At 71.0% G+C, this 55185-nt stretch carries 57 protein-coding genes (1 of these 57 only partly in view); 38 read left to right on the top strand and 19 right to left on the bottom strand.

Annotated features, from left to right (window positions below):
• The 3 genes from Vgi01_RS25200 to Vgi01_RS25190 form a co-directional block, all read left to right on the top strand.
• On the top strand, positions 1 to 40 hold the final stretch of the coding sequence (locus tag Vgi01_RS25200; protein WP_204292696.1) for a S8 family serine peptidase. Its footprint begins 3743 nt before the window's first position; the window shows 40 of its 3783 coding nt (coding positions 3744-3783); its start codon lies beyond the left edge, outside the window; the stop codon is at positions 38 to 40.
• 156 nt (positions 41 to 196) lie between these two features.
• On the top strand, positions 197 to 2347 hold the full coding sequence (locus Vgi01_RS25195) for an amylo-alpha-1,6-glucosidase (protein ID WP_204292695.1): 2151 nt from the start codon (positions 197 to 199) through the stop codon (positions 2345 to 2347).
• 88 nt (positions 2348 to 2435) lie between these two features.
• Positions 2436 to 2732, top strand: a complete 297-nt coding sequence (locus Vgi01_RS25190) for an amphi-Trp domain-containing protein (RefSeq protein WP_204292694.1) — start codon at positions 2436 to 2438, stop codon at positions 2730 to 2732.
• A 78-nt stretch (positions 2733 to 2810) separates the two neighbouring features.
• On the opposite strand, the gene Vgi01_RS25185 is transcribed toward Vgi01_RS25190, so the two are convergent.
• A complete protein-coding gene (locus tag Vgi01_RS25185; RefSeq protein WP_013734626.1) occupies positions 2811 to 3197 on the bottom strand; it encodes a hypothetical protein in 387 nt (128 codons plus the stop codon).
• An 85-nt stretch (positions 3198 to 3282) separates the two neighbouring features.
• Here Vgi01_RS25185 and Vgi01_RS25180 point away from each other — a divergent pair, with 85 nt between their 5' ends.
• The 3 genes from Vgi01_RS25180 to Vgi01_RS25170 all read left to right on the top strand — a co-directional run bounded on the left by Vgi01_RS25180 (position 3283) and on the right by Vgi01_RS25170 (position 6334).
• Entirely contained in the window at positions 3283 to 3903 is a 621-nt protein-coding gene (locus tag Vgi01_RS25180; protein ID WP_013734627.1) for an L-threonylcarbamoyladenylate synthase, read from the top strand.
• Between the two features lie 168 nt (positions 3904 to 4071).
• Complete coding sequence (locus Vgi01_RS25175) at positions 4072 to 5223, top strand: SPFH domain-containing protein (protein ID WP_233196537.1); 1152 nt, start codon at positions 4072 to 4074, stop codon at positions 5221 to 5223.
• A 25-nt stretch (positions 5224 to 5248) separates the two neighbouring features.
• A complete protein-coding gene (locus tag Vgi01_RS25170; RefSeq protein WP_102655782.1) occupies positions 5249 to 6334 on the top strand; it encodes a TFIIB-type zinc ribbon-containing protein in 1086 nt (361 codons plus the stop codon).
• 1 nt (position 6335) lies between these two features.
• Here Vgi01_RS25170 and Vgi01_RS25165 read toward each other — a convergent pair whose 3' ends face one another.
• The 3 genes from Vgi01_RS25165 to Vgi01_RS25155 form a co-directional block, all read right to left on the bottom strand.
• Positions 6336 to 7259, bottom strand: a complete 924-nt coding sequence (locus tag Vgi01_RS25165) for a GlxA family transcriptional regulator (protein ID WP_102655879.1) — start codon at positions 7257 to 7259, stop codon at positions 6336 to 6338.
• A 7-nt stretch (positions 7260 to 7266) separates the two neighbouring features.
• Positions 7267 to 7866, bottom strand: a complete 600-nt coding sequence (locus Vgi01_RS25160; protein WP_204292693.1) for a cysteine hydrolase family protein — start codon at positions 7864 to 7866, stop codon at positions 7267 to 7269.
• A gap of 69 nt (positions 7867 to 7935) precedes the next feature.
• Positions 7936 to 9513 carry a helix-turn-helix domain-containing protein gene (locus tag Vgi01_RS25155; RefSeq protein WP_204292692.1) on the bottom strand — a complete coding sequence of 526 codons (1578 nt, stop codon included), beginning with the start codon at positions 9511 to 9513 and terminating at the stop codon, positions 7936 to 7938.
• 175 nt (positions 9514 to 9688) lie between these two features.
• Here Vgi01_RS25155 and Vgi01_RS25150 point away from each other — a divergent pair, with 175 nt between their 5' ends.
• Positions 9689 to 11119 (top strand): thrombospondin type 3 repeat-containing protein, encoded by a 1431-nt coding sequence (locus Vgi01_RS25150; RefSeq protein ID WP_204292691.1) that lies wholly within the window; start codon positions 9689 to 9691, stop codon positions 11117 to 11119.
• Positions 11120 to 11231: 112 nt separating this feature from the next.
• Here Vgi01_RS25150 and Vgi01_RS25145 read toward each other — a convergent pair whose 3' ends face one another.
• Positions 11232 to 11471, bottom strand: a complete 240-nt coding sequence (locus tag Vgi01_RS25145) for a GntR family transcriptional regulator (RefSeq protein WP_013734635.1) — start codon at positions 11469 to 11471, stop codon at positions 11232 to 11234.
• A gap of 345 nt (positions 11472 to 11816) precedes the next feature.
• Here Vgi01_RS25145 and Vgi01_RS25140 point away from each other — a divergent pair, with 345 nt between their 5' ends.
• The 5 genes from Vgi01_RS25140 (at position 11817) to Vgi01_RS25120 (ending at position 16112) form a co-directional block, all read left to right on the top strand.
• Positions 11817 to 12071, top strand: a complete 255-nt coding sequence (locus Vgi01_RS25140; RefSeq protein WP_102655779.1) for a hypothetical protein — start codon at positions 11817 to 11819, stop codon at positions 12069 to 12071.
• Positions 12068 to 12322, top strand: a complete 255-nt coding sequence (locus tag Vgi01_RS25135; RefSeq protein WP_204292690.1) for a DivIVA domain-containing protein — start codon at positions 12068 to 12070, stop codon at positions 12320 to 12322. Before Vgi01_RS25140 ends, Vgi01_RS25135 begins: the two co-directional genes overlap by 4 nt.
• Positions 12322 to 12573, top strand: coding sequence for a hypothetical protein (locus tag Vgi01_RS25130; protein WP_204292689.1), 252 nt, complete (start codon positions 12322 to 12324; stop codon positions 12571 to 12573). The genes Vgi01_RS25135 and Vgi01_RS25130 overlap by 1 nt, the downstream gene beginning before the upstream one ends.
• A 99-nt stretch (positions 12574 to 12672) precedes the next feature.
• Positions 12673 to 14364 carry an ABC transporter ATP-binding protein gene (locus Vgi01_RS25125; RefSeq protein ID WP_204292688.1) on the top strand — a complete coding sequence of 564 codons (1692 nt, stop codon included), beginning with the start codon at positions 12673 to 12675 and terminating at the stop codon, positions 14362 to 14364.
• On the top strand, positions 14361 to 16112 hold the full coding sequence (locus tag Vgi01_RS25120; RefSeq protein WP_102655775.1) for an ABC transporter ATP-binding protein: 1752 nt from the start codon (positions 14361 to 14363) through the stop codon (positions 16110 to 16112). Before Vgi01_RS25125 ends, Vgi01_RS25120 begins: the two co-directional genes overlap by 4 nt.
• 49 nt (positions 16113 to 16161) lie before the next feature.
• Here Vgi01_RS25120 and Vgi01_RS25115 read toward each other — a convergent pair whose 3' ends face one another.
• On the bottom strand, positions 16162 to 16794 hold the full coding sequence (locus Vgi01_RS25115) for an HNH endonuclease family protein (protein WP_199180018.1): 633 nt from the start codon (positions 16792 to 16794) through the stop codon (positions 16162 to 16164).
• 147 nt (positions 16795 to 16941) lie between these two features.
• A complete protein-coding gene (locus Vgi01_RS25110; protein WP_204292687.1) occupies positions 16942 to 17607 on the bottom strand; it encodes a YceI family protein in 666 nt (221 codons plus the stop codon).
• 220 nt (positions 17608 to 17827) lie between these two features.
• Between Vgi01_RS25110 and Vgi01_RS25105 the strand changes: the two genes are divergently transcribed.
• The 5 genes from Vgi01_RS25105 to Vgi01_RS25085 all read left to right on the top strand — a co-directional run bounded on the left by Vgi01_RS25105 (position 17828) and on the right by Vgi01_RS25085 (position 21933).
• Positions 17828 to 18367, top strand: coding sequence for an RNA polymerase sigma factor (locus tag Vgi01_RS25105; protein ID WP_204292686.1), 540 nt, complete (start codon positions 17828 to 17830; stop codon positions 18365 to 18367).
• The gene (locus tag Vgi01_RS25100) at positions 18364 to 19146 is read left to right on the top strand and encodes a zf-HC2 domain-containing protein (protein ID WP_204292685.1); all 783 of its coding nucleotides are present in this window, start codon (positions 18364 to 18366) and stop codon (positions 19144 to 19146) included. Before Vgi01_RS25105 ends, Vgi01_RS25100 begins: the two co-directional genes overlap by 4 nt.
• Positions 19143 to 19901 (top strand): ABC transporter ATP-binding protein, encoded by a 759-nt coding sequence (locus tag Vgi01_RS25095; RefSeq protein WP_204292684.1) that lies wholly within the window; start codon positions 19143 to 19145, stop codon positions 19899 to 19901. The genes Vgi01_RS25100 and Vgi01_RS25095 overlap by 4 nt, the downstream gene beginning before the upstream one ends.
• Complete coding sequence (locus Vgi01_RS25090) at positions 19898 to 21166, top strand: ABC transporter permease (protein ID WP_204292683.1); 1269 nt, start codon at positions 19898 to 19900, stop codon at positions 21164 to 21166. Before Vgi01_RS25095 ends, Vgi01_RS25090 begins: the two co-directional genes overlap by 4 nt.
• A gap of 137 nt (positions 21167 to 21303) precedes the next feature.
• Complete coding sequence (locus Vgi01_RS25085; protein WP_204292708.1) at positions 21304 to 21933, top strand: hypothetical protein; 630 nt, start codon at positions 21304 to 21306, stop codon at positions 21931 to 21933.
• On the opposite strand, the gene Vgi01_RS25080 is transcribed toward Vgi01_RS25085, so the two are convergent.
• A complete protein-coding gene (locus Vgi01_RS25080) occupies positions 21920 to 22696 on the bottom strand; it encodes an IclR family transcriptional regulator (protein ID WP_204292682.1) in 777 nt (258 codons plus the stop codon). The two genes, Vgi01_RS25085 and Vgi01_RS25080, sit on opposite strands and share 14 nt — an antisense overlap.
• A 54-nt stretch (positions 22697 to 22750) precedes the next feature.
• Here Vgi01_RS25080 and eda point away from each other — a divergent pair, with 54 nt between their 5' ends.
• The 4 genes from eda to Vgi01_RS25060 all read left to right on the top strand — a co-directional run bounded on the left by eda (position 22751) and on the right by Vgi01_RS25060 (position 25435).
• The gene (gene eda / locus Vgi01_RS25075) at positions 22751 to 23407 is read left to right on the top strand and encodes a bifunctional 4-hydroxy-2-oxoglutarate aldolase/2-dehydro-3-deoxy-phosphogluconate aldolase (RefSeq protein WP_102655768.1); all 657 of its coding nucleotides are present in this window, start codon (positions 22751 to 22753) and stop codon (positions 23405 to 23407) included.
• Between the two features lie 6 nt (positions 23408 to 23413).
• On the top strand, positions 23414 to 24514 hold the full coding sequence (locus Vgi01_RS25070; protein WP_204292681.1) for a sugar kinase: 1101 nt from the start codon (positions 23414 to 23416) through the stop codon (positions 24512 to 24514).
• Positions 24515 to 24647: 133 nt separating this feature from the next.
• Entirely contained in the window at positions 24648 to 24986 is a 339-nt protein-coding gene (locus Vgi01_RS25065) for an ArsR/SmtB family transcription factor (protein WP_013734644.1), read from the top strand.
• A complete protein-coding gene (locus Vgi01_RS25060) occupies positions 24983 to 25435 on the top strand; it encodes an SRPBCC family protein (protein ID WP_239089143.1) in 453 nt (150 codons plus the stop codon). Before Vgi01_RS25065 ends, Vgi01_RS25060 begins: the two co-directional genes overlap by 4 nt.
• Positions 25436 to 25499: 64 nt before the next feature.
• Here Vgi01_RS25060 and Vgi01_RS25055 read toward each other — a convergent pair whose 3' ends face one another.
• Positions 25500 to 26411, bottom strand: coding sequence for a CDP-diacylglycerol diphosphatase (locus Vgi01_RS25055; protein ID WP_204292680.1), 912 nt, complete (start codon positions 26409 to 26411; stop codon positions 25500 to 25502).
• A 404-nt stretch (positions 26412 to 26815) separates the two neighbouring features.
• On the opposite strand from Vgi01_RS25055, the gene Vgi01_RS25050 reads away from it, so the two are divergent.
• From Vgi01_RS25050 to Vgi01_RS25035, 4 genes are all read left to right on the top strand, one after another.
• Positions 26816 to 27373: a carboxymuconolactone decarboxylase family protein gene (locus Vgi01_RS25050; RefSeq protein WP_102655766.1), complete on the top strand. Its 558-nt coding sequence runs from the start codon at positions 26816 to 26818 to the stop codon at positions 27371 to 27373.
• 98 nt (positions 27374 to 27471) lie between these two features.
• On the top strand, positions 27472 to 28626 hold the full coding sequence (locus Vgi01_RS25045; protein WP_204292679.1) for a M20 family metallopeptidase: 1155 nt from the start codon (positions 27472 to 27474) through the stop codon (positions 28624 to 28626).
• Positions 28627 to 28682: 56 nt separating this feature from the next.
• Complete coding sequence (locus Vgi01_RS25040; protein ID WP_204292678.1) at positions 28683 to 29834, top strand: carboxylate-amine ligase; 1152 nt, start codon at positions 28683 to 28685, stop codon at positions 29832 to 29834.
• Positions 29835 to 30000: 166 nt separating this feature from the next.
• A complete protein-coding gene (locus Vgi01_RS25035; protein WP_204292706.1) occupies positions 30001 to 30600 on the top strand; it encodes a nitroreductase family protein in 600 nt (199 codons plus the stop codon).
• On the opposite strand, the gene Vgi01_RS25030 is transcribed toward Vgi01_RS25035, so the two are convergent.
• On the bottom strand, positions 30584 to 32128 hold the full coding sequence (locus Vgi01_RS25030) for an NAD(P)-binding domain-containing protein (protein WP_102655763.1): 1545 nt from the start codon (positions 32126 to 32128) through the stop codon (positions 30584 to 30586). The genes Vgi01_RS25035 and Vgi01_RS25030 overlap by 17 nt on opposite strands.
• Before the next feature lie 322 nt (positions 32129 to 32450).
• Between Vgi01_RS25030 and Vgi01_RS25025 the strand changes: the two genes are divergently transcribed.
• Complete coding sequence (locus tag Vgi01_RS25025) at positions 32451 to 33035, top strand: hypothetical protein (protein WP_204292677.1); 585 nt, start codon at positions 32451 to 32453, stop codon at positions 33033 to 33035.
• Positions 33036 to 33118: 83 nt separating this feature from the next.
• Here Vgi01_RS25025 and Vgi01_RS25020 read toward each other — a convergent pair whose 3' ends face one another.
• The gene (locus Vgi01_RS25020) at positions 33119 to 34093 is read right to left on the bottom strand and encodes a trypsin-like serine peptidase (RefSeq protein WP_308441814.1); all 975 of its coding nucleotides are present in this window, start codon (positions 34091 to 34093) and stop codon (positions 33119 to 33121) included.
• A 454-nt stretch (positions 34094 to 34547) separates the two neighbouring features.
• On the opposite strand from Vgi01_RS25020, the gene Vgi01_RS25015 reads away from it, so the two are divergent.
• Both Vgi01_RS25015 and Vgi01_RS25010 read left to right on the top strand, forming a co-directional pair.
• Positions 34548 to 34766, top strand: coding sequence for a hypothetical protein (locus Vgi01_RS25015; protein WP_102655760.1), 219 nt, complete (start codon positions 34548 to 34550; stop codon positions 34764 to 34766).
• A 181-nt stretch (positions 34767 to 34947) separates the two neighbouring features.
• Complete coding sequence (locus tag Vgi01_RS25010) at positions 34948 to 36339, top strand: DEAD/DEAH box helicase (protein WP_102655872.1); 1392 nt, start codon at positions 34948 to 34950, stop codon at positions 36337 to 36339.
• Positions 36340 to 36418: 79 nt separating this feature from the next.
• Here Vgi01_RS25010 and Vgi01_RS25005 read toward each other — a convergent pair whose 3' ends face one another.
• Positions 36419 to 36949 (bottom strand): cupin domain-containing protein, encoded by a 531-nt coding sequence (locus Vgi01_RS25005; RefSeq protein ID WP_102655759.1) that lies wholly within the window; start codon positions 36947 to 36949, stop codon positions 36419 to 36421.
• 180 nt (positions 36950 to 37129) lie between these two features.
• Here Vgi01_RS25005 and Vgi01_RS25000 point away from each other — a divergent pair, with 180 nt between their 5' ends.
• Together Vgi01_RS25000 and Vgi01_RS24995 are read left to right on the top strand one after the other, a co-directional pair.
• Entirely contained in the window at positions 37130 to 38140 is a 1011-nt protein-coding gene (locus tag Vgi01_RS25000) for a PaaX family transcriptional regulator (protein WP_239089142.1), read from the top strand.
• 191 nt (positions 38141 to 38331) lie between these two features.
• Positions 38332 to 39564 carry a cellulose binding domain-containing protein gene (locus tag Vgi01_RS24995; protein ID WP_204292676.1) on the top strand — a complete coding sequence of 411 codons (1233 nt, stop codon included), beginning with the start codon at positions 38332 to 38334 and terminating at the stop codon, positions 39562 to 39564.
• A gap of 174 nt (positions 39565 to 39738) precedes the next feature.
• On the opposite strand, the gene Vgi01_RS24990 is transcribed toward Vgi01_RS24995, so the two are convergent.
• Positions 39739 to 41157 carry an MBL fold metallo-hydrolase gene (locus Vgi01_RS24990; protein WP_204292675.1) on the bottom strand — a complete coding sequence of 473 codons (1419 nt, stop codon included), beginning with the start codon at positions 41155 to 41157 and terminating at the stop codon, positions 39739 to 39741.
• 279 nt (positions 41158 to 41436) lie between these two features.
• Between Vgi01_RS24990 and Vgi01_RS24985 the strand changes: the two genes are divergently transcribed.
• The gene (locus Vgi01_RS24985) at positions 41437 to 42021 is read left to right on the top strand and encodes a TetR/AcrR family transcriptional regulator (RefSeq protein WP_102660783.1); all 585 of its coding nucleotides are present in this window, start codon (positions 41437 to 41439) and stop codon (positions 42019 to 42021) included.
• Here the strand turns inward: Vgi01_RS24985 and Vgi01_RS24980 are convergent.
• Both Vgi01_RS24980 and Vgi01_RS24975 read right to left on the bottom strand, forming a co-directional pair.
• Positions 42013 to 42264, bottom strand: a complete 252-nt coding sequence (locus tag Vgi01_RS24980; RefSeq protein WP_204292674.1) for a GNAT family protein — start codon at positions 42262 to 42264, stop codon at positions 42013 to 42015. The genes Vgi01_RS24985 and Vgi01_RS24980 overlap by 9 nt on opposite strands.
• Before the next feature lie 59 nt (positions 42265 to 42323).
• On the bottom strand, positions 42324 to 43031 hold the full coding sequence (locus Vgi01_RS24975) for a DUF4386 domain-containing protein (protein WP_204292673.1): 708 nt from the start codon (positions 43029 to 43031) through the stop codon (positions 42324 to 42326).
• Between the two features lie 285 nt (positions 43032 to 43316).
• Here Vgi01_RS24975 and Vgi01_RS24970 point away from each other — a divergent pair, with 285 nt between their 5' ends.
• Positions 43317 to 44249, top strand: a complete 933-nt coding sequence (locus Vgi01_RS24970) for a hypothetical protein (protein ID WP_204292672.1) — start codon at positions 43317 to 43319, stop codon at positions 44247 to 44249.
• Positions 44250 to 44301: 52 nt separating this feature from the next.
• On the opposite strand, the gene Vgi01_RS24965 is transcribed toward Vgi01_RS24970, so the two are convergent.
• Together Vgi01_RS24965 and Vgi01_RS24960 are read right to left on the bottom strand one after the other, a co-directional pair.
• Positions 44302 to 44751, bottom strand: coding sequence for an SCP2 sterol-binding domain-containing protein (locus Vgi01_RS24965; RefSeq protein ID WP_204292671.1), 450 nt, complete (start codon positions 44749 to 44751; stop codon positions 44302 to 44304).
• Positions 44752 to 44880: 129 nt separating this feature from the next.
• Positions 44881 to 45138, bottom strand: coding sequence for a hypothetical protein (locus Vgi01_RS24960; RefSeq protein ID WP_239089141.1), 258 nt, complete (start codon positions 45136 to 45138; stop codon positions 44881 to 44883).
• Positions 45139 to 45276: 138 nt separating this feature from the next.
• On the opposite strand from Vgi01_RS24960, the gene Vgi01_RS24955 reads away from it, so the two are divergent.
• The 5 genes from Vgi01_RS24955 to Vgi01_RS24935 all read left to right on the top strand — a co-directional run bounded on the left by Vgi01_RS24955 (position 45277) and on the right by Vgi01_RS24935 (position 51901).
• Positions 45277 to 46578 carry a sensor histidine kinase gene (locus Vgi01_RS24955; RefSeq protein ID WP_102660787.1) on the top strand — a complete coding sequence of 434 codons (1302 nt, stop codon included), beginning with the start codon at positions 45277 to 45279 and terminating at the stop codon, positions 46576 to 46578.
• Positions 46566 to 47225, top strand: coding sequence for a response regulator (locus tag Vgi01_RS24950; RefSeq protein WP_102660788.1), 660 nt, complete (start codon positions 46566 to 46568; stop codon positions 47223 to 47225). The genes Vgi01_RS24955 and Vgi01_RS24950 overlap by 13 nt, the downstream gene beginning before the upstream one ends.
• Positions 47226 to 47336: 111 nt before the next feature.
• Positions 47337 to 48110: an ABC transporter ATP-binding protein gene (locus Vgi01_RS24945; RefSeq protein WP_204292670.1), complete on the top strand. Its 774-nt coding sequence runs from the start codon at positions 47337 to 47339 to the stop codon at positions 48108 to 48110.
• Between the two features lie 3 nt (positions 48111 to 48113).
• On the top strand, positions 48114 to 50639 hold the full coding sequence (locus Vgi01_RS24940) for an FtsX-like permease family protein (protein ID WP_102660790.1): 2526 nt from the start codon (positions 48114 to 48116) through the stop codon (positions 50637 to 50639).
• 77 nt (positions 50640 to 50716) lie between these two features.
• Positions 50717 to 51901: a serine hydrolase domain-containing protein gene (locus Vgi01_RS24935; protein ID WP_239089140.1), complete on the top strand. Its 1185-nt coding sequence runs from the start codon at positions 50717 to 50719 to the stop codon at positions 51899 to 51901.
• A gap of 107 nt (positions 51902 to 52008) precedes the next feature.
• Here Vgi01_RS24935 and Vgi01_RS24930 read toward each other — a convergent pair whose 3' ends face one another.
• Positions 52009 to 52884, bottom strand: coding sequence for an alpha/beta fold hydrolase (locus tag Vgi01_RS24930; protein WP_204292668.1), 876 nt, complete (start codon positions 52882 to 52884; stop codon positions 52009 to 52011).
• A gap of 257 nt (positions 52885 to 53141) precedes the next feature.
• On the opposite strand from Vgi01_RS24930, the gene Vgi01_RS24925 reads away from it, so the two are divergent.
• Positions 53142 to 53447 carry a hypothetical protein gene (locus Vgi01_RS24925; RefSeq protein ID WP_102660793.1) on the top strand — a complete coding sequence of 102 codons (306 nt, stop codon included), beginning with the start codon at positions 53142 to 53144 and terminating at the stop codon, positions 53445 to 53447.
• Between the two features lie 46 nt (positions 53448 to 53493).
• Here Vgi01_RS24925 and Vgi01_RS24920 read toward each other — a convergent pair whose 3' ends face one another.
• Positions 53494 to 55071, bottom strand: a complete 1578-nt coding sequence (locus Vgi01_RS24920; RefSeq protein WP_204292667.1) for a DUF4139 domain-containing protein — start codon at positions 55069 to 55071, stop codon at positions 53494 to 53496.
• Between the last annotated feature and the right edge of the window lie 114 nt (positions 55072 to 55185).

The raw sequence follows: 55185 nt of genomic DNA, 5'->3' as shown, positions 1-55185 counted from the left end.
CGTCACCCAGACCGTCGTCCGCGCCTTCGGCCTGCGCTGACCGGTCGTGTCGGGGCCGGCGCCCGCTGGGCGCCGGTCCTGACCTGTTCCTGATCTGCGGTGCCGGTGTACGTCCGGCCCGGTGGGGTAACAAGCGCCGACCGACGGCACCCACCAGCCGTTCGCGTGGCGTCGTACCGCAGGTCAGGGGGCCGGAATGAGTCGCGTGCGGAACCTGCGCGTACGCCCGGACCTGCTCTACGTGGCCAGCGGCTGGAGCACCCTGGTCACGGACGTGCGCGGGCGCATCACCGGTGTCGGCGCGCAGGGCTTCTTCGCCCGCAACACCCGGGTGCTCAGCGCCGAGCGGATCACCGTCGACGGTCGGGAGCCGGTGCCGTTCAGTACGGCGACCGTGCAGGGGCACGCCCAGTTGTCCTACGCCGAACTCGGTGACGGTGAGGTGCTGCCGTCGCGGGCGGCGTACCTGGCCGTCGAGCGGTTCGTGGCGGCGGGCCTGCGTACCCGGCTGACCCTGTTCAGCTACGCCGAGCGGCGCCTGGACCTGCGGCTGCGGATTCGGCTCGACGCCGACTTCGCCGACACCAGCGAGGCGGAGAGCGGTCGCCGCATCCAGTCCGGCACGGTCGAGGCCCGGTGGGATCCCGCCGGGCAGGAGTTGCTGCTGAGCTACCGGTGTGACGGGCTGGACCGGGCGGTGGCGATCCGGGTCCGGGCGTCGGGCCCGATCCGGTACGTCGACGGCGGGTTCGACATCGACGTGACGCTGCCGCCGGGCGGAGTCGACCGGATCGACCTGGCCGTCGAGCCGATCTTCGACGGTCAGCGACTCGCCGCGCCCGCGCCGAGCTTCGCCGAGCCGGGCGACACCGCCGGCTCGGCACGCCGCCGACTCACCGCCGAACTGGCCCGGCTGACCAGCACCAACTTCGACGTCACCGCGGCGTGGCGGTGTGCCCGCGAGGATCTGGCCGGGCTCCCGCTCGGCGAACCGGCCGGCCCCACCGCGCCGATCGCCGGGCTGCCCATCTACCAGGAGATCTTCGGCCGGGACACGATGACGGCGTCCTGGCAGGCCATGCTCGCCGGGCCGACGATGCTCGCGGACAGCCTCCGGCTCAACGCCCGGCACTTCGGTCGGCGCATCGACGACTGGCGCGACGAGGAGCCCGGCAAACCGCTGCACGAGGCGCGCCGGGGACCGCTGTCGGAGCTCAATGTCGATCCGTTCGCTCACTACCACGGCGATTGGTCGACCGCGCCGGACTTCCTGGTCTTCCTCGGCCAGTACTACGCCTGGACCGGGGATCTCGACACGGTACGGGAACTGCTGCCGACCGCCGAGCGTGCCCTGGACTGGATCGACACGTACGGCGACCGCGACGGTGACGGTTTCCTGGAGTACCACCGCCGGTCCCGGGGCGGCCTGAAGAACCAGGGCTGGAAGGACTCGGACACCGCCATCGTCGACGAACACGGGCAGGTGGTGCCGAACCCGATCGCCACCAGCGAGGTCCAGGCGTACTGGTATGCCGCGCTGCGGCACGCGGCCGGGACGTACGCCGTGGCCGGTCATCCCCTCGTCGCCGCCCGCCTGGCCCGCCGGGCGGCCGCCCTGCGCCGCCGTTTCCACCGCGCCTTCTGGCTGCCCGATCAGGGCTGTTACGCGATGGCGCTGGGACCGGACAAACGGCCGGTCCGGTCGGTCAACTCCAACGACGGGCACCTGCTGGCCACCGGGATCGTGCCGCCGCGGATCGCGCCCCTGGTCGCGGACCGGCTGCTCGCGCCGGACATGTTCAGCGGGTGGGGGGTGCGGACCCTGTCCGCCGCGCATCCGGCGTACAACCCGTTCAGCTACCACCGGGGCAGCGTCTGGCCGGTCGAGGCGGGCACCATCGGTCTCGGGCTGGCCCGGTACGGCTGCTGGGAGCATCTGCACCGACTCGCCGAGGGCATGTTCGCGGCGTCCGCCCTGTTCGCCGAGCACCGCCTGCCGGAGGTGCTCAGCGGGCTGCCCCGCGACGACGCCCATCCCCACCCCGGCGTCTATCCGAGCGCCTGCTCGCCGCAGGCGTGGTCGGCCAGTGCGGTGATCGCGTTGATCCAGGCCCTGCTGGCGCTGCGTCCCGCCGCGCCGTTGCGGACCATCTTCGTCGACCCGCACCTGCCCGCCTGGCTACCCGACCTGGTGCTGGAGGGGGTACGTGTCGGCGGGTACACGGTCGACCTGACCGTCCGCCGTCGACGGGGTGGCCGCACCTCGATCCGCACCCGGGGCGACCGGATCGCCGTGGTCCGCCGCCCCACCCGCCAGGCGATCGCCACCCGCCGCCAGCACCGCTGAGCCACCCGCCGCCGGCGCCGCTGAGGCGCTCGACATCTCCCGGCCCCCCTGCCGACACGGTCGCAGCGGGCAATGCCAGCATGTCGGCATGGATATCTACGAGGACGAGCGCACCGTGTCGCGGGCGGATCTGGCGGCCTGGCTGCGGCAGGTGGCGAACCAGCTGGAGACCGGGCAGATCTTCTACGGTGCGGCCGGCACCCTCGCAGTGGCCGACCAGGTGAACTGCGAGCTGGAGATCGAGCAGGAGGGCAAGGACGAGTACTCGGTCGAGATCGAGTTCTCCTGGACCAACCCGAAGGCCACCCCCGCTGCGGAGCCGGTCGCCGAGAAGGCTGCCGAGGCCGACAGCGCGAACGAGGAGCCGACGACCGCCGCCGAGTAGCCCGCAGGTAAGGAAGGGCCCCTTGTTAACGCCTGGCGTAGTACAGGGGCCCCCTCTTAACACGTACTGCGGCGGACGTCAGCGCAGTCGGTGTCGGCGACCGAACCAGTCGCGGGAGGCCCGGGTGTTCAGCGCCCAGAGCACCCAGGCCAGCAGGGCGACCCCGACGCAGGTGATGGCGCCGAACAGGCCCAGCGAGGCCGCGGCCAGCAGACCCGCCAGGGCGTACGCCGGAAAGGGCGCCCAGGTCCGGCGGGTGGCCAGGGCGGTGGTCACCAGCAGGCAGGCGGCCGTCATCGCGGCGAAGAAGACCGCCGCGCCCAGCGAGCCGCCCTCGGTGAGCAGGCGATGGACCGTGGCCAGGGCGAACAGCAGCGACAGCAGCCCGAAGACGAGCACAGTGATGCGTACCGGGGTGGGCATGACGGGGTACCGGAGCACGTCCGGGTAGCCACGCGCGCTCATACAGACAACGATGGGCGTCGACCCCTTACCGCCGGGCGGCACTGTCGGCAAGGCGACAGCCCGGGTGCGCTCTAAGCTTCCGGTCATGGCCAGGTATTTCGACGTGCACCCGGACAATCCGCAGCCGCGCATCATCGGGCAGGTCGTCGACCTCCTGCGCCGCGACGGGCTGATCGCCTACCCGACGGACTCCTGCTTCGCCCTCGGCAGCCAACTCGGCAACAAGGACGGCATGGACCGCATCCGGGAGATACGTCACCTGGACAGCGGCCACCACTTCACCCTGGTCTGCCGGGACTTCGCCCAGCTCGGCCAGTTCGTGCAGCTGGACAACGCGGTCTTCCGCGCGGTGAAGGCGGCCACCCCGGGCCAGTACACGTTCATTCTCCCGGCCACCAAGGAGGTGCCGCGCCGACTGCTGCACCCCCGTAAGCGCACCGTCGGCGTACGCATCCCCGACCACCCCGTCACCCGGGCACTCCTCGACGAGCTGGGCGAGCCCCTGCTGTCGAGCACGCTGCTGCTGCCCGGCGACGACGAGCCGCTGACCCAGGGTTGGGAGATCAAGGAACGCCTCGACCACGCCGTCGACGCGGTGGTCGACGCGGGTGACTGCGGCACCGAGCCGACCACGGTGGTCGACTTCTCCGAGGGCGAACCGGAGATCGTCCGGGTCGGCGCGGGCGACCCGGAACGGTTCGCCTGACCGTGGCGCGGCGAGGGTACCTGATGATCTTCGCCCCCGATCAGCGGCCCCCGGTTCCATCGAGCGGGCCCCCGTACCGAGACGGCAGGTGGAACCGCAGCTGGCGCAGGGTTGCTATCGTCGCCGCCACACAGTTGATCTCGGTAGTGGAGGGGCACGATGGGGCTCATGGACCGCCTTCGGGGCGAGTTCGTAGACATCATCGAATGGCTGGACGACAGCCGGGACACGATCGTCTGGCGGTTCCCCCGCTTCCAGAACGAGATCAAGATGGGCGCCAAGCTCGTCGTCCGGGAGTCCCAGACGGCGGTGTTCGTCAACGAGGGCCAGGTCGCCGACGTCTACCTGCCGGGTACCCACACCCTCGAAACCCGCAACATGCCGATCCTGTCCACCCTCAAGGGCTGGAAGTACGGCTTCAACTCGCCGTTCAAGGCCGAGGTGTACTTCGTCAACACCCGCCAGTTCACCGAGATGAAGTGGGGCACCCAGAACCCGGTGATCCTGCGCGACCCCGAGTTCGGGGTGGTCCGGGTGCGGGCGTTCGGCGCGTACGCGGCCCGGGTGGTGGACGCCCAGCGGCTGCTGAAGGAGCTGGTCGGCACCGACCCGCAGTTCCGCACCGAGGAGGTGCAGGAGTACCTGCGCCAGCTCATCGTGGGCCGGCTCGGCGGCGCGCTGGCCCGGGCCGGGGTGCCGCTGCTGGACCTGGCCGCCCACCAGGACGCGATCGGCCGGCAGCTGGCCGGCGCGCTGACCGAGGAACTCGCCGAGGTCGGCATCGCGATTCCGAAGTTCGTCATCGAGAACGTCTCCGTGCCGCCGGAGGTGGAGCGGGCGCTGGACAAGCGCACCGAGATGGGTGCGGTCGGCGACCTGGACCGGTTCACCCGGTACCAGGCGGCCACCGCGCTGGAGGCGGCGGCGAACAACCCGGGTGGCGAGGCCGGTGCCGGCGTCGGCATGGGCATGGGCATGGCGTTGGGTCAGCAGATGGCCCGGGCCATGTCCGGCGAGAGCACCGCGCCGCCGGCCGCCGCACCGCAGGCTGCCGCACCGTACGCCGCACCGGCGGCCGCCGCGCCGGGTGGTGCCGAGCCGCCGCCGCTGCCGGGCCAGGCGCAGTGGTTCGTCGGTGTCGGTGGCGAGCGCCAGGGCCCGTTCGACATCGGTGCGCTGGCTGCGCGGGCAGGTGCGGGCGGGTTCGGCCCGGACACCCTGGTCTGGCGGGCCGGCATGGCGCAGTGGCAGCCGGCCGGGCAGGTGCCGGAGCTGGCGTCCGTGCTGGCGAGCGTCCCGCCGCCGCTGCCGCCGCTGTGACCATCGGGATCGGGAGGGTACACCGATGAGTGAGACCGCTGTCTCGCCGCCGTCGTACGGCTGCGGGGGTTGCGGCGCCCGGGTGGAGCACGCGCCCGGCACCACCGCCCTGCGGTGCCCCTACTGCGGGCACCAGCAGCAGATCGCCGCCGCCACCCGGGAGGTGCGCGAGCACTCCTTCGACGGGTTGGCCACCCTGGCCCGCAAGCCGGCCGCCGCCGTGGGCGCGTACGTCTACCGGTGTCCGGGCTGTGGTGCCTCGACCGAGAGTGCGGCGCTGGCCGAGCGGTGCCAGTTCTGCGCCACCCCGCTGGTGCCGCAGCAGGCGGCCGACGAGCTGATCGCCCCGGAGGCGGTGCTGCCGTTCACGGTGGACCGCAACGGGGTGCGCACCGCGCTGAGCACCTGGTGCCGCAGCCGCTGGTTCGCCCCGAGCAGCCTGAAGAAGGTCAGCGAGGCGGAGACGCTCAAGGGCACCTACCTGCCGCACTGGACGTTCGACGCGCGGACCGTCTCCGACTACCGGGGCAAGCGCGGCGAGCACTACTACGTCACCGAGACGTACACGGTGACGGTGGACGGCAAGACGGAGACCCGCACCCGGCAGGTCCGGCACACCCGGTGGCACTCGGCCAGCGGCACGGTGCGCCGGGACTTCGACGACGTGCTGGTGCCCGCCACCACGCACCTGCCGACGAACAAGCTCGACGAGTTGGCCCCGTGGCCGCTCAACGAGGCGGTCCCGTACGAGCAGGACTACCTGGCCGGGTACCACGCGTTGCGCTACGACACCGAGCCGGAGGCCGGCCTGGTGGAGGCGAAGGCCCGGATGGCGCCGGTGATCGAGCGGGACTGCCGCTCGGACATCGGTGGCGACGAGCAGCAGGTCGACGCGGTGGACACCAGCTACTCGGACGTGACGTACAAGCTGCTCCTGCTGCCGGTGTGGATCGCCGCGTACCTGCACGCCGGGCGGTCGTACCAGGTGCTGGTGAACGCCCGTACCGGTGAGGTCATCGGCGAGCGGCCGTACAGCAAGGCCAAGATCGCTGCGGCGGTGCTGGCCGCGCTGGCGGTGATCGCGATGATCGTGTTCTTCATGTCGCGATAGGTCAACCGACGGAGTGGGTCGAGCGGGCGCGGGCCCGCAGCCGCCGGAGCATCCGGGCGTCGGTGAACCCGACCGCCCGGGCCGCGGCCTCCACGGCGACGCCGTGACCGATGAGGTGCTCGGCCCGCTCGACCCGCAGCAACTGCTGGTACCGCAGCGGGGTCAGGCCGGTGGACGCGTCGAAGAGGCGGGTCAGGGTGCGCTCGCTCACCCGGGCCACACCGGCCAACTCCCCCAGCGGCAATGCTTCGGTGAACCGTTCGTCGATCACGTCCTGGACGCGGTGCACCACGTCGCTGAGGTGCGAGCGGTAGCGCAGCATCGCGCTGTCCTGCCGCTCGTGTCCGTTGCGCCGGGCGTACACGACCATCTCCCGGGCAATCCGGGCGGCCAACGCCGGCCCGTGCCGGACGGCCATCAGGTGCAGCGCGAGGTCGATGCCGCTGGCGATGCCGGCCGAGGTGGCCACCCGGTCGTCGACGACGTACAGCCGGTCGTTGAGCACGGTGGCCGCCGGATACCGGCGGGCCAACTCGTCCTGGAGTTCGTGGTGGGTGGTGCACCGGCGACCGGCCAGCAGCCCGGCGCGACCCAGCAGGTAGGCGCCACCGCAGACGCTGACCACGGTGCCGCCCGCCGCGTGGTGCGCGACGAGCCGGCGCAGCGTGGCGGGCTGCGCCGGCTCGGCACGGGAGGCGGGTGACCGCCAGCCGGGGACGACGACCAGGTCGGCCGGGTCCAGGTCGGGCCAGTCGACTTCGGCGCGCACCGGCAGCCCCTGTGCGCTCACCACCTCACTGCTCTCCGCGACGAAGGACTGCCGGTAGTCGAGCCCGGAGTCGGCCGCCGCGGAGAAGACCTGCGCCGGACCGGCCAGATCCAGCAGGTGCAGCTGCGGAAGCAGCAGGAAGACGACCCGGCCCACGTGCACCTCAGCGGTCGGCGCCGACCGGGGTGGTCACCTCGTCGACGGTACGGATGGTGGCGAACCGGCCCGACAGTGCGTACACGGTGCGCTCGATGATCTCGTCGGTGCCGAGGGTACGCGGATCGGCGAGGATCTCGGCGATCGTCCGGCCTGCGGGGGCGTCCGGGTGCTCGATCGGCATGGTGGCGGTCGCGTCGACGACGAAGGTGACCTGGTAGCCGAGGTCGGCGGCGAGCCGGGCGGTGGTCTCGCAGCACTGCTCGGTACGGATGCCGCAGACGGTGACCTCCTGGACACCGTGGACGGTGAGCAGGTGCTGGAGTCGGGTCGTGGTGAAGGCGTTGTGCACGTACTTGGTCAGCACCGGCTCGCCCTCGGCGGGCTGCAACCCGTCGATCAGTCGGACGAAGCCGCGCGCCGGGTCGAAGACGTCACCGCTGTGCGGCTCGGAGTGCAGCACCCAGACGACCAGGTCACCTCGGCTGCGGGCGGCATCGACCAGCCGGTTTACCTGACCGACGATGTCCGGTTGCGAGCAGGCCGTCCAGGTGGGGCGCTGGCGGAAGGACTCCTGTACGTCGATCACGACGAGTGCTGCGGTCATGCGTTCATCCTGACCGTCCCCGGTCGGGGCGCACCAGCCACGATCGAGCACCGCTGCGGAACGATCCGGTCAGCGCAGCAGGTACCTGACGAGTTCGGTGCGCTTGCGTACGCCGAGTTTGCGGTAGGCGTTGCGCAGGTGGAACTCGACCGTCTTGATCGACACCGACAGCCGCGCGGCGACCTCCTGGTTGCTGAGTCCCTCGGCGACGGCGGCGGCGACCCGGCGCTCGGTGGTGGTCAGCGCGGCCTCGACAGGTGCCGATGATCCGGTGGCCGACGCCGGTATCTGGCCGGACCGGCCACCCGGTGGCGCGCCGGTGGCAATGGCCCGTTCGGCCACCGAGGCGAGGTCGACGGCGACGCGGGCGAGCAGGCCGGCCGCACCGGTCGCCGCGTACTCGCTGCTGGCCAGTTCCAGCAACCGGATCGCGTCGGCGCGCCGTCCACAGCGGGCATGCCATCCGCCGAGCAACCAGGCCAGCCGGGCACGCGACAGCCGTTCCACGGGCCGGTTGAGGCCGACGAGGGAGCGTTCGAGCCAGGCCATCGTCGCCGGGTTCTGAGGGTCGACGATCCACGCCCGCCAGGCCGGCAGCGCCGGCGCACCGGGCCAGTCCAGTGGCGGATCCTCGATGGCGGCGACGACCGCCTGCGCGGTGGCGGCATCACCGCGCAGCGCGTGGTAGGTGGCCAACTCGCAGCGGTGCTCGAAGACCAGACCCGAGTTGGCCCCGACGGCCGAGCCGACGAGCCGGCCCACCACTCCCACCCAGGCGTCGACGTCACCGCTGGCCAGGTGCAGCGCGGCGGCGCACTCGGCGATGTGCGACCCCACCCAGGCGGAGCCGGATCGGGCGGCCAGCACCCGCGCCTCGGCGAGCCGACGCCGGGCCAGCGCCAGGTCACCGCAGAGCGCCTCGCACTTGGCCAGCCAGGAGGCGATCTCGGCCTCCAGGTCGAGGCGGCCGGCGGCGACGGCGTACCCGTGCGCCCGGCGCAGCGTGGTCCGGCCGCGCAACAGGTCACCGGACCACGCCTCGCCCATGCCGAGCATGGTGGTCAACCGCGTACGGCGGGCCGCGTCGATCCGGTCGTCGGTCAGCCACGGCTCGACCACCTGGGCGAAGAGCGGTCTGATCTGGTCGGGACGCTGGGCGCTCAGCGTCGCGATCATGGCGCACTCGACGTACAGCGGATCGTGGTGCAGCCCGGCGGCGGCGAACAGGCGCAGTGCCTCGTCGGGGTGGGCCGGGCCAGGCGGGGTGGCGGGCCCGCGCCGGGCGAGTCGGCGGCCGGTGCGGGCGCCGACCGCGGCGGCGATGGCGTGGTGGAGGAACTCGATCTCGCGCTGCCGGGCGGCCACCTCGCGGCTGCGCGTCCCGGCCTGCGGGGTCGACGCCTGGACGGGCAGACCGGCTGGCGGGGTCGCCGCCCGGGCGCGCAGGACCGCCAGTCGCCGCACCATCGGGGGCAGGCCGGCCGGGTCGGCGGTACGGGACACCGCGAGGAACGCCTCCGCGACCAGACGGGCGGCGGTCACCCGGTCACCAGCACGGTCGGCCGCGGCCAGCAGCCGGTCGGCCTCCTCCTGGGGCTCCTGCTCCTGGCGCTCCTGGAGACCGTGGGAATGCTGATCGATGTCCACGTCCGTCCTTCGTCGGGCGGGTGTAGTTCGTCGGGCGGGTGTAGCAGGCACACCCTAGCTAGGGTTTCGCCCGGGTCGACGGTGGATCGACTGGTTACCGACTCAACGGTCTGCGCCGCGTCGGGCAGGTGTGACCGTACGAATCATGACAGTCCGTAACCGAATGAGAGTGGCGATGATCGTCGCTCCCCTGTTCGCCATGTCCATGGCACTTGTCGCCATCAGCACCCCCGCCGCCGCCGACAAGCCGTCGGAGCGGCCGCGCCTGTCGTACGCCCGGCTCTGCGACCCGACCGGCTGCTACCTGTCCTGGCGGGTCGTCGACAGCGACGCCGACGGTGTCAGCGACGCCGACGAGGTGGCCGCCGGCACCGATCCGCACGACCCGCACAGCACGCCGAGCCTCCCGGTGGTCGTCGAGGTGGCCTCGGTCAACAAGTTGCCGTCCTTCGCGTACGGTCGCGGCAGCTTCATCGCGTTCCCCGAGGAGATCCTGAAGCTCAGGGAGACGACCACAAACCTGCCGACCCTCGGTGTCTTCGCGCTGCCGGTCCGCAAGGACGCCTACAGCCGGCTGGGCATCGACCTCAAGCGGTTCGACGAGTTGAAGCTGTCGGTGCAGCGTGACGGTGTCGCGATCGGCCGCGGCCGGATCTCGCAGTCCGTCGGTGACCCGCTGAGCGGCAGCCTGCTGACTCCGTTCGACTCGCACTTCGTCGAGTACCAGCCCGGCGTGACGGGGCGCAGTCCCGTCGCGCACGGCGGCATCGTGAAGACCGAGAAGGGCGGCTGGTTCGACGACTTCGACTACCAGCTGCACTACGCCGACGGATCGCGCGGCGTCGTGGACCTGGTGCCGGGTGGTTCGGTGCAGGAGTACTTCAACGCCGACGGCTCACGCGGCGACACCGTCCTGCACCAGTACGAGGAACGTGGCGAAGACGGTGGCGTCTACATCGAGGAGCACACCTGGGTCTGGGACGTGCACGGACGTCTGGTCAGCGAGAGCACGTCGAAGTCCCACTCGAAGGACGGGAAGCTGGACAGCTGGCTGGAGACGATCTACCACGTCTACGACGAGGACGGCAAGGAGCTCGGCACCATCCATATGGAGTCGGTCATCTTCACCGACTCGACGCACAGCACCGGCAGCCAGACCATCACCACCTGCGACGCGAGCGGCAGCTGCGACGACGGCATCAACATGTACTACGACTCCGACGACAACGACTCCGGCGGTGGCCACGACGATGGGGGTGACCACGGCGACGACGGCGGTGACGGCACGGAGAACGACCACGGCTACGTCAACCCGGACTACACGAGCGATGTCGTGTCGATCCTCACCGGCAGCGACGGGTTCACCCGGATCGTCGGCACGAACATCACGCCGGTACGCAACTGGACGCCGACGTACGCCGACGGCACCATCCCGGAGAACAAGCTGACCGGCATCATCTACGTCGACGACACCGCCAACGCGTACAACTCGGTCTTCTCCGAGCCGCGCATCACCTCGGCACAGCCGGAGCACGTGCCCGGCCTGCCCCAGCCGTGGCTCAACGGGCCACCGCCGAACGGCGGCGGGTGCAACGGGCTCTGCTGACCGAGCCTTCTCCGACGCCGCCCGTCCGGTCAGTGACCGGACGGGCGCTGGCCTGTCGGGGCGTTGCTATGGGTGGCCACGCTCAGGCAGCCCTCGGCTGAACATGTGGCGCTCACGTTTCCTGCTCCGCCACGAAGACGCCAAGCCCCTGGTGACCGTAGAGTTCGCCGGTCTCGATCAGGATGGTGACAGCCTGGCGGACGGTCGTCTGACTGTTGACGCCGTACATCTCGGCGAGCGCCTTCGTCGACGGCAGCTTGTGGCCTGGTGGCCACTCTCCCGACGCGACGCGTGCTCGGATGTCGGCAATGATCCGCCGGTAGTGCGGTTCGAACTTCCGTGGTGTGGGCATGCAAGGACTCCCAGCTAGGCCCACACATCTGATCACGCCAGCCGGGAGAACTTCAAGGGCAACGTTGACTTTACCAGTAATGCCGGTAAGGTGCGGAGATGAGGAAACACCCAGCTAGGCACTGTGGTGACTCCTGCGTCGGAGCAGCATCCCCCTGATCAGCGGAGTGACCCCAGGCTCCCGCTCAGTCGCTGCTCCGGCGTCCAAACGCCCGCACGATCCGCGACCAGGTCCGGTAGTGGCGGGAAGCAGGCAGGCCCGGGGCGGGTGCTGGGCTCCGGCGGCGTCGACCCGAGCGGCGTACGGCGTCCCCGCCCGTCTCGGTGCCGCTATTCAGGGAGGGACATGGATTCGATCGATGAGGTGCTCGGCGAGTTGCCGTTGCCGCCGTACGTGACTGCCGAGGATGTCGGCTTCGCCGTCAGGGCGTTGAGTGTGCATGCCGCGGAGCAGTGGCCGGAAGGGCTGCGGTGCCGTAACGACCGGGCGCCGCATCCGTGTCGGCTGCACCGGTGGGGGCAGCGGGTGGTGGACCAGCGTGGCCTGACCGACCGGCAGGTGCGGTTGCTGATCGCCGAGCAGGAAGCGCCCCGGCGATGATCTACCTGTCCGGGGAGCAACTGCATCCGCATCAGGTACGGGCCGCCACGTTCGACCGTCGCTGGCGGGGATGGGACCCGGGGCAGGTCGAGGCACTGCTCGGTCGGGTGGCCGACGAAATGGCGCGGTTGCAGCGGGAGGTGGTCACCGCCAACACCGAGGCCGAACGGATCCGGCAGGCGTTGCGGCAGTGGCAGTCCCGGCACAACGCCTGCCGCCACCCGACAGATCACCCGCAGGGCGGGCGGTGATGAGCGCACCACGCTGGATCATCCACCTCCCGACCACGCTGACCAGCCTGGACGAGGCTGTCGACCTGGCGGTCGCGTTACGTGACTCGCTCGGCCACATCACCGTCGTCGACTTCGGCGAGACCACCCTCAGCGAAGAGGACAAGCAGTTCCTGCGTACCCGCGTGTGGTGTGACGCCCGGGGCGACGGACCCGGCCGCTGCCAACGCCGCGATCAGCACGACGGACCCTGCGCCACCACGGCGCAGTAGCGTCCGAACAACCCCGGCTGTGGCCACGTCAGCACGATCCGGCCGCTCAGCCGGACAGGCGACAAGTTAGCCTGGCCTAACTTCAGAAGTGAGGCCAGGATGACGAAGACCCCTGCGGCGGTGCCGACCGGCCGGCTGATCGGTGGGATGTTCCGGCGGCAGCGCCGCGACACGGCGCTGTGTGCCGGTTTCTGGTCGCTGCACCAGGTCTGTGAGGCGCTCGTCCCGGTGGCCATCGGTCTGGTCATCGACCAGGCGGTGGGGACCGGGTCGACCTCGGCGATGGTCTGGTCGGTGGTGGGGATCTTCGCGCTGTTCCTGGCGCTCACCATGGGCTGGCGGTTCGGGTTCTGGTTCCTGTCCAAGGCAGTGGTGCGAGAGTCGCACGACCTGCGCATGCAGGTGGTCCGGCGGGTGCTCACCGGGCGGGGCATCCGGACCAACCGGCAGAACGGCGAACTGCTGTCGATCGCCACCTCCGACACCCAGGCCGCCGCCGAACTGCTGGAGCTGGGCAGCCGGATGATCTCCGCGTTCCTCGGCCTGACGGTGGCGACGGTGGTGCTGCTGCGCATCGACTGGTCGCTCGGGCTCGGGCTGGTGGTGGGTGTGCCGCTGCTGGTGCTCGGGCTCCACGCGCTCGGGCCGGTGGTGGAACGGCACACCTCCGCACAGCAGCAGGCCATCGGCCGGGCCGCGGCGACCGCTTCCGACCTGCTGCGCGGGCTTCGGCCGCTGCGCGGGTTCGGTGGCGTCGACGAGGCGGCCCGCCGCTACCGGGCGGCCAGCCGTACCTCGCTGCGGGCCAACGTCGGCGCGGTGCGGGCCGGCGCGACCTTCGTCGGTGTGTCGACGTTCACCACCGGCCTGCTGGTCACGGTGGTCGCCGCGCTCGCCGGCTGGTTCGCCCTCCAGGGGCGGATCACCGTCGGTGAGCTCATCACCATCGTCGGACTGGCGACCTTCATCAGCGACCCGGTGCTCAACCTGGCCGACTGCGTCTTCCGGCTGGCGACCGCCCGGGCCAGCGCGGCCCGGGTGGCCGAGGTGCTCGCCGCATCCGAACAGGCCGGGTCCGGTGACACGGTGGCGCGGCCCGGCCCGCTCGTCCTCGACGAGGTGCACGCCCCCGGACTGGACGGCGTCAGCCTCACCGTGCGTCCCGGGGAGCTGCTCGGTGTGGTCACCGAGCAGACCCGTACCGCCGACGCCATCACCGACCTGCTGGCCGGGGCGCGGCCACCCGAGCGAGGCGAGGTGACGCTGGCCGGTACGCCGGTGGCCGACCTCGACGTCGCCACGCTGCGCCGGGTCGTCCTGGTCGAACCGCACGCGGTGGACCTGTTCGGCAGCACGTTGCGCGAGGTGCTGCAGACCGGCGACGAGCACGACGACGACGCGCTGCGCCGGGGCATGGCCGCCGCCAGCGTGGACGTGCTCACCGACGGCGACGCCGGGCTGGACCGGGAGTTGCTCGACCGTGGGCTGGACCTCTCCGGCGGTCAGCGGCAGCGCATCGCCCTGGCCCGGGCGCTGCTCGCCGACCGGCCGGTCACCGTGCTGCGCGATCCGACCACGGCGGTCGACGCGGTCACCGAACACGCCATCGCCGACGGGGTACGCGTCTACCGTGCCGACGGTGAGCGGGCCACCGTCCTGGTCACCACAAGCGCCCCGCTGCTCGACCGCTGCGACCGGGTCGTCTTCGTGCACGCCGGTCGGGTGGCGGCCGTCGGGCGGCACCGGGACCTGCTCGCCCGGTCCGCGTACGCCGAGGTGGTGCTGCGATGAGCGGCCCGACGTCGGCGATGCTGCCCGTCGCCACCGGCCGGGCCGCCCTGGCCACCTTCTGGCGGGCGCTGCGCCGCCACCCGATGTTCGGCTGGGCCTCGATCGCGGCTTCGCTGGCGGCCAGCGCCGCCGCGGTCGTCGTACCGTTGCTGCTCGGTCGGCTCGTCGATCTGGTGGTGGCCGGCGGTACCACCCGGTCGCTGCTGCTGACCTCGGCCTGGATCCTCGGCGTGGGTTTCGCCGCCGCGGTGCTGACCGGTGCCGCCCGCTGGCTGGTCACCGAGTGGGGCATGCGGGCCTGCGCGGACCTGCGGGAGGAGGTCCTCGACCACGCGCTGCGGATGGACTCGGCCCGGCTGGAGAGCGCGGGCTCCGGGGATGTCGCCTCCCGGGTCACCGACGACGTGGAGCAGGTCACCGACTCGATCCAGTTGGCCGCCGGCGTCTTCACCGCACTTGTCACAGTCGTGGTCACGTTCGTCGGCTTCACCGCCCTGGACTGGCGCATCGCCGCCGCGTTCCTTGTCGTCTTCCCGGTGTACGCGCTGAGCCTGCGCCGGTTCGTGCCGGCGGCCAAGCGTCTCTACGCCGCCGAACGGCAGGCCGCCGCAGTCCGCACCCAACGCCTGCTGACCACCTTCGGCGGGGTCCGGACTGTGCACGCGTACGGCATGGAACAGCGGCAGAGCCAGCGGGTCGAGCAGGCCTCCCAGGAGGCGGCCGACGCCCGGCTGCGGGCGGTACGCGGGTTCCTCTGGTTCGCGAACATGATGAACTACGCCGAGGCGATCGGCCTGACCGCCGTCCTGCTGACCGGGTTCCTGCTGGTGCGCGCCGGGGACAGCAGTGTCGGTGACGTGACCGCCGCCGCGCTGTTGTTCCACCGCCTCTTCGGCCCGCTCGGCATGCTGCTGATCTCGTTCAACGACATCCAGTCGGCCGGCGCGGCGCTGGCCCGGCTGGTCGGTGTCACCGAGGTCGACGTGCCGGCGCAGCGGACCGCCGAGACGCCGACCCGGGGGCCCGCCGGGGTCACCGCCAAGTCGGTGTCGCACCGGTACGCCGCCGGCCCGACGGTCGTGCACGATGTGTCGATCGAGATCGCCGACGGTGAGTCGCTGGCGATCGTGGGCGAAAGTGGTGCCGGCAAGACCACCTTCGCGGCCATTCTCGGCGGGGTGTTCCCGGCCACCGACGGCGCGGTGTGGCTGGGTGACCGGTTGATCGACGACCTGGGCCCGGACGAGTTGCGTCGCACCGTGGGCGTGGTGACCCAGGAGGTGCACGTCTTCGCCGGCACGCTCGCCGACGACCTGCGGCTGGCCGCCCCGCACGCCACCGACGAGCAGTTGCACGCCGCGTTGCGGCTGGTCGGCGCGCACGGCTGGGTCACCGCCCTGCCGGACGGGCTGGCCACCCGGGTCGGCGACGGCGAGCATCCGCTCACCCCCGGTCAGGCCCAGCAGTTGGCGCTGGCCCGGGTCGTCCTGCTCGACCCGCCGATCGTGGTGCTGGACGAGGCGAGCGCGGAGGCCGGCAGCGCCGGTGCCCAGCAGCTCGAACTGGCCAGCCAGGCGGTGATCCGGGGTCGTACCGCCATCGTGGTGGCGCACCGGCTCACCCAGGCGCACGCCTGTGACCGGGTGGCGGTGATGTCCGGCGGTCGGATCGTCGAACTCGGTCGCCCCGACGACCTGGTCGCCGCCGGTGGCCGGTACGCCGAACTCTGGGCGGCCTGGCGGCGCTGACCTGACGAGGAGCCTGGCGGTGCCGGCAAGCACCGCCAGGCCCAACAGCTCAGCAGGTGTTCAGCATCGAGGCCAGTGCCGACTTCTCCGCGCTGTCGACGGAGAGCGAGTAGTACCACTTCACCTGGATCCAGGCGCGGGCGTAGGTGCAGTGGAACGCGGCGCGCGGCGGCTTCCAGGCGGCCGGGTCCTTGTCGCCCTTGGACTGGTTCACCGTGCTGGTGACCGCCCACAGTTCGGGGCCACCGAGGTCGTTGGCGTAGGTCTGCCGCCGTGAGGTGGTCCACGACCAGGCGCCTGAGCGCCAGGCCTCGGCGAGCGGGACCACGTGGTCGATGTCGATCTGCGTCGGGCTGGTCCGGGTCAGCCCGTCGTACGGGCTGTACCAGGAACCGGAGGTCGGATAGCAGCTCGCGTCGACTGTGACGTTCGTGCCGTCACGCTTGAGGACCTGCTCGCGGGTGTTGCAGGTGCCGGTGACCGTGCTCCAGTGCGGGAACAGGTCCCGGTTGTAGCTGGACTGGTGGGATTCGGCGGCGACGGTGAGCGCGTTGAGTCGGCTCAACGCCGTGGCGTACGAGGGGATGTTGGGTGGGGTGGCGTGGGCCGGCCGGGGGATCAGCACCAGGGACAGGGCGACGGCGACCACCATGGTGACGGCGGCCTTGCGTACGTGAGCCACGTGGCGACTCCTGACTGTCGCCTGCCACGGCGGGTGGGGGTGGCCCGCTGACGGGCGTGACCGGCGACAGTCGGATTCTCGCAAAGATCGTGATCAATGAATACGCCGGCGAACCGAACCGATCGTTAAATCCGGATGACGGACGGCCTACCCCTGGCGGATGGCCTCGCCGGCGATCTCGATGCGCACGGTGCGGCCGACAAGTACGCCACCGCTGTCCAGGGCCACGTTCCAGACCAGGCCGTAGTCCTCGCGGTTGAGCTCCGCCGTGGCGCTGAACCCGAAGATGTCCTGCCCGTACGGGTCGCGTCGGGCACCGCCGAACTCGACCTGGCAGTCCACCGGGCGGGTGATGCCCTTGACTGTCAACTCGCCGGAGAGCACGAACCGGGCGGTCACCGGCCGCGGCGGCGGCGCGGGCTCCTCCACCGCCGCCCGGCGACCGAGCCGGTGGTTCTTCAGCTTGGCCCAGTAGAAGATCGGATCGGTCTTGTCCAGGGCGGTGATGCCGGTGCTGCGGTACTCCAGGGTCGGGAACTGCTCCACGTCGAGGAAGTCGGCGCTGCGCAGGTGGGTGTCGCGGTCGACGTTGGCGGTGTCGAGGCTGGCGGCCTGGATGGTCGCCTGGATCGTCGACTCCAGCGGATCCTCGGCGACGGTGATGCGGGCGGTCGCCTGGCGGAACTCGCCCCGCACCGGGCTGACCATCATGTGTTTGGCGACGAACCCGATCCGCTTGTGCCCGGCGTCAAGCTCGTAACTGCCGGGCGCGGGGATGGACATGCCGTTCCAGATGCGCGTGGAGCCGGTCATCGCTCGCCACTTCCTCCCCCGCCTTTTACTCAAGGCCCAGACCGGCACCGGACGGCCGGACGATCATCGACGCCCAGCATAGGGAGGTCAGAGGGGGTTTCCCGGCCTCGACCAGTGGTGATCGTGAGGACAATCACCAGGCCAGACGCCTCGGGGAACGGCGGGCGGCGGGTCACGCCCGCAGAGAACCGTTTCGGCGACGGCTGCGTCCTAACCTTGCGTGATGGATTCAGACGACGCGGCGTTGCTGCGCCGCGTCGGGACGGGCGACCGCCGCGCGTTCGACGTGCTCTACGCGCGCCACGCACCGTGGTTGGTGCTGCGGCTGCGCCGCCGGTGCCGTGACCCGGAGTTGGCCCAGGAGTTGCTCCAGGAGACCTTCCTGACCGTGTGGCGGGCGGCGGCCGGCTACCGGGAGGACGGCGCGGTGACCGGCTGGCTCTGGGCGGTGGCGTCACGCCGGCTGATCGACGCCCACAGGCGCATCGCGGCCCGTCCGTCCACGGTCGGGTCGGTGGCACCGGAGGCGGTGTCGGCCTGGTCGCCGTCGGCCGAGGACGAGGCGCTGGCCGGGTCCTACGACGCGGCCCTGGAGCGGGCGCTGCACCGGTTGTCGCCGGAACTGCGGGCGGTGTTGCAGGCCACCGTGCTCGACGGGTTGACCGTACGGGAGACGGCGATGCTGCTGGGCGTACCGGAGGGAACGGTCAAGACCCGGGCGATGCGGGCCCGCCGGGAGCTGCGGGAGGCGCTGTCGTGACGGCTTTTCATCTGGACGCCCGGACGCTTGCGGCGTACGTCGACGATGCTCTGGACGACGTCGACGCCTGGTCGGTGGAGACGCACCTCGACCGGTGCGCCGCCTGCCGGGCCGATCTCACGCTCGACGATCCGACCCGGCGGCTGGTCGAGGCGGCGGCGGTGGCGTGGGCCGCCCCGCTGCCACCGCCGGGCCGGGTACGCCCGGCGACCCGGTGGCGTCGGATCCGGGTCCTGGTGGGTGCCGGTCCGGCCGCCCGAAGTGCGTGGCTGGTGGCGGTGGCCCTGACCGGGCTGGCCGCGCTGGGGTTGGCGGTCAGCCCGGTGATGCTGCCGCCGTGGCTGCTGCTGTTGGCCGCGCCGATGCTGCCGGCGGTCGGCACGGCCCTGTCGTACGGGTCGTGGTCCGATCCGTTGCACGAGATGGTGGCGTCGACGCCACAGGGCGGGCTGCAGATCATCCTGTGGCGCACGCTCGCGGTGCTCGCGGTCACCGCGCCTGTCACGCTCCTCGCCGGCGCGGTGACCGGCGTCGGTACGCCGATGGTGTGGCCGCTGGCCGGTCTCGCGCTCGCCGCCCTGACGTTGGCGCTCGGCTCGCTGATCGAGCCCGGCCAGGCGGCGGCGGTGGTGGCCGGCGCGTGGGCGGCGATCGTGCTGGCGCCGATCGGCGAGTGGGCGGTGCTGGTGCAGGCCGGTCCGGTGTGGCTGGCGGTCACGGCAGCGGCCGTGCTCGTGGTGTGGACCCGCCGGGATCGAGTAGGGAGACGAACCGCGTGAGCGTGACGGTGAGCGTACGAGGATTGCGGGTCAGCTACGGCCGACGGACCGCCCTCGACGAGTTGGATCTCGACCTGGGTCCGGGGGTGCACGGCCTGCTCGGCCCGAACGGGGCCGGCAAGACGACGCTGATGCGGGTGCTGGCCACCGTGCGGCGACCCGACCGGGGACAGGTACGGCTGCTCGGGCAGCCGCTGTCCGATGCGGTCGGGCTGCGGTCGGCCCGTCGCCAACTGGGCTACCTGCCGCAGTCCTTCGGGTTCTATCCACGGTTCACCGTTCGGGAGTTCGTGGAGTACTTCGCCTGGCTGAAGGAGATGCCGGCGGCGCAGATCCCGCTGGCGGTGGACCGGGCGATCGAGCGGGTCGGGCTGTTGGACCGGGCCGACGACCGGATGAAGCACCTCTCCGGTGGGATGCTCCGCCGGGCCGGCATCGCCCAGGCCATCGTCAACGATCCCCGGGTGCTGCTGTTCGACGAGCCGACCGCCGGACTGGACCCGGAGCAACGGGTGGAGTTCCGGGCGCTGCTGCGGGAGTTGGGGCTGGATGCGGTCGTGCTGGTCAGCACCCACCTGGTCGAGGACGTCGTGGCGGCCTGCACCCGGGTCAGCCTGATGGACGCGGGACGGCTGGTGTTCGACGGGCTGCCCGCGGAACTCATCGCGGCCGGTGGGGTCGGTGACAGTGGTGACTCCCCGATCGAACGCGGCTACGCCGCGGTGCTGCGCGACGCCCGGACGGCAGCCCGGTGAGGCGGATCCTGCGTACCGAGCTGCGTCGGGGCACGGCGCCGTGGGCCGCGGCGGCGATGTGTGGCGCCGGAGTGTGGATGCTGGCCGTGCATCCGGAGGACTGGGGCGGCCGGTGGGCCGGGCTGGTCAACTACCTGCGCACCTCGTTGCTGATCCTGTGCGCGCTGATGGTCGCGGCGGGCGTGTGGCAGGCCGGCCGGGAGCGGCGGCGGGGCATCGACGAGATGGTGAACTCCACCCCGCGTCCCGGCTGGCAACCGGTCCTGGTGGCGTGGCTGGCGGTGACGCTGGCCGGCACCGTCGGTGTGCTGGTGGCCTTCGCCGGGGCGGCGGTACTGGTCGCGCCGGTCGCGACGTACGCCGGGGACGGCTGGTGGTGGACGCTGCTCGTCGGGGTGCTCGCGTTGGGCGCGGCCACCGCCGGTGGCATGGCCGTCGGCCGGCTGGTGCGGTTGCGCCTGGCCGCACCGGTCGCCGGGTTGGCCGCGTACCTGGGGCTGGCGATCCTGACGTACTGGGACACGAAGAGCGCGGTGTGGCTTGCCCCCGTGCAGGTCGCTCAGGCCGCGTACCAGGTCGTGCCGGGTCGGGTGGTGGCCTGGCAGGCGGGGTGGCTGCTGGCGTTGACCGTCGCGCTGCTCGCGCTCGCCGCCCGACGCTGGTTGGCCGCGGCACTGGCCGGTGTGCTCGCGGTCGGTGTGGCGGTGCCGATCGTCACCGGCCCCGGCCCGAACCGGCTGCCCGCCGACCCGGACGCGGTCGCGCTGGTCTGCACGGACAGCGGCCCAAAGGTGTGCGTCGCCCGGATCCACGCGTTCCTGCTCGACGACGTGACCCCGATCGTGCAGCCGGCCCTGGCCCGGATCGAGGGCATTCCCGGCGCACCCGACCGGGCGATGGACGATGCCGCCCGGCCGGTCGACCAACCGCAGGTGCCCGGCGACGGGACGATCTGGCTGCACCTGGACCAGCAGGCCACCGTCCGGGGCGGCCTGGCCAACCAGGACTGGCTGGCGAGCGACCTGCGGGCGGTCACGGAACTGAACTGCCGCTACGATGATCATGACCGCGAGGACGAACGGGCGGACCTCACCGGCGGGCTGGCCCACGCCTGGCTGTTCGAGATGCCGGCGAGCCCCGTGGTCCCGGTCGACCGGCTCTACGCGCTGCCGATGCCGGCGCAGCGGGCCTGGTTCGCCGACTACCTGCGCGCGGCGGCCGCCTGCGATGTGGCGGCGCTGATCCGGCTCGGGCAGCCCCGGTGAACGGCCGCAACGCCGACCAGCCTCGATCGCGCCGCACCGTCGTTGACCAACCTCGGGCGGCCACCGACGGTGGTGGCGCTGTCGCTTGGTCCCGGGGGTACGCGCGTCGGGCCACGTCGACCGGCCGTCGCTTCGCGCTGCATCTGACCGCGCGCGGTGGACCGACGTTCCTGGTCGGGCTGGTCGTGATCGCGGTGCTGGCCTGGGCGGCGGCCGGTTGGTTGGCCAGTCGGCCCTCCTTCGGTGGATCGGTCGCCCGCATTCCGGTGGTCGCCCTGGCTCCCCTGCTGGCCGCCATGCTGCTCGGTCCGAGTCTGGCCGGCGCCGACGAGGAGTTGGAACGCGGCACCCCACTGCCCTGGCGGGCGTGGCGGGCGGGTCATGTGCTGCTCGCCGCCCTCCTCAGCGCGGCAGTGCTCAGCCTGGCCGGGCTGGCCGACCCGCACACCTTCGGCGCGTACGCCCTGGTGCGCAACACGCTCGGACACACCGGTCTGGTGGTGGGCGCGGCGGTGCTGCTCGGTGTCCGCCTGGCCTGGCTACCGGCCTTCTGCTACGGCTGCGCCGTCTACGCCGCCGCCCCGCGCGGCACCGACCGGGTCACCGCGATCTGGGCCTGGCCGGTGCAGCCCTCGTCGGCCACCGTCTCGTGGCTGGTCGTCGGTGTGCTGTTCGTCGCCGGCGTCACCGGCTACGCCCTGCGCGGTGCCGGCGGCGGGCACGGTAGGTGGCCGGTCCTGATCCGCTCCCGGCTCAGTTGGCGGTGAGCAGCCCGCGCGCGGCGCGGACCTGGTCTACCGCGCGGTGCAGCGCGGTCACCACCCGCTGTTCCAGTTGCCCGTCGAGGCGGGCCGCCGGGATGGAGAGGCTTATCGCGTCCACCGCGGGAGTGTGCAGCGGCACCGCCACCGCGAAGCAGACAATGCCCTCGGTGTTCTCCTCGTGGTCGACGGCGTACCCGCGTTCCCGGCTGGCCGCCAGGTCGGCGTGCAGGGCCGCCAGGTCGGTGATGGTGTGCCGGGTCAGCGCCGCCGGGGACGGCCCGAGGATCGTCTCCACGTCCTCGGTGGCGCGTTCGGCGAGCAGCACCTTGCCCAGGGCGGTGGCGTGCGCGGGTAGGCGTCGTCCGATGGCGCTGTAGAGCCGCAGCGGGTGCGAGGACTCCCGCTTGGCGGTGTAGACCACGTGCGCGCCGTCGAGTCGGCCGAGGTGCACGGTCTCGCCGAACTGCCGGGACAACTCGTCGAGCACCCCGGCGAGCAGCCCGACCGCGTCGTCGGTGTCCAGGTACGCGGCACCGACCTGGAGGGCGCGTACGCCCAGCCCGAAGCGGGTACCGGTGTCGTCGGCCTCCACCCAGCCTCGCTGCATCATCGTGCGCAGGATGCCGTGCAGGCTGCTCTTCGGGATGCCCAGGTCGCGGGCCAGGTCGCCGAGGGAGCGTCGGCCGCCGGAGGCGGCCAGGGTCTCCAGTACCTCCAGCGTGCGCCCGGCCGACTTGACCGGTTGGAAGCCCTCGGCGGTTGTCATGGCGCTCACTGTAGCGGGATTGACATTGCCGGGATCAGCAGTAGGGTCACATATGTGACTGCCGTTCATCCTTCTGAACAGCCCGCCGACGTCTCGGAGACCATCGCCGCGGGCCGGATCCTGCCGGTCGTCGTGCTCGACGACGCCCGTGCCGCCGCCCCGCTCGGTGCCGCCCTGGCCGCCGGTGGCCTGCGCAGTGTGGAGGTGACCTTCCGCACCGACGCCGCCGCCGACGCCATCCGGGCCATGGCCGAGGACCCACAGCTGCTCGTCGGCGCGGGCACCGTGCTCACCCCCGGCCAGGTGGACGACGCCGTCGCGGCCGGTGCGAAGTTCATCGTCTGCCCCGGTTTCAGCGCCCGGGTGGTGGCCCACTGCCAGCAGGTGGGCGTGCCGGTCTTCCCGGGGGCGGCCACCCCGACCGAGATCCAGATGGCCCTCGACGCCGGGCTGGACACGGTCAAGTTCTTCCCCGCCGAGCAGCTCGGCGGCACCACCATGATCAAGGCGCTGGCCGCGCCCTTCCGGTCCGTACGCTTCATCCCGACCGGCGGGGTGAACACCGGCAACCTGCGCGACTACCTCAGCCTGCCGCCGGTCCTCGCCGTCGGCGGGACCTGGATGGTCGCGCCCAGCCTGCTCGCCGAGGGCCGGTGGGACGACGTGACCGCCCTGACCGCCGCCGCCGTGACCGCTGCCCGGGAGGCCTGATCCGCCATGTCCCTTCTCGACCTGCGCCCCGCCGAGGACTGCCGCTACGACCTGGTCTCGCTCGGCGAGGTGATGCTGCGCCTGGACCCGGGTGAGGGACGGGTGCGCACCGCCCGCGCCTTCCGGGCCTGGGAGGGCGGCGGTGAGTACAACGTCGCCCGAGGGCTGCGCCGCTGCTTCGGGCTGCGCACCGCGATCGTCACCGCGTTCGCCGACAACGAGGTGGGGCGACTGCTGGAGGACCTGATCCTCCAGGGTGGCGTCGACCCGTCGTTCATCCGTTGGATGCCGTACGACGGCATCGGCCGCAGCGTGCGCAACGGCCTCAACTTCACCGAGCGCGGCTTCGGCGTACGCGGGGCGGTCGGCACCTCGGACCGGGGCCACACCGCCGCCAGCCAGCTGCGCGCCGACGACGTCGACTGGGACCACCTCTTCGGCGACCTCGGGGTGCGCTGGCTGCACACCGGCGGCATCTACGCCGCGCTGTCGGAGACCACGCCGGAGACCATCGAGGCGGCCATGGTCGCCGCCCGCCGACACGGCACGATCATCTCGTACGACCTGAACTACCGGCCCAGCCTCTGGAAGGCGGTCGGCGGGCAGGCCCGCGCGCAGGAGGTCAACCGGCGACTCGCCCGGTACGTCGACGTCATGATCGGCAACGAGGAGGACTTCACCGCTTCCCTCGGCTTCGAGGTGCCCGACACCGACGCCAGCCTGTCGGAGCTGGAGGTGACCAACTTCCAGCGGATGATCGAGGAGGTCACCAAGGAGTTCGACAACTTCCGGGTGGTGGCCACCACGCTGCGCACGGTACGCAGCGCCACGGTCAACGACTGGGGTGCGATCGCCTGGGGCGGCGGCCGGTTCGTCGAGGCCACCCACCGGCCCGGCCTGGAGATCATGGACCGGGTGGGTGGCGGCGACAGCTTCGCCTCCGGGCTGATCTACGGCCTGCTGGAGCAGCACGACCTGGCCACCGCGGTGGAGTACGGCGCGGCGCACGGCGCCCTGGCGATGACCACCCCCGGCGACACCTCGATGGCCAACCGCAAGGAGGTCGAGGCGCTGATGCGCGGCGCGGGCGCCCGGGTCCAGCGCTGATCCACCGCTGAGGCCGTCGCCCGGCCCCGACGCTGGTCGGGGCCGGGCGATTGTCATTTCTGTCGGCACCGACCATCGCGGAATCCACCACGAACGTTGAACCATGTGGTTCACTATCGCTATGGTGAACCACATGGTTCAGCAAGATGCGCGTCTCGACCGGATCTTCTCGGCGCTGGCCGACCCGACCCGCCGGCAGGTGCTCGCCCGGCTGGGGGCCGCGCCGGCCACGATCAGCGATCTGGCCGAGCCGTTCGCCATCTCCCTCACCGGGATGAAAAAGCACGTCCGGGTGCTGGAGGAGGCCGGCCTGGTGGTCACGGAGAAGGTCGGCCGGGCGCGGCAATGCCGACTGGGCACCGAGCGACTGGACGACGCGATGGCGTGGATCACCTTCTACCAACGGCTCTGGGAACGTCGCCTCGACGGTCTCGACGCCTACTTCACCCTGCGGAAGGGAACGCAACAGTGACCGAGACGCCCGACCTGCACCTGCGCCTGAGCCGGCACCTGCCGGCCTCCCCCGAGGAGGTCTTCGACGCGTACACCGATCCGGAACAGCAGAAGATCTGGTTCAGCATTCTCGACGAGCAGCCCGGCATCGTGGAGATCGAGACCGACCTGCGCGTCGGTGGCACCCAGACGGCGGTCTGGGGGCCCAGCCGCGACCATCTGTTCCGCGAGACGCAGACCTTCCTGGAGATCGACCGGCCACACCGGCTGGTCACCGAGGCGGTGGGCAGCAGCCCGGACGGCTCCACCATGACCACCCACGTCGAGGTCACCTTCGCACCCGACGGGGACGGCACCCTCGTCACGGTGGTCCAGCGCGGATTCCCGGCTCCGGAGATGCGCGACTTCTTCGCCCACGAGGTCTGGGTCGGCGCCCTCGACCGGATCGAGGCGTTCCTGCGCCGCTGAGGGCGGGTCGGGGACGGTCGACGGGGGTCGTTCCCGCCCGCTCACGGGCCAGGCAGCCAGGCGATCACGCGTAGGCGAGCAGGAAGTCGACGGTGCCGGTGCCACCGGGTTGGCCCGGCGGGACGGGCAGCCCGGGTTCGCTGTTCAGGACGTAGAACCCGCCGTTGCCGACCAGCCGCGGGGTGACGGCCAGGATCTGCGCGGCCATGCTCGCCCCGGAAGGGCGCACCACACTGTCGCGCAGCAGCGTGAAGAGGTTCGTGTTCAGGTTCGCCACGTGCAGCACCCGGTACGACCGGGGGGCCGGAGCACCGGTGCTCGTCAGCCCCCACACCGGCACGATCTGGGTGGGCCACCGCGCCGGGTTGTTGGTGATCGCACTGTCGTGGTTGTTGAGCTGCGTCTGGATGCCCGAGTGGATGCCGGCCAGGTGGATGTGGAGCTGATCCTGCTGCCGGATCGTCGGATCGGCCGAGTTGATGCCCAACCCGATGTGCGGATAGACCACATGACCCGGCTGTCCTGGCTGCGCGTTGTTCCAGGCGTCGAGCCAGTAGTTCGGCGCGCTGGAGGTGGCGATGAACGGGCACTCGATGCCGCTGATGCGACAACTGGGCACCAGCAGGAAGTCGTGGTTGGACCCGGACCCACCGTTGAGGATCACGTAGGTGGGTGTCGTGGCCAGGCACTGGGGAAACGGCGGGCCGGGCTTCGTCCCCTCGCAGACCTGCACCCGGTCCCACAGGTCGTACCGGCCGCCGGTGTCGCTCGGATAGCCGCACAGCTGCGACGGCGTGGGGCAGGCCGAGCCACCCGGTCCGCCGGGGTCCGGTGCCGGCGAACCGGGAGCCGGTCCCCCGTCGGCGAGGGCCGCACCACCTCCCGCGAGACCCAACAGGCCCGTGGCGCCGACCGCCCCCGAGAGCCTGACGAACTGACGTCGGTGGATGTTCCCGGTCGCCCTGTTGTCGCCCATCCTCAACCTCCGCCCGTCGCGACCCGAGCAGGCCGCTCGGTGCCCACCCCCGGCCCCAGCTGGAGCAATACGGATGCGAGGAATGAACATGTCGAGACTAGGACGATCCGCCCAGAGCTCTGCATCGGCAGCCGGACGGATCCCCTGATCGTGTCGCCTCGGGTCGCCACGCAGAAGCTTCGCCTCCAAGCGCCGGTACGGCCGGTACCGCCGGTTCGGTGGCCGCCTCGGGCCGGCGCGGACAGCGCACGAATGAAGAAGCGCGGCCGGGTACCGGATGTGATCGTGGCTGCGCGGCGTCGCCTACGCCGCCCCGCACGGGCAGCGATCCTCGACAGGGGCAGCGCCCCTCGGTGAGCGCCGCCCGCCCGGGCCACGACGCACTGCTGAAAGGCAGGACGAGCATGGCGCACATCGATCTCGGAATCGATGAAAAGGAATTCCCCGGCATCACCGGCCCGATGCGCTACCGCCCGGAGACGGCGAAGCCGCTCAACGAACTGGCCGAGGTGCTGCTGCGGGCCCCGAACACTCTCCCGGCCGGTGAGCGGGAGCTGATCGCGGCGTACGTGTCCGGGCGCAACGACTGTGAGTTCTGCTGCGCCTCGCACTCGGCGTTCGCCGCCGTACAGCTCGACGAGGGTTACGACCTGGTGGACCAGGTACGTGCCGACCTGGACAGCGCCCCGATCTCGGCAAAGCTGCGGGCGCTGCTGCGCATCGCCGGTGCGGTGCAGGTCAGCGGCCGCAACGTCACAAGCGAACTGGTCGCCGACGCCCGCGCGCAGGGCGCCACCGACACGGAGATCCACGACACCGTGCTGATCGCTGCCGCGTTCTGCATGTTCAACCGGTACGTCGACGGGCTCGGCACCTTCGCGCCCGCCGGTCGGGACGCCTACGCCGCGTCCGCGCGTCAGGTAGTCGAGTTCGGTTACGGGGCAGCGGTTCGCACTGACTGAGCAAACAGCACGGACAAGGGTGGCTACACCCCTCCCCCTCTGCGATGGTCGATGGACACGCCTGGCCAGGCCCGTCACCCGTGAGTTCGGAGGGATCGATGGACCACGCACGTCGTCTGCGCCATGCCGCCGACAGGCTGCAGGCAGACATGGTCGACCAGCTGGGCACCCTCGTCGCGTACGAGTCGGCACCGGGCTCGCTGCCCCATCTCGAGTCCTGTGCCGACCTGCTCGCCCGCTGGGGAACAGAAGTGCTCGGGCGGCCGGCCCAACGGGTCGTGCTCGACGGTCTACCGCACCTGCTGTGGCCGGCGGTCGACCAGCGGGTGCTGCTCCTCGGCCACTTCGACACCGTCTTCCCGATCGGCACGACCGAGACCAGACCCTTCACCGTACGCGGGAACGTGGCGACCGGCCCCGGTGTGTGCGACATGAAGGCCGGCATCGTGCAGATGTTCGCCGCCCTGCGCCTGGTCGAGGACACCTCGACGGTCGGGGTGCTGCTCACCTGTGACGAGGAGAGCGGATCGGTCACCTCCCGGCCGTTGATCGAACGGGAGGCGCGGCGCTCCGGCGCGGTACTGGTCTGCGAGGCCGCGACCCCGGAAGGGCATGTGAAGGTGGCCCGCAAGGGCGGTTCGGTGTACCACCTCACCATCCTGGGCCGCGCCGCCCACGCCGGCGTGGAACCCCAGCGGGGAATCAACGCCACGGTCGAGGTCGCCCACCAGGTCCTCGCGTTGGGCGCGCTCGGCACTGCGGACAGCGCGGGCACCTCCGTCACTCCCACCCTGCTCTCCGCCGGAACGACCACGAACACCGTGCCGGAGAGCGCCAGCCTGGCCGTGGACGTGCGGGCCTGGAGCAAGGCCGAGCTGGAACGGGTCGACCACGCGATCCGCCGGCTGCAACCGCACCTGTCCGAGGCGACGTTGACCGTGTGCGGCGGGATCAACCGCTATCCCATGCCGGCCGAGCTCGCCCAACCGCTGCTGGAGATGGCGCGGTCGACCGCGCTGGCGCTCGGCATTCCGGAGCTCGTCGGGGCGTACGCCGCCGGGGCCTCCGACGGCAACTTCACCGCCGCGCTCGGCGTACCGACGCTCGACGGTCTGGGCGCGGTCGGAGGCGGTGCACACTCCGCCGACGAGTACGTCTGCCTGGACCGGATGCCGGAGCGTACGGCGCTGCTGGCCGGACTCGTGGAAACAGTGTCCTCGATGGAGGGTTTCGGCACGCAACTCGTCGCCTGAATCCCGTAACCTGCCTACCGTCGGCAACGGGCCGACAGCGGGAGGTCAACGGCGGCATGGCTACGGAACAGCGTCCAGGATCGACCGTTCCCCGGATCGGTGTCGAGGAGGAATTCTTCGTCGTCGACGCCGACCGTGGCGAGGTGGTCCCGGCAGCGGCCACCGTCATCGACCGCGCCCGCCCGGCCCTCGGTGCCCGGGTGGGCGGCGAGATCACCAAACTGCACGTGGAGGCCCGCACCGACCCGTGCCGGAGCCTGGACGAGCTGGGGGCGCAGCTGGCCGAGGGCCGGCGGGCGGTCCAGAGCGCGGCTAGCTCGGCCGGGCTGCGGGTGATCGCCAGTGCCTCGCCGGTGCTCGGCAACGCCGTGCCACCGCCCATCACCGAGGGGCCGCGCCAGGATCGCGGCAACGCCACCTTCCGCGGGCTGCACGACGAACTCGCGATCTGCGCCGTGCACGTGCACGTGGAGGAGCCCGACCGGGACCGGGCCGTACTCATCGGCAACCATCTGCGCCCGCACCTGCCGGTGCTGCTCGCCCTCACCGCCAACTCGCCGTACTGGTGCGAGCGGGACACCGGTTACGCGAGCTGGCGCAGCGTGACCTGGGGTCGGTGGCCGGTGGCCGGTCCCCCGCCGTTCCTGACCTCCGCGCAGCAGTACGACGACCACATCGCCATGCTGATCGAGGCGGGGGCGCTTGTCGACCACGGGACGATCTTCTGGGATCTGCGGCTGTCGGCGAACCACCCCACGGTGGAGGTGCGGGTGACCGACGTGCCCGTCACCGCCGCCGAATCGGCGGCGCTGGCCGCCCTGGTGCGGGCGCTGGTGATGGTCGCCGGACAGGCCGTGGACAGCGGCGACGAAGGGCCCCGGCCGGTATCGGAGCTGTTGCGGCTGGCGTACTGGCGGGCGGCCCGCGACGGGATGGCGGGCCACGGCGTCGACGTGGCCACCGGCCGGCTGCTGCCCGCCGCCGCGCTCGCCGATCGGCTGGTACGGCTGGTCCGGCCGGCCCTGGACGAGGCGGGCGACCGGCAGCGGGTGGAGGACTGGCTGGCCCGGCTCGGCACCGACGGCGACGGGGCGACCCGCCAGCGGGCCGCCGCGGCGGCCCGCGGACGCCTGACCGATGTGGTCGACGAGATCGTCGCGCAGACCGCTCCCGGAGTGCTGGCCGAACAAGAAGGCACACTTACGTAACGACGAACGGCACCCGCCTCCGCAATGCTGGAGGAACCGAACGTCGCACGGCGGGCAACGCCCCCGGCGTCGGCCGGTCCACCTGTTTCAGGGGAGGCCACAGGTGACCCACGCGCATCTGTTACCCAGGGTTCCGATCCAGCACCGGCGTCGACAACCGGCGGACATGGTCCGCGAGGCGGAGGAGTTCGCGGAGCGGATGGCACAGCGCCGATCCGTCCGGGACTTCGCTCCCGACCCGGTGCCCGAGAAGGTGATCGAGGCCGCGATCCGGGCGGCGTCGACCGCACCCAGCGGCGCCAACGTGCAGCCGTGGCGGTTCGTCGTGTTGACCGACCCGGCCCGCAAGCGCCGGCTGCGCGAGGCGGCGGAGGCCGAGGAGCGCGCGTTCTACGACCACCGCGCCTCGACGGAGTGGCTGGGTGCGATCTCCGGGCTCGGCACCGACTGGCAGAAGCCGTTCCTGGAGACCGCACCGGCCGTCATCGTGGTCTTCGAGGTGCATCAGGGGCCGCACAGCCCGAAGCCGTACTACGTCAAGGAGTCCGTGGGCATCGCGGTCGGCGTGCTGATCACCGCGCTGCACCACGCCGGCCTGGTCACCCTGACCCACACACCCAGCCCGATGCGGTTCCTCAACGAGGTGTGCGAGCGGCCCCGGGAGGAGCGCCCGTACGTGGTGATGCCGGTCGGCTATCCCGCGCCGGACGCCCGCGTCCCGGACCTGACCCGCAAACCGCTCGACGAGGTCATGATCCGTTGGTGAAGTCCTTGCTGAGGAACTCGACAAGCGGCTCGACGTGCCGGTCCGGGCGACGCCACTCCGCCAGCAGATCCTCCAGCAGGTGCTGCTCGGCGACCATTTGCGTGCCCCGGTAGCGCCGGATCACCGGGTGGATGAAGGCGCTCTCCCGGGCACGGTCGGGGGTCGGGTGACGCTCGATGGCGAAGACGTCGCCGTACTCGTCACGGCCCCAGCGCAGCGCCAACGTGTACCACTGGGTGGCGTCGGCGAAGCGTTCCACCGCGTAGTCCTCGGGCAGGTCCTCGTAGTGGCGGAAGTCGCCGGTGGCGTCGTCGCGGACGAACGCGTCGCAGAGGTACTCGAACTGGGTCCACAGTGCCGAACTCCAGTTGACCCGGTCGAGCATCAGCTTGGTCAGCGAGGCGGGGTCGGCCGGGGTCGTCGCGTACGACAACGGCACGTCCTCGTAGCGTTCCCGCAGCATTCGGGTGAAGGTACGCAGGTTGTACCGGAACCCGTCGATGAACGGCGAGGAGGCGTGCTTGACGTCTCGGGCCTGGGCGATGGTGCCGGCGAAGTAGAGGCCGTCGACGTTCGTGGACTGCCAGTCCGGGCGCAGGTCGGGCATCCGGTCGTCGCGCACCATGTCGGGGCGGCAGGTCTCGTCGAACAGCGAGGTGTCCATCTGGAAGCCGGTGCACCGCACCACCTTGTGGTAGTCGAGCACGGCGGTCTCACCGTCGGCGTGGGTGTAGGTGATCGACACCTGGAAGCGTCCGTCGACCGGCCGGATCTCGTCGATGGTGCAGTCGAGCACCGAGTGCAGCGTCTTGAACTGGTAGCTGTCGAGGATCGCGCCGTACTGGCCGCGTACGTCGCCGGGGTGTTTGGTGTTCCAGGCCAACTTCAGCGGGTGCCGGCTGGCCAGGTGCACCATCGACGCCCGGCCGAGGATGGCCGAGGCGGTCTCGAAGGCGGAGTTGCCCTTGCCGATGACGAGGACCCGCTGGCCCTCGTACTCCTCGGGGTCGACGACCATGTCCTCGTACCCGATCGCGTGCTCGATGCCCTTGATGGCCGGCACGAACGGCTTGCCCCAACCGGTGGCGACGATGAGGCACCGTGCCCGCACCTCGCCCTGGTTGGTCCGCAGGGTGAAACCGTCGGCGGTACGGGTGATCTGCTCGACCGTCGTGCCGAAGGAGATGTTGAGCTGGTAGTGCCGCTGGAACTCGGCGAGGTAACGCACCAGGTCGTCGGCGGCCGGCAGGTACTCCTTGCTGAAGTTCGGGAACAGCAGGTCCGGGGAGTCGTTGAGCAGCGAGTTCCAGTCCCACCGCAGCCGGATCTCGGGATCGGTGCTGTCGGTGTGCACCTTGTTCAGCGAGATGAGCCGGCGGTGCCGGGGGAACCGGCGGAAGAACCCGCCGGGTGAGTCACCACTTTCGAGCGTCAGGTAATCGGCGCCGTGCTGCTGAAGGTAATAGCTCAGCTGAACCCCGGCGGGGCCGGCGCCGACGATGACGTACCTGTGCTCGTTGCTGACCATCCTGCGGGCCCCTTCGACTGAGAGATGAATCCATTGACCATGGAATGCATGACGGCGCGTGTCAATGCCAGCGCGTACCGTCGCGCAAACCGGCAGGTGCCCGAACTGTTGCCGCAGCGGGTGAAAGCGTGCTGGAATGGCTCACATCGCCGCAGCGTGGGGGCAACCGCGCTGGGAACGGCCACGCGGGAGCATCGCGTTTACCGGCAGCGCGCCACTTTGCGGACGTTCGCGCCGTAGCGCCGGGCCACTGCCCGACCGGGCACCTTCCTGGGTACGTCCTGCCAACTCAGCAGTACCGGCGACGAGGTGAGAAGCAGTCATGGTTTCCCGAGCAAGTTTCGCGGGGTGGTATCGACACCGTTACGTGTGGGTGGCGGCAATCCTGGTGGCGGTGTCGGCCGGCGCGGCCGTCGTGGTCAGGACGGCCGGCTCGCCGGCGGAGCCGACGGATCTGCAGGGGCAGATCATGACCCGGATGCGGACCTTCCTCGAACAGGCCGACCCGGCGCAGCACAACCACGCGGGGCACAACCTCGAGCAGGTGGCCAACGGCGAGGAGACGAAGCCGGCGGTGATCTGCGGGGTGCACGTCTACGGGTACGAGCCGTCCGAGGCGAGCAAGCTCGCCGACGTGCAGACGGTCTACGGTTTCCATCTCTGCGGGGTCGCCGAGCAGAAGCGCACCTGGGACTGGGCGGTCAAACTGGCCGGTCCAGTGATCATGGACTTCTCGACCGACCCGCCGGGCGTCCAGGTGGTGGAGGCGACCGAGGACGTCATCTTCATCGACCGGCTGCGGCAGATGTTCCCGCCGAAGTACGCGGAGCCGGCGCAGAGGGAGGCGCTGAGCCCCTCGGAAATGGTCGACCTGCGCCGCCGGTACGACGCCGCGGCGGGGCTGTGACCCCCATTCGGTGACGCCACTTCGCGGTAATCGACACTCATCGGCCCCGGCCAGTTGGCCGGGGCCGATGATTTCAGGTGCCCCTACGCCGGAGAAATGCTTTCGGCGAAGTCGTAGAGGCTCTTGATGTCGTCGTCGAAGTAGGGGCCGTCGAACTGGCCGTTGCCCGGGTTGTCACCGTGACTCACGACGCTGTTGATGAATCCGTACCCGGTGCTGTCGTTGTATTCCTGGAGCCAGGGTCCGCCGCTGGAACCGTAGGTCATGTTGCACCACATCCGGATCTGCTGACCGCCGGGGTTCCAGGTGGTGCCCTGGCAGTAGTACTGGCTCTCGCCGCCGCCGAGGTTGGACGGGTAGCCGAGCGCGGTCACCGAGACGGTGTAGCCGTAGTTCCAGCGCAGGCCGTGAGCACCGACGGTGTCGACGACCTTGAGCCCGTAGGAGCCGCCGTTGTTCATGACGGCGATGCCCATGTCCTCGGCGTAGCTGCTGTTGTTGATCCACGCGCTACGGGTGTTGAGGCTGGAGGCCACGAAGGTGCCGAACGGACGGGCGCCGTTGCGGTAGCGCGGGACGAACTGCCAGTTGCTGTACCACTGGCCACCCCGGCCGCCGTGCACGCAGTGCCCCGCGGTCATCACCAGCCGCCGCTTGCCGCTGGCGACGGTGCTGGCCGAGCAGGAGGCGGTGCCACCGCCGGGGACGGTGAAGTAGACCTTCCCGACGGCAAGCGACTCGTTGACCATCGTCCGGACGTCGTCAGTGCCGGCGATCCTCGGCGCCATGGGTGCCACCGCGCCCGCCGGCCCGGTGGGCTTCGGTGCGAGAGCCGGTGACTCGACCGCGCCGCCGCCGGGTCGGGCGAAGGTCAGGTCGACGGCCGAGGCCATCCGCTCCGGCGTCCAGAACTCCGCGACCTCCTTGGCGATCCTGTCGTTGGTGATCGCCCGACCGTCGAGGGTACGGGCGACGGTGCTGGTGTTGCCGTTGCTCTGGGTGGTGGTGGGACTTGCACTGACGGCCGGTGCGCCCCCCAGGACCAACGCGATCGACATTCCCGCGATCGCGGACCAGCGCAGGGTGGATTTCAAAGAGGACCTCCCTCGTCCTTTGGGCTCCCAATCGGGAACACGGAAAGCATATTGATCGATGTGTATAGATCGCAATGAACGGGAACTGACGGGTTCCGGACGCGCCAGCAAACACCTTTCGCCCTCACGGGACAGCATTCGATCACCACAATCAACTTTGCAAATCGCGATCTGACTCAGCACTGTCACAGCTTCGACGTAATTGACGAACCGCAGTCGGCAATTGCGACTCAAGCTAATTGAGGGAATCGCCACTACCGCGCCCGGACCGTGCCGGCGGGCGGCATGCGAGGGATGATCCCTTCGTGCCCGGTTGCCCACCCAGGCCCGCCTGCCTGCGGTGGTCGCTGTGCGTGTGCCCTCGCTTACCAAGATCGCCAACATTCCATCCTCGGAAGTTGTGCTATACGGTCGAGGGGTGAAAACCGAACGCCACTGGTGGAACGGCAACCGCACCGTGCGGGGGCGTCGCGACGTGTACATCCGTACTGACGGTGAGTCGTGGGAGGTGGAGGCCCGAGCCGGCGGCGAAGCCGGCCGGTCGAAGATCCACCAGTGCCCCGGCCGACAGTCCGCGGAGATCCTGGCCCGAGCGTGGATGGACGAACAGAGCCGTTGGCAGGTGGTTAGCACCTGATCGGCCGTCGACACGGGCCTCGCTCACCGCTTGTGCGCGGGCGGCGAGGCCCGGCGGCGACGTCGAGTAGACTGACAGCACGGCCCGCCCACCATGGCGGCCGGGTTCGATGTCCCACGCCACGCGCCGCGGCCGGATGGTCAGCGCCGGGCGGGACGTCCCTTCGACGTTCGGAGCCTTCATGGCGGCACGCCGCCCACACCAGACCACCTCATCACCTGCGCCCACCTTCGCCGAGCTCGGCGTGCCCGACGCGCTCAACCGCGTGCTGGCCACGAGCGGCGTGGACCGGCCGTTCCCCATCCAGGCCGCGACGCTGCCCGACGCGCTCGCCGGACGGGACGTGCTCGGCCGGGGACGCACCGGTTCGGGCAAGACCTACGCCTTCGTGCTGGCGGTGCTGACCCGCCTGGCCGCCTCCAGGACGCCACGGCGGGCGGGACGCCCCCGCGCGCTGATCCTCGTCCCCACGCGTGAGCTGGCGACCCAGATCGACAGTGTGATGGCGCCCCTGGCGCAGGCCCTGTCGCTGCGCACGATGACCATCTTCGGTGGCGTCGCCGCGCGACCGCAGATCGCCGGCCTCCGCGCCGGTGTCGACGTGCTGGTGGCCTGCCCGGGCCGGCTGGCCGACCATGTCGGGACCGGCGCCGCCCACCTCGACGCCGTCGAGATCACCGTCCTGGACGAGGCCGACCACATGGCCGACCTCGGGTTCCTGCCCACCGTACGACGGCTGCTGGAGCAGACCCCGCGCGGCGGGCAACGCCTGCTGTTCTCCGCGACCCTGGACGCCGGCGTCGACGTCCTGGTACGCCGGTTCCTCACCGATCCGGCCGTGCACAGCGTCGACTCGGGGTTGTCGCCGGTCACCGCGATGGCGCACCACGTGCTGCACGTCGAGCCCTCGGACCGGTTCGAGGTGCTTGTCGAACTGACCGCCGCACCGGGTCGCACAGTGGTGTTCACCCGCACCAAGCGGGGCGCGAAGACGCTCGCCCGCCGGCTTGTCGCCGCCGGGGTGACCGCCGTCGAACTGCACGGCAACCTGGCCCAGGGTGCGCGCACCAGGAACCTTCAGGCGTTCGCCGACGGCCAGGTGCAGACCCTTGTCGCCACCGACATCGCCGCCCGTGGCATCCACGTCGACGACGTGGCGCTCGTCGTGCACGCCGACCCGCCGGTGGAGCACAAGGCGTACCTGCACCGCTCTGGCCGTACCGCCCGGGCCGGCGCGGCCGGGACCGTGGTCACGCTGATGACCGACGGACAGGTGCCGGAGGTGCGGGAACTGACCCGCAAGGCCGGCATCACCGCCACCACGACCCGACTGCGCCCCGGTGACGCGCTGCTGCGGGAACTCGCCCCGGGAGAACGGACCCTCGTCCCCCGGCCGGTGACCCCGGCAGCCGACGTTCGGCACGACGCGCCGCCCGCCAACGGCGGCCGGGGCCGACGCAGCGGCAAGCCGGCCACGGCAGCGGCATCGTCGACGCGATCCGCACCGGCACGCGGTGGTGTGGCCGCCTTCTCCGCCCGGGCCCGGCCCAGCGCCCGCCGCGGCGGGCGCTGACCAGCTCGGACACCACCCGGGTTCACCCCCACGAATCCGGCGCCTCGCCGGGGCGGTTGACCGGACGTCGACCCGGGGCCTAGCCCCAGTCCTCGTCCGGCAACATGATCATGTGGTGGGCGTCGAGGGCGCCCGCGATCTCGGCGAACTTCTCCGGGGTCCACGCCGGCGGCGGGTTCCCGGCCGGGTCGGGGTCGTCACCGTACTTGAGGAAGAACTGCTCCGCTCCCGCCGGGCTGTAGAAGACCAGAAGCTTGCCGATCTCGCTGCTCAGGTTCTTGAAGCCGTGGCGGGTGTTCTTCGGGACATAGATGAAGTCGCCCGGACCGGCTTCGAAGGTGCGGTTGCCGTTGAGGAAACGGAATTCACCCGATGCCACGTAGAAGGCCTCGCTCTCGGCCCCGTGGGCGTGTGCCCGGTTCCCGAACCCGGGTGCGACATCGAACGCCAGGAGACTGAGCTGGCCGTCGGTCTGGTCGCCGGTGACCTTCACGCGGGCCGCCTCCTGCCCGCCGTTGACCAATTTGAGGACGCCTTCGTCGTCACGCGTCACGAAGCCTCTCGCGGCGGTCCAGATCGGGTCGTCCTTGGGGGGCAGCTGCTTGTCCATCCCTGTCACCACTCTTTCCGTCGGCACTCAGCGGTAGTCCGCTTCACTCGCTTCGATAGGTTCAAGCTTGAAGCTTAGACGGATAAGTTCAAGCTTGAACCTTGAGTGGCGAGCTTCACTCCTTTTCGGACAGCCCCGAGGGCGGTCGGGCGACCGCCCGACGGCACGGTGGGCGACCCGGTGCGGCACCCTGAGGAGGTGTACGCCGAAGAATCAGTCGATACCGTCCGATTACCCCGGGCCCAGGCCGGGTCCAGCCCGCAACACCTGCTGGTGACCCTGCTCGGCGAGTATCTCGACTCGTCGGACGCCGATCTGCCGTCGACCGCGGTCATCGCCATGCTGCGGGAGTTCGGGATCAGCGAATCCAGCGCCCGGGCCGCGCTGTCGCGCCTGGTCAAGCGCGGGTTGATCGCCAGGCGTGGGGATGCGCGGCCGCCGGTCTACCACCTGACGCCGCAGGCGATAGCCAAGCATCGCGCGCGGATGCAGCACTTCCTGAACTTCGGTGCCCGTCCCCCGCAGTGGACCGGCGCCTGGGTGCTCGTGTCGTTCTCGATTCCGAGTTCCGGTCAGGCGTTGCGTCACGCCGTACGCAGGTCGTTGAACGCGCTGCGCTTCGCGGGCCTGTACGACAGCGTGTGGATCCGGCCGGGCTCCGACGCCGCTGTGGTGCGTCAGGCGTTGGACGAGTTGTTGCAGCACGTCGAGGATGCCCGGTGGTCGGTCATGCACGTCCGGTTCGACGAGGAGTCCGGACCGCACGGACCCGCGAGCGCGTACGACCTGGCCACTCTGGCTGCCGGGTACTCCCGGTTCGTCAAGCGGTACGCCGACCTGCGGGAAGCCGCCCGCAACGGAAAGGTGGACCCGGTCGCAGCGCTGGTGGCCCGGACGTCCGCCATGGACTCCTGGCGCAAGTTCGCGGACTCCGATCCCGATCTGCCGCAGCATCTTCTCCCGCAGCCGTGGCCGCGTCAGCAGGCCCGTGACACCTTCCTGGACATTCACACCGCGCTCGGTGCGCTGGCGCAGGCCCGCCTCGTCGAGGTGGTAACGCCGTACTGGCCGGACGCCGTTTCGTGGGTCACGCACTTCCGCGCGTCGAGCGACCCCGCGCGACCGGAGCCGGTCCGCGCGACGTCGACCGGCCCGCCGTCGCAGGCCGGCCCGGATCGTTCCTCACATTGACACTTTTCGTTGTGCTGGTAATAGTTACTGCACACACCGCTCCCCCTTCTCAGTCGCCTGTGGGGACCGCAGCCGGGCGGTCAGGGCAGCCACATCGACTCGCGGCCGGTGCCGACCTTGGTCAGGGCACGGCTGGACAGCGGCCACCGCCACCGCAGGGAGTGCCACCATTGACATCCCCTGGAGGGTGCATGAAAAGAAGATCGAAGGTCTACGCCGGACTCGTCGCCCTCGTCGTCCCGGTCACCTCTGTGATCATGGCGATCAGCGTGAGTCCGGCAAGTGCCGCGGTCGGCGGCTCCGGCCCGTACCCGGCCGACTACGAGACCTCGCCCAGCCTGGCCAACCACACCATCTACCGGCCGCAGAACCTCCCGTCCGAGCGGCTGCCCATCCTCGCCTGGGGCAACGGCGCCTGTTCGGGCAACGGCCTCTCGCAGCACAACTTCCTGCGTGAGATCGCCTCCCACGGCTTCCTCGCCGTGGCCAACGGGGCGCCGAACGGCGGCGGCTCCACAAACGCCCAGATGCTGACCCAGACCATCGACTGGGCCGTGGCGGAGAACTCCCGGCAAGGCAGCAAGTACTACAACAAGCTCGACACCACCAAGATCGCTGTTGCCGGCTTCTCCTGCGGCGGAGTGGAGGCGTACGCCGTCTCCAACGACCCCCGCATCACCACGATCGGCATCTTCAACAGCGGCCTGTTGAACGACGCCGACGACTACCAGCTCAGGCGGCTGACCAAGCCGATCGCCTACTTCATCGGCGGACCCAGCGACATCGCCTACCCCAACGCGATGGACGACTGGGGCAAGCTGCCGGCCGGGCTGCCCGCCTTCATGGGCAACCTCAACGTCGGGCACGGCGCCACCTACGACCAGCCCAACGGCGGGGAGTTCGGTCGGGTGGCGACGCTCTACTTCAAGTGGCGGCTCAAGGGCGACACCGCCGCCGGGGCCAACTTCGTCGGCCCCAACTGTGGCCTGTGCCGTACGCAGTGGACCGTCCAGCAGAAGAACCTGACGCTCGACGGCGACCCGCCGCCCACCACCCCACCGCCCACCACCCCACCGCCCACCAGCCCACCGCCGACCACGCCACCGCCCGCCAGCCCGCCGCCCGGCGGAAGCGGCTGCACGGCGGTCTTCACCGTGCAGGACCAGTGGAACGGCGGCTTCGTCGCCAACGTCAACGTCACCGCGGGAAGCACCTCCCTCAACGGCTGGACAGTCACCCTGAACCTGCCGAGCGGCGTGTCGGTCAGCAACATCTGGAACGGCGTGTCCACCGGCAGCAGCGGCATCATCACCGTGAGGAACGAGCACTACAACGGACAGGTGGGCGCCGGTCAGACCACCAGTTTCGGTTTCCAGGGCACCGGAACCGGTAGCGGAACCGCCGCCGTCTGTAGCGGCAGCTGAGGGCACCGGTAACCAATCACGGCCTCGAACGGGCCGATGCCACGGCACCGGCCCGTTCGAGCGTGTTCCGCGCCACGAGGCCGGACTCAGGTTGGGACGCCGCTGGTTGATTGACCCCGCGGCAGGCAGGCGGGCAGCCGGAACGAGACATTCGATCCCGGCGTGCCGCTTCGGTCATCGACCGCCGGTCGGCGTCGTCGGCGCGACCATGGCGAGGCCCGCCGCCTCGGCCCGGTCGAACTTGTCGTTGATGACGACGACCTCGCGGCCCGCGTTGACCAGCAGCGACGCGGCGGCGGCGGCGCGGTAGCCGGAGCCACAGTGCACCCAGACGGTGCCGGCGGGCACCTCGGCGAGCCGCTCGGGCAGGTCCGGAAGCGGTACGTGCACGGCACCGTCCACGTGGCCGCCGCGCCACTCGTTTGTCATCCGCACGTCGAGAAGCACGTCCGGGGCGGGAAGACCAGCCGGGAGTCGCCCGGCACGTGCGGCGGCGAGGGCCGGGAAGTCGGCCATCTTCAGTTCCCGCAGCTGCCCGGGATCCGCCGCCCACCGCTCGGCCTCGCCGGTGGCCTGTGCCGCCGGCCGGTCGATACCGATGCGTACCAGTTCCCGCTGGGCGTGCGCGATCTGCTCCGGGCTCTCGGCGAGCAGGGTCACCGGCTTGCCCCAGTCGATCAGCCAACCCAGCCAGGTCGACATCGGACCGTCGAGCCCGAGGCTGACCGTGCCGGCCAGGTGGGCGGCGGCGTACGCCTTGCGGTGCCGCAGGTCCACGACCCACTCGCCGGCGGCGATGCGCCTGCCCAACTCGGCGGCGTCCGCCCTGCTCACCGGGGTGAGGTCCACCGGGGCCGGTCCGGCGAGGTTCGCCACGCCCATATGGGCGTAGTACGCCGGGTAGGCGTCGAGGCCGGCGAGGGTCTGGTCGACGAACTCGTCCGCCGCCAGGCGCAGCACCGGGTTCACCTGCTTCTCCCGGCCGATTGTCGAGTCGGGGGCGTCGGCCTGACTGGCCGAACAGAAGCTGCCGAAGCCGTGCGTCGGCCACACCTGCACCCCGTCGGGCAGCAGCTCGGCCAGCCGCTTCGCCGAGGCGTACTGCTGGTGGGCCAGGTCCTGGGCGTACTGCTTGCCGAGCAGATCGGTGCGTCCGGTCGTACCGAACAGCAGCGATCCGCCGGTGAAGACGCCCACCGGCCGCCAGTCGCCGCCGGTGGCCTCGTCCAGGACGTACGACAGGTGGTGGAAGGTGTGGCCCGCAGTGGCGACCACCCGCAGCCGCAGCTGGTCCGACACCGGCACCACCTCGCCGTCGGAGACCGGAGTTCGCGCGAAGTCGACCTCGTCGGCCGCGGCGACCAGGTACTGCGCCCCGGTCATCCGGGCGAGTTCCAGGCCGCCGGAGACGTAGTCGTTGTGGACGTGCGTCTCCAGCACGTGGGTGATCCGCACCCCCTTCTCGCCGGCCAGGTACAGCACCCGGTCGATGTCGCGCTGCGGGTCGACCACCACCGCCTGTTGCCCGTCCGAGGCCAGGTAGCTGCGGTCGCCGAGTGACGATGTCGCGATGACGTACACGTCCACTGCCATTACCGTTCTCCCTTCCCATGTGCCACGTATGCCAGGGGGAATGTCGTGGGCATGGAGACCTCTCCGCATGAGGTGACTACCCGGCCCTGCCCTCGGCACGCGCCAACGGGCCATGACACCGGCGACAGAAGCAGCCTTTCAGTCCTTTCTACGGACATCTCCGACAGCGACCACCAGGCCCTTACTGAGGGCGAGTTCGTGAATCGAGCGCCACCTGTCCGATCGGTCCGCCCTAGACTGAAAGGCGTACACCGTTGTTCGAGAAGCAGGGTGAGCGGGATGGCGATCGACGGGACGGCCCGGCGCGCGGACGCGCGCCGCAACGTCGAGTCGATCCTTGAGGCCGCCACCGCCCTGCTCGCCACCGATCCGGCGGTGAGTGTCAACGAGATCGCGAGGGCGGCGGGCGTGGGCCGGGTGACGCTCTACGGTCACTTCCCGTCCCGTGCGGCGTTGGTCGAGGCGGTCAGCCGCCGGGTGATCGCCAGCACCGACCAGGCCCTGACCGCTGTCGATCTCGACGGTGACGCCCGGGACGCGATGGCCCGCCTGCTGGCGGCGACCTGGCAGCTGACGTACCGGTTCGGGGCGATCGTGGTCGCGGCGAGCGATGCGCTGACGCCGGAGGAGATGCGGCGCGTGCACGAGGAGCCGGCTCGCCGGATGCGCGCTCTGGTCGCACGTGGCCGGGACGAGGGCGTGTTCCGCCGGGACATGCCGCTGTCGTGGCAGCTCACCACCGTCCAGGCGGTGTTGCACGGGGCATCCGCCGCGGTGCACCGGGGCGACGTGCCGGCCGAGGACGCCACCCGGCTGGTACGCGACACCGTGCTGGCGGCGCTCGCCGTCACCTCGTCAGGGTGACCACGAGCAGACCCACCCCGACCAGCACGTCCAGGTGGTCGGCCCGACGAGCACGAATGTGACACCGAAGGCGGGCCAGGCCGCGCCGGGACGCCCGAGCGCCACTGCGGCGATGTAGACGAACCCGGACGCCGCCACGACGGAGGCGATCTGGCCGCCATGCTCGACGCCGAGCACCGTACCGACCGCGACCAGCGCGCCGAGGGCTGCGGGCCAACGGCGCAGGAGCTTGTCGACGGTCATGCGGCGCACCTCCGTCTCGAACATTCATGTTCGAGATAAACCGTACGCCGTTGTACGAGTTACGTCGCGGGCTCGGTGTCCCGGACAGGCGTGCCGGTGGCGAGCAGTCCCGCCGTGACAGGGGACGGCCGGAAGCCCCGGACGATCAGGTAGACACCCAGCGAGAACTCCCAGACGGCGATGGGCAGCGCCCCGATCGCCGTCACCGGGGACAGCCGGTCCCAGAGACCGAACAACACACACAGGTCCGAGACGACGAGCAGCGGCGCACCGACGAGGCCGAGCACCGGAAGAACCCGCGGCACGAGGCGTGCCTGGTACAACAGCGTGCCCAGCAACAACGCGTTCGCCGCCGGGATGAGGCTCTGGCTGACCAGGAAGACCGAGTCGTAGGAGGCGACAAGCATCTGGCCGGTGACCGCCGCCTCCGCGCCGACTTCCTGCCGCCGCAGCGCCACGATCGTCAGCAGGCTCGCGACACCGATGAAGATGCAGGCGGCTTCGAGGATCCGGACGCTGACGAAGCCCAGCGCCCGGGTGGGGCCCTGCCGCTTCACCACCGGGTACAGCACCACGGCGGTGCCGATGCAGGCGAGCGCGACGATCACCTCGAGGACAGCGCCGACGAGGACCGAGGTTTCGGACCCGGTGCCGAGGACGAAATCCGGGTCGCGTGCCGGCCCGTAGAGCGCGACGGTCGGAATCGAGACGAAGGTGAGCACATAGAGCCCGCCAGCGGCCAGTGAGGTCCTTCGCAATGCGTCCATCGGCACTCCTCTTCGGCGCGGCCACTCAACAGACGGCGGTCATACCGCAACCCTGCTGTGCGCCGGTGCGACGGCGAATCGGCCACTCGGACGATCCTGCGAGGACGACAGTTCTCCCGAAAACCGGCACAGTGCCGCCGAACGGCGGACGTTGCCGCTGATCAATGCCGAAGTCCGCACGATACGAGACGTCATCCACTGACGAACCTTCGATGCTATCTGCGCGAGCACGGCAGCGACCGGGCCGCACACCCCCGAATTGAGCACGACGGAAGGACGGTCGAGATGGCCCACCTTGACAGCCGCGAGACGCTATCGATAGATGCGACGAAACCCCGGCCACCGGTACGGGCCACCGTGATCGCCATCCTCGGCGGAATCCTGCTGGCTGTCGTGTGGTCGTTCGAACTCGTCGACTCGGTCATCGGCGACACCCTGGCCAACGCGGCGCTCGGCCACGACGCCAAGGAGACACCCATCGCCGGGACAGCCGCCGGGCTGATCTTCGCCTTCGTCTCCGGGCTGGCGGGCACCTTCACCGCCTGCAACATCGCCATGATGGCGTCGGTCGGCCCGCTGACCCAGGCCAGCACGGAACGCACCGGGATCGCCCGGCACACCGTCGCCGCGCTGCTGCGCCCGGTCGGCTGGATGACCGTCGGCATGGTGGCCGTCTCCGCGGTGTACGGGGCGGTCGGAGTGATGCTCGGTGACCGGCTGCCGCAGTTGTCGACCGAGATGGTCGGCGAGATGCCGGTCCGGCTCATCCAGTCGTCCATGGTGTTCGGCCTCATCGGGCTGGCGTTGGCCTATCTCGGCCTGGCCGCCCTCGGCATCCTGCCCGACGTGTTCGCCCGTCGCCCGGTGGCCCGGGTGGTCACCATCGGCGCCCTCATCGGCGGCTTCCTCATCGGCCGGCCGTACCCGCTGTTCAACAAGCTGTTCCACTGGGCCGTGGACACCGGGAACCCGCTCAACGGGGCTATGGCGTTCGTCCTCCAGTCGCTGGGCAACATCCTGATCGTGGCGGTGCTGTTCGCCATCATCGTGCTCGTCACCCGCGGTCGTTTCCTGCAGTGGGCGTCCGATCCGTCGCGCAGCGCCGTGGTGACCGGCGGGCTGATGCTCATGCTTGGTGTCTTCACCGTCGTCTACTGGGATCTGCGAGTCCCCGCGATGTTCGGTGTGGGCTGGTTCCCGATGATGCCGTACCGCTGACCGTCGGTACCCGGTGACGGGCGAGGTCCGGGCGCGGTCGGACCTCGCCCGCTCAGGGCCGGGGGGCGGCGAACAGCTTCGGGAACCGGGCGGTCAACGCGAGGTCGCCGCGGGTCTGCAGCTTGCCCTTCATCACCAACATGACGGCGCGGGCGTTTCCGGTGACCAGGCGGACGAAGTCCGCGGCGGCGAGGTCCAGGGTCAGCTGCGGCGTGCCGTCGGCGCGCGGCGACAGGGTGCAGACCCCGTCGGCGATGACCATCTCGTACTTGTCGACTCCGCCGTCGAGCCGGTCACCGATGCGCCAGTGCACCACCGCCCGGGTACGACCGGCGACCTCCGGACGGAACGCGGCGGGCATTCCGCCGATCAGATGGTCGAGAATCTCGGTACGCCGTGCACCGTGGAGAACCTGGCGTAGTTCCTCGACCGGGGTGCGCTTGACCAGCCGGGCGAACTCGACCGGCTCCATGACGTCGACTCGTACGTCGTGGATGGACATCGGACTCCTTCAGGGCCGGCGGGCTGGTCATTTCATCGTCGCGGTGGCGCGCCGGACACGGCATCTTCCAGGCTGCCAAGCTCTGCCCGCCCTCGAACGCCGGCCCTGGACGCAGGCCCCGGCTCGCGGCTAGGCGCGACGGTGGCGGTAGTGGTGCACGACGAGCGTCACCGCACAGGCCACGGTGATCAGCCCGAATCCGGAACCGATCGCGTACGCGCCGACCACCGACATGGTGATGTTGGCGGCGGCGCTGAGGATCAGCAGCAGCCACAGCACCGGGCGGAGCAGGTTACGGGCGTCGTTGTCAGGCGTGGCGGCGGTACCGGCGGAGGCGTGACGGTGCTGGTCGATCATGGCTGCTCCCTGCGTGTCGTGGTTGACCATGACGACAACGCTAGGCAGCCGGCCGGCGGTCGACGATCCAGTCAGCGACCCGATCCAGGTACAGCAGGCTGTACCTTTTCCGCCGCCGCGGGCCGGCGTCGGGGGCGGTCGCCTATCGTCTCTGCCGGGGAGGTGGGCATGGCGGGCGCAGACGCGGGTGGGGATTCCGGGGGGTCACGCGACGGGACCGAGGCGGATCGCGACCACGCGGTACGGCGGTACCTGCACGAACGCGTACGGATCACCGTCGACGCTCTGGAACACCTCGTCGGCGGTCTCGGTACGGCGATCCTGGCGCTGGTGGCGTTCCTGCTGCTGTTCGTGGTGGCGATCGCGAGCGTGGTCGGCATCGGTCTGGTGGTCGTCCCGTCCGCGTTGAAGGCGGTGCGGTCGGTTGCCGAGCGGGAACGGGCCCGGCTGTCCCGGTGGGGGTTCCAGCTGCCCGCCCCGCCACCGGTCCCGGTCGGCCTGGGCGACGCCCTGCGCGACCCGTGGGTACGGCGCGAGTGCGCCTTCGTGGCGATACACGGCACGGCCGGGTTCGTGCTGGGCGTGCTCGGGCTGTCGCTGCCGCTGTCCGCCGTGCAGTACCTGCTGTTCCCGCTCTACTTCTGGTTGCTGCCGCCCGAGGACGGTGGTCCGGGCATCGTCATGTGGCGCATCGACGGGCTGCCCGACGCACTGGTGGTCGCGATGATCGGCGTCGGTTGGCTCGCCGTGGCCATCGCGCTCGGCCCTCGAATGGCCCGCCTTCAGGCGCTGCCGGGACGACTGTTGCTGGCGCCGCCGCGCGACGTCGACGCCTCGCTGCGGATCGCGGAACTGACCGCCACCCGCGCGGCGGCGTTGGACGCGCACGCGGTCGAGTTGCGCCGCATCGAGCGTTCCCTGCACGACGGGGCGCAGAACCGGCTGGTAGCGGTCACCGTGTTGCTCGGTGCCGCCCGGCGGGCCCTGGCGCGTGATCCGGCGCAGGCCGCGCAGGTGCTGGAGCGGGCGCAGGACGCGGCCGAGTCGGCGCTCGCGGAGCTGCGGGCGGTGGTGCGGGGCATCCTGCCGCCGGTGCTCGACGACCGTGGGCTCGCCGGAGCGCTGCACGGTCTGGCCGCCGGCTGTGGTGTGCCGTGCACGGTGGAGGTCGACGTGCCGGGCCGCTGCGCCGCGTCGGTGGAGGCGACGGCGTACTTCGTGGTGGCGGAGGCGCTGACAAACGTCGCCCGGCACAGCGGTGCCGGCAGCGCGGCGGTCACCGTCCGGCGCGACGCCGACCGGCTGTACCTGTCGGTCACCGACGACGGCCACGGCGGTGCCGACGAGCGACGTGGCTCGGGCATCGGCGGCATCCGGCGGCGGGTCGAGGCCCATGACGGCCGGTTCACCCTGACCAGCCCACCCGGTGGGCCGACGACGATATTCGTGGAGTTGACGTGCGGATCGTGATCGCCGAGGACGACGCCCTGCTGCGTGAGGGGCTGGCGCTGCTGCTGCGGGCCGAATCGCTCGACGTGGTCGCCACCACCGACTCGCCGACCACGTTCCTGTCCGCAGTGGACACCTTCCGGCCGGACGTGGCGATCGTCGACGTCCGGATGCCGCCCACGCACACCGACGAGGGCATCGTGGCCGCAGTCGAGGCCCGCCGCCGCCATCCCGGCCTCGCGGTGCTTGTCCTCTCGGCGTACGTCGAGCAGGCGTTCGCCACCGACCTGCTGGCCGAGGGGGCGGTACGGCTCGGCTACCTGCTCAAGGAACGGGTCGGCCGGGTCGAGGAGTTCCTCAGCGCGCTGCACCGCGTCGCGCAGGGCGGCACCGCGATCGATCCCGAGGTGGTCAGCCAGCTGTTCGCCCGCAGCCGCCCGGACAGCACACTGGGGCTGCTGAGCGCACGTGAACGCGACGTGCTCGCGCTGATGGCCGAGGGGCTCGGCAACACCGCGATCGCGGAGCGGTTGTTCGTCACCGAAGGGGCCGTGCACAAGCACATCCGCAACATCTTCGCCAAGCTCGGCCTCGCCCCGGACGACCGTGCCGACCGTCGGGTGGCCGCGGTGCTGCGTTATCTCAAGGACACCCAGGGCCGCAATTAGTACAGCCTGCTGTACCTCGATCGGCCCGTACGCTAGATCGTCCGTAAACCGGTATCGCCATAGCTTTTCCGTGCACTCGATTTTGCCGAGATCACGGAGAGGCAGACATTCATGCCCGCCATCGTTGGAGGATCCGCCGAAACAGCGGTCCGCGTCGGACAACTCACCCGCGTCTACGGCACCGGCCCGCAGGCGGTCACCGCGCTCGCCGGCATCGACGTGGAGTTTCACTGCGGCACCTTCACCGCGGTGATGGGGCCGTCGGGTTCCGGCAAGAGCACCCTGCTGCAGACCGCGGCCGGCCTGGACCGGCCCACCTCCGGTCAGGTGTGGATCGGTGACCAGGAGTTGTCGCGGCTGTCGGAGACGAAGCTGACCAAGCTGCGGCGCAGCCGGATCGGCTTCGTCTTCCAGGCCTTCAACCTGATCGGGGCGTTGACCGTCGAGGAGAACATCCACCTGCCGTTGCGACTGTCCGGCGCGCGTCCCGACCCCGACTGGCTCGGGCAGGTGATCGACCGGGTCGGGCTCACCGATCGGCTGCACCACCGGCCGGCCGAGCTGTCCGGCGGGCAGCAGCAGCGGGTGGCGATCGCCCGGGCCCTGGCGATGCGCCCCGAGGTGATCTTCTGTGACGAGCCGACCGGTGCGCTGGACACCCAGACCGCCGCCGAGGTGCTGGCCCTGCTGCGATCGGTGGTCGACCAGACGCGACAGACAGTGATCATGGTGACCCACGACCCGGTGGCCGCCTCGTACGCCGACCGGGTGATGGTCCTCGCGGACGGCCGGATCGTGCAGGACATGCCGCAGCCGGGTGCGGAGCGGATCGCCGAGCACCTGGCGCTGCTCGGGCGTCGTCAGCTCGTCGCGCAGGGGAGCTGAACCATGCTGGGACTGGCTCTGCGGATGCTGCGGCACCGGATCGGAAGCGCGATCGCCACCCTCGTCGCCCTCGCCTGCGGCGTCATGATCCTGATGTCGGTGGGTCTGCTTGTCGAGTCCGGGCTGCGCTACAAGCCCGCCCCCCAGCGGTACGCCGCCGCCGACATCGTCGTCGCGAACCACGCCATCACGATCACCGGCAAAGAGTTCGACGGTACGACCACCACGACGACGGTGCCGCTGCCCGAAGGCGGGACCGTTCCGGCCGACCTGGCCGCACAGCTCCGGCAGGTACCCGGAATCACGATCGTCGCCGTCGACCGATCGATCCGGGCGGTGGTACCGATCGCGGCGACGCCGCACACCCTCGCCCACGGTTGGAGCAGCGCCGCGCTCACGCCGTACCGGATCGTCGACGGCCGCCAGCCGAACGCCGACGGCGAGGTCGCCGTCGACCGGCGGCTCGCCGAGGCCACCGAGGACGAGGTACGCCCCGGCTACCGGATTCCGGTCCTGGTCGGCGGCGCATACCGCACGTACACGGTCAGTGGTGTGGTGGAACGTGCCGTCGACGGTGACTGGCCGGCGGCCCTCTTCTTCACCGACCACCACGCCGCCGCGCTGAACCCGCGCCCGGGGCGGGCCGACGCGATCGGGATCGTGCTGGCGTCCGACGCGGACACCTCCGCCGTGCTGGCCGAGGTCCGCCGACTGTCCGCCGAGGCCGGGGCGAAGGTGTACACCGGCGCCGACCGCGCGACGTCTGCGCAGTCCGAGGCCCTCGCGGCGCGTGACCTGCTGATCCAGGTCGGCGCGGCGTTCGGCGGTTATGTGGTGGCGCTCGTCGTGTTCGTCGTCGCCGGCACCGTCGGGCTGGCGGTCCGCCACCGCCGCCGCGACCTCGCCCTGTTGCGGGCCGTCGCGGCGACGCCCGGCCAGGTCCGGTGGCTGCTCCTCGCCGAGGTCGTGCAGGTGAGCCTCGTCGCGGTCGTGGTGGGCATCCCAGCCGGGCTGTTCGTGACCGGCTGGGTGCACCGGCAGTTGATCGCGCGGGGGTTCGTCCCGGACGGTTTCCCGCTCAGCGGAGGCGTGCTCTCCGCCGTGGCGGTGACCGCCGTGACGCTGCTGGTGGCGGTGACGGCGGCACTGATCGCCGCCGCTCGCACGGTCCGCATCCGGCCGACCGAGGCGCTCGGCGAGGTGGCCGTGGAGCCGCCACGCAGCAGCCGGACCCGGCTGGTGATCGGGCTGGTCACGCTCGGCGCCGGCGTTTCGCTCACCATGGTCACCACGGCGGCGCGGGGCCCGGCCGCACTCGGCGCGGCGCTCGGCATGCTGTACGTCTTCGTGCTCGCCGCCGCCCTGCTCGCCCCGTGGATCAACAGGTACGCCGCGCGGGCACTCGGCCCGGTGCTGCGGGCCGTCTGGGGCGACAGCGGATACCTGGCCGCGGCGAACCTGCGGGCCAACGCGCAGGGCATGGTGACGGTGTTGACCGCGCTGGTGCTGTCGGTGGGCTTCGGCGGCTCGGTCTGGTTCCTCCAGGACAACCTGCAACGGCAGACGGTCGAGCAGACCCGCGACGGGTTGCTGGCCCAGCACGCGTTGCTGTCGCCGGCCGGGCTGCCGGAGAGCGCCGTCGCGGACGCCCGCGCGGTGCCCGGGGTGGTCGCCGCGACCGGGATCCGACGTACCTCGGTGATCACCCGGGTGATGGGTGAGCCGCAGGACGTCGGCGCGCAGGCCGTCGACCCCGACAGCGCCGACCGGACCCTCGATCTCAAGGTCACCGAGGGAAGGCTAGCCGACCTGCGTGGCGCCACCGTGGCGTTGTCGACCCTGCAGGCGTCCTCGCAGGGGGTGAAGCTCGGCGACCAGGTGGCGATGTGGCTGGGCGACGGCACGCCCGTGACGCTGCGGGTCGTCGCCCTCTACGAACGAGGGCTCGGCTTCGGTGACGTGACCCTCAACCGGGAGACGGTCGACGGCCACACCGCGACAAACCTCGACGACCAGGTCCTGATCCGCACCGAGGACGGTGGCGCCGCCCTCACCGACCTGGTCGACCGGCACCCGGGCAGTGCCCTGATCGACACGGCGGCGATGAACGGCGAGCTGGCGAAGGATCTGGCGCTCAGCGCCTGGTTGAACAAGCTGCTCATCGGCGTCATGGTCGGCTACGCGGCGTTGGCGGCGGCCAACACGATGGTCATGGCGGCGCTGGCCAGGGGCCGCGAACTGGCCCTGCTCCGCCTGGTCGGGGTGACCCGGCGTCAGGTCAAGCGGATGGTGCACGCCGAACAGGTCGGTCTGCTCGGCACGTCTCTGCTGGTCGGCGGCGCGATCGCCGCGATCACGTTGGTATCGGTGGTCCGGACGCTTACCGGCCAGCCTGTGCCGTACGTCCCGACCGCCGGCTGGATATCGATCATCGGCGGCACCGCGCTGCTCGCGCTGGCCACCACCGTGCTGCCCATCGGCGCGCTCCTGCGCACCCCACCGGTCGACGGCATCGGGGTGAAGGAGTGAACGCGGGTCGGGACGGTTCGTCATTTTCACGGATCGCTGCAGGTCGTATGCGAACCGCCGAGTCAAGGGGAGGTTCTGTGCACACCATCGGGAAATTCACGGGGATCCGCACCGGTCGGCGGGTGACGGCGGTGCTGACTGCCGTCGCGGTGGTCGGGTTCGCCGCCGTCGGCGTACGGCTCGCTGATCCGGCGGCCGCCAAGCCGCCGAAGGACACCGTCCAGACCAGCCTGAACGAGTTGGTGCGGGCCGGGGTCGCGCCGGGGGCGCTCGCGTCGGTACGGGACCGCAACGGTCGCGTCACCAACTACACCGCCGGCGTCGCCGACCTGCGGACCCGGGCGAAGGTCCCCACCGACGGGTACATCCGCATGGCGAGCAACACCAAGATGTTCACCGCTGTCGCCGTCCTGCAACTCGTCGACGACGGCGAGGTCAGCCTCGACGAGCCGATCGAGACGTACCTGCCGGGTCTGGTGCGCGGCAAGGGCTTCGACGGGCGGAACATCACCGTGCGGCACGTGCTGGAGCAGACAAGCGGCCTGCCGGACTACGACCTGCCGCACGTCTTCCAGTGGCGCGACAGGTACTTCGAAGCACGCGACCTGCTCGACTCGGCCTTCGCGAAGGAGCCGACGAGCCCGGTGCCGGGCACCACGATGCACTACAGCAACACCAACTTCATCCTGGCCGGCCTGCTCGTGCAGAAGGTGACCGGACGACCGATCAGCGAGGTGATCACCAACCGGATCATCGACCGGGTCGGATTGCGGAAGACCTACTGGCCGGGCGTCGGCGACCAGGGCATCCGCAAGCCGCACGCGAACGGTTACCTCCCCCACCCGGAGACCGGGAAGTGGACCGAGATCACCCGGCTCGATCCCTCGATCGGCGGGGCTGCCGGACAGATGATCTCCACGCCGAGTGACCTCAACCGGTTCCTGGTGGCGTTGCAGACCGGCAAGCTGATCAGGCCGGCGACGCTGGCGCAGATGCGGGCCAGCAACCCGTTCTATCCGGGCGGCGAGGCCCTGCCCGACCTGGTGTGGCACTACGGGCTGGGCACCGTCGGGCTCGACCTGAGCTGCGGCGGTCGGGCGTGGGGGCACGGCGGTGACATCGACGGGTACTCCAGCCGGGCTGCGATCACCGCGGACGGTCGCGCGGTGACCCTCGTGGTGACCGCCGATTCCAGCCCGGTGGCCGACGGTGTCTTCCGGGTGCTCGACGCCTTCGACGCCGCGTTGTGCGCCGGCCGGTAGCCGTACGCCGATCAGCCGCCCCTGCGGGTTCCGCCGGGGCGGCTGCTCCCGTCACGGGTGCAGGACCGCCTTGATCACGTCCTGCCGCTAAGGGCCCGACGGGCGGCTCAGCTGTTGTCGAGCACGAACGTGCGCATCAGGTCGGCGCACTCGATCGCATGGGTCTCCAGCAGCAGGTGTCCGCCGTCGTAGAGGTGCGCGTCCATGCGGTCGAGGGCCCGGTGGTAGGCGAGGACCTCCTCGACGTCGAAGTACGGATCGTGCCGGCCCCACAGCACCAGCGCCGGCGGCTGGTGAGCGCGGTGGTATTCGGCGATCTCGGCGAAGCGGGCGACGTGGTTGGCGTAGTCGGTGAAGAGCGCGAACTGCGCGTCGATGGTGCCGGGTCGGCTCATCCGCGCCCAGTCGAGGTGCCACGACTCGGGTGCGTGCAGGATTCGCAGATGTTCGGGCAGGCCGGCGAGGTACTGGTCGCGGGTGCCCGCGAAGTTCAACCAGTCCGGCAGTGCGGCGCGCCGGTCGTCGGTCGGGTCGGCCCAGTACGCCCGGGCGCTGTCCCACTGCTCCCCCAGGCCGTCGGAGTGTGCGTTGCCGTTCTGCACGATGAGGCCACGGATGCGGGCGGGGTCGCGGGTGGCCAGGTGGTAGCCGACCGGTGCGCCGAAGTCGTGCAGGTAGACGAAGAAGCGCTCGACGCCCAACTGGTCGAGCAGGTGCTCGATCGTCCGCGACAGGTTGTCGAAGGTGTAGTCGTAGTCGCCGACGGTCGGCGACGACGACATGCCGAAGCCGGGCAGGTCCGGCGCGATCACCTGTGCGACGTCGGCGAGTACGGGCATGACCTCGCGGAACGTGTGCGATGAGCTGGGAAATCCGTGCAGCAGCAGGACCGTCGGCTGGCCGGGACGCCCGGCCTCGCGGTAGAACACCTCCAGGCCGTCGACGTCGGCCTGGAGGTGCCGGACCTTCTGGCTGCTCCGCATGATGTCCGCTCCCCCATTTCGGGCGAGGTCGACCGCCATCTCCTGCGCGTGACGACCACCGGCACGTCGCCCGCGCGGCGGCATGCCACCTCGCTGACCAGCCCATCGTGCCGGACCCGAACCGACACCGCCGGTCGTCTCGACAGGATCAGGCCCGGTGGATCGTCCGGTGCCGGTGCTGTCGGGGAGCAAGACCGAAGATGCGCATCCGACGGCGGTGGGCGATCGTTTGCCTTTCAGCCGCTGAAGGGACGACGATGCGCCAGACCACTGTCATCCGTTACACCACCCGGCCAGAGGTCACCGACGAGAACGCCAAGCTGGTCGAGGACGTCTTCGCCGAGTTGGCGCAGGCCCGGCCGGCCGGGCTGCACTACGCGACGTTCCGCCTGGGTGACGGCACCGAGTTCATGCACGTGCTGGTGGCCGAGGAAGGCTCGACGGCGCTGACCGACACGGCCGCCTTCCAGCGCTTCCAGGAGGGCATCCGTTCGCGCTGCGCCGCCCCACCCCAGTTCGAGCAGGCCACGGTGGTCGGCTCGTACGGCTTCGGTGACATCTGAGCCGTCCCGGCCATCCGCCGAGGCTCGTGGGCAGTCGCGCTGACGGCTACTCGCGCCAGCCGTTCAGCTCGACGCCCTTGGCCAGCTCGACCCGGAAACCGAGCGCGATCTCGCCGCTGTCGCCGGGTGCGAGCGACAGCCGCCAGGTCAGCTCGCCCATCTCGGTACGCTCGACCGGCGGCGGCACGACTGTCGTCTCCCGTACCACCACCCCCTCGTCGCGTGAGACCGGGAGCTGGTCGCGCACCTCGACGGTCGCCGGTCGGGGCGTGTGGTTGGCGACGGTGATCAGGTATTCCACCTCCCGTCGCCGGGTCGAACCGAGGGTGGCCCTGGTCTCGGTGCGCCGGTGCAGCTTGCGCTCCACGCGCAGCCGGTCGTCCACGCCGAGCGCCACCTCGGTCTCCTCACCCGGTGCCCACGTCGGCAGCCTGGTGGATGCGACGAAGTCGGCGTCGTGGAACACCGCGGCCGGTCCGGGCAGCAGTGTGTGCTCGGAGGTGTTGCGGACGGTGGCGCGCAGATGGGCGTCGGCGACCCGCACCGGCACGGTGACGTGGTCCAGCCGGGTCGGCAGCTCCAGCACGGCGATGGTGGCCCGGTGCGCGCTGCCGTCGGCCGGCACCGCCACGGGCCGGGCCGGCCGGTAGGTGGCCGCGCTGATCCCCTGCTCCACCTCGGCGACGCTCTCCTGGAGCTTCGCACGCGCCGCGGCACGGACCGGAACGCCGCCGGCCGGTGCCGGCCCGGACGGCGGCGGCATCATCATCGGCATGCCCGCCGCCATCGCGACCGGCGACACCTGTCGCACCCGGTCGAGATACCACGGCGACAGCTCGGGTACGCCTGTCGTCGCCGCCGGTCGGGCGGTGGAGAGCTGGAGTTCACACTCCGGCCAGTCCTCCCCCGTGCTCTGGCTGACCGCCCCGAACCAGGTCACGGTCATGGTGTCGTCGACCAGCCGCAGATCGTAGGAGGGCTGCCACCGGGCCTCGTCCACGAGGTAGGTCAGCTCCAGTTCGACGTCGGTGTCGTCGACCTCCGCCGCCAGGATCACCTCGACGGCCAACCGATCCGGCTCCCGTTTGCCCTGCGCCGCATCGAGATCGCGCCCGACCGCGGCCAACTCCTCCGCCAACTCGGTGCGCCGACGGGCCAGCCCGCGGCGGCGGGTCCGGGAGTCGGCGAGCTGCGCGGCCACCGCGTCGGTGAAGGTGGCCACGTCGCTGGGCGCCGCGTCACCGGCGGCCAGGGCGCGGGCGTACGTGCCACCGGCCCGCTCGGCCAACCGGGCGAGGAACTGCCCGCGCTGCTCCTCGATCCCGTCCGCGTCGTCCACTTCGGCGAGTTCGTCGGCTATCTCGCGGCGACGCTGCTCCAACCCGACCACCTGCGTGTCGGTGCTGCGGGCCTGCCGCCAGGTGGTCACGTCCACGCCGAGCACAGTGGCCGGACCTCGGCCGCCGACCCGGACCGAGTCCCGGCGCAGCCCGAGCGGCAGCGGCGCGATGCGTACCCGGTGTCGGCCGGCGGTCAACCGGGTGACGCCGCGGCGGGTGACCCGCGCCCGGTCCGGATAGACGGTGACGCCGACGACCGGTGCATCGATCTCCGCAGTGTCCACGACGGCGAGAGTAGTCCAGGCGCACTCGGCTCGCGGGGCACCCCGACGGCGTGAACGGCCGAGTGCGCCGCGCCTGTGCTGCTGTCGCACCCGACCGATTCGAACACCGTCTAG

Origin of the sequence: Micromonospora gifhornensis (genome assembly GCF_016863515.1) — a bacterium.
Taxonomy (GTDB): Bacteria; Actinomycetota; Actinomycetes; order Mycobacteriales; family Micromonosporaceae; genus Micromonospora; species Micromonospora gifhornensis.
Note: the sequence above shows the minus strand (reverse complement) of the source record. Positions and strands in the feature narration are given on the sequence as shown.

Excerpts from the sequence above, each read along its gene's own strand:
- Vgi01_RS25195 (WP_204292695.1), top strand. The coding sequence starts at position 197 with ATGAGTCGCGTGCGGAACCTGCGCGTACGCCCGGACCTGCTCTACGTG.
- Vgi01_RS25190 (WP_204292694.1), top strand. The coding sequence starts at position 2,436 with ATGGATATCTACGAGGACGAGCGCACCGTGTCGCGGGCGGATCTGGCG.
- Vgi01_RS25185 (WP_013734626.1), bottom strand. The coding sequence starts at position 3,197 with ATGAGCGCGCGTGGCTACCCGGACGTGCTCCGGTACCCCGTCATGCCC.
- Vgi01_RS25180 (WP_013734627.1), top strand. The coding sequence starts at position 3,283 with ATGGCCAGGTATTTCGACGTGCACCCGGACAATCCGCAGCCGCGCATC.
- Vgi01_RS25175 (WP_233196537.1), top strand. The coding sequence starts at position 4,072 with ATGGACCGCCTTCGGGGCGAGTTCGTAGACATCATCGAATGGCTGGAC.
- Vgi01_RS25170 (WP_102655782.1), top strand. The coding sequence starts at position 5,249 with ATGAGTGAGACCGCTGTCTCGCCGCCGTCGTACGGCTGCGGGGGTTGC.
- Vgi01_RS25160 (WP_204292693.1), bottom strand. The coding sequence starts at position 7,866 with ATGACCGCAGCACTCGTCGTGATCGACGTACAGGAGTCCTTCCGCCAG.
- Vgi01_RS25150 (WP_204292691.1), top strand. The coding sequence starts at position 9,689 with ATGATCGTCGCTCCCCTGTTCGCCATGTCCATGGCACTTGTCGCCATC.
- Vgi01_RS25145 (WP_013734635.1), bottom strand. The coding sequence starts at position 11,471 with ATGCCCACACCACGGAAGTTCGAACCGCACTACCGGCGGATCATTGCC.
- Vgi01_RS25140 (WP_102655779.1), top strand. The coding sequence starts at position 11,817 with ATGGATTCGATCGATGAGGTGCTCGGCGAGTTGCCGTTGCCGCCGTAC.
- Vgi01_RS25135 (WP_204292690.1), top strand. The coding sequence starts at position 12,068 with ATGATCTACCTGTCCGGGGAGCAACTGCATCCGCATCAGGTACGGGCC.
- Vgi01_RS25130 (WP_204292689.1), top strand. The coding sequence starts at position 12,322 with ATGAGCGCACCACGCTGGATCATCCACCTCCCGACCACGCTGACCAGC.
- Vgi01_RS25125 (WP_204292688.1), top strand. The coding sequence starts at position 12,673 with ATGACGAAGACCCCTGCGGCGGTGCCGACCGGCCGGCTGATCGGTGGG.
- Vgi01_RS25120 (WP_102655775.1), top strand. The coding sequence starts at position 14,361 with ATGAGCGGCCCGACGTCGGCGATGCTGCCCGTCGCCACCGGCCGGGCC.
- Vgi01_RS25110 (WP_204292687.1), bottom strand. The coding sequence starts at position 17,607 with ATGACCGGCTCCACGCGCATCTGGAACGGCATGTCCATCCCCGCGCCC.
- Vgi01_RS25080 (WP_204292682.1), bottom strand. The coding sequence starts at position 22,696 with ATGACAACCGCCGAGGGCTTCCAACCGGTCAAGTCGGCCGGGCGCACG.
- Vgi01_RS25070 (WP_204292681.1), top strand. The coding sequence starts at position 23,414 with ATGTCCCTTCTCGACCTGCGCCCCGCCGAGGACTGCCGCTACGACCTG.
- Vgi01_RS25065 (WP_013734644.1), top strand. The coding sequence starts at position 24,648 with ATGGTTCAGCAAGATGCGCGTCTCGACCGGATCTTCTCGGCGCTGGCC.
- Vgi01_RS25055 (WP_204292680.1), bottom strand. The coding sequence starts at position 26,411 with ATGGGCGACAACAGGGCGACCGGGAACATCCACCGACGTCAGTTCGTC.
- Vgi01_RS25050 (WP_102655766.1), top strand. The coding sequence starts at position 26,816 with ATGGCGCACATCGATCTCGGAATCGATGAAAAGGAATTCCCCGGCATC.
- Vgi01_RS25045 (WP_204292679.1), top strand. The coding sequence starts at position 27,472 with ATGGACCACGCACGTCGTCTGCGCCATGCCGCCGACAGGCTGCAGGCA.
- Vgi01_RS25040 (WP_204292678.1), top strand. The coding sequence starts at position 28,683 with ATGGCTACGGAACAGCGTCCAGGATCGACCGTTCCCCGGATCGGTGTC.
- Vgi01_RS25035 (WP_204292706.1), top strand. The coding sequence starts at position 30,001 with ATGGTCCGCGAGGCGGAGGAGTTCGCGGAGCGGATGGCACAGCGCCGA.
- Vgi01_RS25030 (WP_102655763.1), bottom strand. The coding sequence starts at position 32,128 with ATGGTCAGCAACGAGCACAGGTACGTCATCGTCGGCGCCGGCCCCGCC.
- Vgi01_RS25025 (WP_204292677.1), top strand. The coding sequence starts at position 32,451 with ATGGTTTCCCGAGCAAGTTTCGCGGGGTGGTATCGACACCGTTACGTG.
- Vgi01_RS25020 (WP_308441814.1), bottom strand. The coding sequence starts at position 34,093 with ATGTCGATCGCGTTGGTCCTGGGGGGCGCACCGGCCGTCAGTGCAAGT.
- Vgi01_RS25010 (WP_102655872.1), top strand. The coding sequence starts at position 34,948 with ATGGCGGCACGCCGCCCACACCAGACCACCTCATCACCTGCGCCCACC.
- Vgi01_RS25005 (WP_102655759.1), bottom strand. The coding sequence starts at position 36,949 with ATGGACAAGCAGCTGCCCCCCAAGGACGACCCGATCTGGACCGCCGCG.
- Vgi01_RS24995 (WP_204292676.1), top strand. The coding sequence starts at position 38,332 with ATGAAAAGAAGATCGAAGGTCTACGCCGGACTCGTCGCCCTCGTCGTC.
- Vgi01_RS24990 (WP_204292675.1), bottom strand. The coding sequence starts at position 41,157 with ATGGCAGTGGACGTGTACGTCATCGCGACATCGTCACTCGGCGACCGC.
- Vgi01_RS24985 (WP_102660783.1), top strand. The coding sequence starts at position 41,437 with ATGGCGATCGACGGGACGGCCCGGCGCGCGGACGCGCGCCGCAACGTC.
- Vgi01_RS24980 (WP_204292674.1), bottom strand. The coding sequence starts at position 42,264 with ATGACCGTCGACAAGCTCCTGCGCCGTTGGCCCGCAGCCCTCGGCGCG.
- Vgi01_RS24975 (WP_204292673.1), bottom strand. The coding sequence starts at position 43,031 with ATGGACGCATTGCGAAGGACCTCACTGGCCGCTGGCGGGCTCTATGTG.
- Vgi01_RS24970 (WP_204292672.1), top strand. The coding sequence starts at position 43,317 with ATGGCCCACCTTGACAGCCGCGAGACGCTATCGATAGATGCGACGAAA.
- Vgi01_RS24965 (WP_204292671.1), bottom strand. The coding sequence starts at position 44,751 with ATGTCCATCCACGACGTACGAGTCGACGTCATGGAGCCGGTCGAGTTC.
- Vgi01_RS24960 (WP_239089141.1), bottom strand. The coding sequence starts at position 45,138 with ATGGTCAACCACGACACGCAGGGAGCAGCCATGATCGACCAGCACCGT.
- Vgi01_RS24955 (WP_102660787.1), top strand. The coding sequence starts at position 45,277 with ATGGCGGGCGCAGACGCGGGTGGGGATTCCGGGGGGTCACGCGACGGG.
- Vgi01_RS24945 (WP_204292670.1), top strand. The coding sequence starts at position 47,337 with ATGCCCGCCATCGTTGGAGGATCCGCCGAAACAGCGGTCCGCGTCGGA.
- Vgi01_RS24940 (WP_102660790.1), top strand. The coding sequence starts at position 48,114 with ATGCTGGGACTGGCTCTGCGGATGCTGCGGCACCGGATCGGAAGCGCG.
- Vgi01_RS24930 (WP_204292668.1), bottom strand. The coding sequence starts at position 52,884 with ATGCGGAGCAGCCAGAAGGTCCGGCACCTCCAGGCCGACGTCGACGGC.
- Vgi01_RS24925 (WP_102660793.1), top strand. The coding sequence starts at position 53,142 with ATGCGCCAGACCACTGTCATCCGTTACACCACCCGGCCAGAGGTCACC.